Origin of the sequence: Paucibacter sp. DJ2R-2, from assembly GCF_025717675.1 — a bacterium.
In the GTDB taxonomy this organism is placed as follows: Bacteria; Pseudomonadota; Gammaproteobacteria; order Burkholderiales; family Burkholderiaceae_C; genus Paucibacter_A.
On record NZ_JAJIRT010000005.1, the window covers coordinates 281306 to 338789 of the forward strand.

Annotated in this window: 49 protein-coding genes and 1 other RNA gene (2 of these 50 cut by a window edge); 28 read left to right on the plus strand and 22 right to left on the minus strand. The window is 64.5% G+C overall.

The features are described 5' to 3' along the window. From LNV28_RS14580 to LNV28_RS14655, 14 genes are all read right to left on the minus strand, one after another. Positions 1-1077, minus strand: partial view of a protein-glutamate methylesterase/protein-glutamine glutaminase gene (locus tag LNV28_RS14580; RefSeq protein WP_263518914.1) — the 5' portion only. The gene continues 51 nt to the left of window position 1, outside the view; the window shows 1077 of its 1128 coding nt (coding positions 1-1077); it begins with the start codon at positions 1075-1077; its stop codon lies off the left edge, out of view. A gap of 17 nt (positions 1078-1094) precedes the next feature. Continuing rightward, on the minus strand, positions 1095-1628 hold the full coding sequence (locus LNV28_RS14585) for a chemotaxis protein CheD (RefSeq protein ID WP_263518912.1): 534 nt from the start codon (positions 1626-1628) through the stop codon (positions 1095-1097). Further along, positions 1621-2430 (minus strand): CheR family methyltransferase, encoded by an 810-nt coding sequence (locus LNV28_RS14590; RefSeq protein ID WP_263518910.1) that lies wholly within the window; start codon positions 2428-2430, stop codon positions 1621-1623. Before LNV28_RS14590 ends, LNV28_RS14585 begins: the two co-directional genes overlap by 8 nt. Positions 2431-2450: 20 nt before the next feature. Further along, positions 2451-3008 (minus strand): chemotaxis protein CheW, encoded by a 558-nt coding sequence (locus LNV28_RS14595; protein WP_263518907.1) that lies wholly within the window; start codon positions 3006-3008, stop codon positions 2451-2453. 18 nt (positions 3009-3026) lie between these two features. After that, positions 3027-5732 carry a methyl-accepting chemotaxis protein gene (locus LNV28_RS25225; RefSeq protein WP_411969978.1) on the minus strand — a complete coding sequence of 902 codons (2706 nt, stop codon included), beginning with the start codon at positions 5730-5732 and terminating at the stop codon, positions 3027-3029. A 43-nt stretch (positions 5733-5775) separates the two neighbouring features. Then, entirely contained in the window at positions 5776-8253 is a 2478-nt protein-coding gene (locus LNV28_RS14610; protein ID WP_263518905.1) for a methyl-accepting chemotaxis protein, read from the minus strand. Positions 8254-8307: 54 nt separating this feature from the next. Then, positions 8308-10719 (minus strand): methyl-accepting chemotaxis protein, encoded by a 2412-nt coding sequence (locus LNV28_RS25085; RefSeq protein WP_318013860.1) that lies wholly within the window; start codon positions 10717-10719, stop codon positions 8308-8310. Positions 10720-10845: 126 nt separating this feature from the next. Next, positions 10846-13731: a methyl-accepting chemotaxis protein gene (locus LNV28_RS14625; protein WP_263518904.1), complete on the minus strand. Its 2886-nt coding sequence runs from the start codon at positions 13729-13731 to the stop codon at positions 10846-10848. A gap of 50 nt (positions 13732-13781) precedes the next feature. Next, entirely contained in the window at positions 13782-16031 is a 2250-nt protein-coding gene (locus tag LNV28_RS14630) for a chemotaxis protein CheA (protein ID WP_263518902.1), read from the minus strand. Further along, a complete protein-coding gene (locus tag LNV28_RS14635; protein ID WP_263518900.1) occupies positions 16022-16354 on the minus strand; it encodes an STAS domain-containing protein in 333 nt (110 codons plus the stop codon). Before LNV28_RS14635 ends, LNV28_RS14630 begins: the two co-directional genes overlap by 10 nt. 60 nt (positions 16355-16414) lie before the next feature. After that, a complete protein-coding gene (locus tag LNV28_RS14640) occupies positions 16415-16780 on the minus strand; it encodes a response regulator (protein WP_263518898.1) in 366 nt (121 codons plus the stop codon). A 41-nt stretch (positions 16781-16821) separates the two neighbouring features. Beyond that, the gene (locus LNV28_RS14645) at positions 16822-17502 is read right to left on the minus strand and encodes a hypothetical protein (protein ID WP_263518896.1); all 681 of its coding nucleotides are present in this window, start codon (positions 17500-17502) and stop codon (positions 16822-16824) included. 274 nt (positions 17503-17776) lie between these two features. Next, positions 17777-18262 carry an outer membrane lipoprotein gene (locus LNV28_RS14650; protein WP_263518894.1) on the minus strand — a complete coding sequence of 162 codons (486 nt, stop codon included), beginning with the start codon at positions 18260-18262 and terminating at the stop codon, positions 17777-17779. A 155-nt stretch (positions 18263-18417) separates the two neighbouring features. Beyond that, positions 18418-18975 (minus strand): HNH endonuclease, encoded by a 558-nt coding sequence (locus LNV28_RS14655; protein WP_263518892.1) that lies wholly within the window; start codon positions 18973-18975, stop codon positions 18418-18420. A gap of 341 nt (positions 18976-19316) precedes the next feature. On the opposite strand from LNV28_RS14655, the gene LNV28_RS14660 reads away from it, so the two are divergent. The 8 genes from LNV28_RS14660 to LNV28_RS14695 all read left to right on the plus strand — a co-directional run bounded on the left by LNV28_RS14660 (position 19317) and on the right by LNV28_RS14695 (position 28153). Next, positions 19317-20063, plus strand: a complete 747-nt coding sequence (locus tag LNV28_RS14660) for a TetR/AcrR family transcriptional regulator (protein ID WP_411969979.1) — start codon at positions 19317-19319, stop codon at positions 20061-20063. 37 nt (positions 20064-20100) lie between these two features. Beyond that, the gene (locus LNV28_RS14665; protein ID WP_263518890.1) at positions 20101-21891 is read left to right on the plus strand and encodes an acyl-CoA dehydrogenase C-terminal domain-containing protein; all 1791 of its coding nucleotides are present in this window, start codon (positions 20101-20103) and stop codon (positions 21889-21891) included. A 71-nt stretch (positions 21892-21962) separates the two neighbouring features. Next, positions 21963-22397 (plus strand): DUF2147 domain-containing protein, encoded by a 435-nt coding sequence (locus tag LNV28_RS14670; RefSeq protein WP_263518889.1) that lies wholly within the window; start codon positions 21963-21965, stop codon positions 22395-22397. Between the two features lie 119 nt (positions 22398-22516). Beyond that, positions 22517-24913, plus strand: a complete 2397-nt coding sequence (locus LNV28_RS14675) for a 3-hydroxyacyl-CoA dehydrogenase/enoyl-CoA hydratase family protein (protein ID WP_263518887.1) — start codon at positions 22517-22519, stop codon at positions 24911-24913. Between the two features lie 136 nt (positions 24914-25049). Further along, positions 25050-25550 (plus strand): DUF4442 domain-containing protein, encoded by a 501-nt coding sequence (locus tag LNV28_RS14680; RefSeq protein ID WP_263518886.1) that lies wholly within the window; start codon positions 25050-25052, stop codon positions 25548-25550. A 17-nt stretch (positions 25551-25567) separates the two neighbouring features. Further along, a complete protein-coding gene (locus tag LNV28_RS14685) occupies positions 25568-26782 on the plus strand; it encodes an acetyl-CoA C-acyltransferase (RefSeq protein WP_263518884.1) in 1215 nt (404 codons plus the stop codon). Continuing rightward, positions 26782-27327, plus strand: a complete 546-nt coding sequence (locus LNV28_RS14690) for a DUF1569 domain-containing protein (protein WP_263518882.1) — start codon at positions 26782-26784, stop codon at positions 27325-27327. Before LNV28_RS14685 ends, LNV28_RS14690 begins: the two co-directional genes overlap by 1 nt. 61 nt (positions 27328-27388) lie before the next feature. Continuing rightward, a complete protein-coding gene (locus LNV28_RS14695) occupies positions 27389-28153 on the plus strand; it encodes an enoyl-CoA hydratase (protein ID WP_263518880.1) in 765 nt (254 codons plus the stop codon). Positions 28154-28170: 17 nt separating this feature from the next. Here the strand turns inward: LNV28_RS14695 and LNV28_RS14700 are convergent, their stop codons facing one another. Both LNV28_RS14700 and LNV28_RS14705 read right to left on the minus strand, forming a co-directional pair. Beyond that, entirely contained in the window at positions 28171-29313 is a 1143-nt protein-coding gene (locus tag LNV28_RS14700) for an NAD(P)/FAD-dependent oxidoreductase (RefSeq protein ID WP_263518877.1), read from the minus strand. 25 nt (positions 29314-29338) lie between these two features. Continuing rightward, a complete protein-coding gene (locus tag LNV28_RS14705) occupies positions 29339-29779 on the minus strand; it encodes an acyl-CoA thioesterase (protein WP_411910618.1) in 441 nt (146 codons plus the stop codon). A 209-nt stretch (positions 29780-29988) separates the two neighbouring features. On the opposite strand from LNV28_RS14705, the gene LNV28_RS14710 reads away from it, so the two are divergent. After that, a complete protein-coding gene (locus LNV28_RS14710; RefSeq protein ID WP_263518875.1) occupies positions 29989-31815 on the plus strand; it encodes an ABCB family ABC transporter ATP-binding protein/permease in 1827 nt (608 codons plus the stop codon). A 114-nt stretch (positions 31816-31929) separates the two neighbouring features. Here the strand turns inward: LNV28_RS14710 and LNV28_RS14715 are convergent, their stop codons facing one another. Further along, positions 31930-32580 (minus strand): PEP-CTERM sorting domain-containing protein, encoded by a 651-nt coding sequence (locus tag LNV28_RS14715; RefSeq protein ID WP_263518873.1) that lies wholly within the window; start codon positions 32578-32580, stop codon positions 31930-31932. Between the two features lie 228 nt (positions 32581-32808). On the opposite strand from LNV28_RS14715, the gene LNV28_RS14720 reads away from it, so the two are divergent. The 5 genes from LNV28_RS14720 (at position 32809) to LNV28_RS14740 (ending at position 37139) form a co-directional block, all read left to right on the plus strand. Further along, complete coding sequence (locus tag LNV28_RS14720; RefSeq protein WP_263518872.1) at positions 32809-33735, plus strand: LysR family transcriptional regulator; 927 nt, start codon at positions 32809-32811, stop codon at positions 33733-33735. A gap of 140 nt (positions 33736-33875) precedes the next feature. Continuing rightward, the gene (locus LNV28_RS14725) at positions 33876-34772 is read left to right on the plus strand and encodes a transporter substrate-binding domain-containing protein (protein WP_263518870.1); all 897 of its coding nucleotides are present in this window, start codon (positions 33876-33878) and stop codon (positions 34770-34772) included. Positions 34773-34938: 166 nt separating this feature from the next. Continuing rightward, complete coding sequence (locus tag LNV28_RS14730; protein WP_263519164.1) at positions 34939-35628, plus strand: amino acid ABC transporter permease; 690 nt, start codon at positions 34939-34941, stop codon at positions 35626-35628. Then, complete coding sequence (locus LNV28_RS14735) at positions 35625-36290, plus strand: amino acid ABC transporter permease (protein WP_263518869.1); 666 nt, start codon at positions 35625-35627, stop codon at positions 36288-36290. Before LNV28_RS14730 ends, LNV28_RS14735 begins: the two co-directional genes overlap by 4 nt. Positions 36291-36404: 114 nt before the next feature. Next, positions 36405-37139, plus strand: coding sequence for an amino acid ABC transporter ATP-binding protein (locus LNV28_RS14740; protein WP_263518867.1), 735 nt, complete (start codon positions 36405-36407; stop codon positions 37137-37139). Positions 37140-37195: 56 nt separating this feature from the next. Here the strand turns inward: LNV28_RS14740 and LNV28_RS14745 are convergent, their stop codons facing one another. Continuing rightward, the gene (locus tag LNV28_RS14745) at positions 37196-38086 is read right to left on the minus strand and encodes a DUF4394 domain-containing protein (RefSeq protein ID WP_263518865.1); all 891 of its coding nucleotides are present in this window, start codon (positions 38084-38086) and stop codon (positions 37196-37198) included. A 137-nt stretch (positions 38087-38223) separates the two neighbouring features. Further along, positions 38224-39858 (minus strand): GGDEF domain-containing protein, encoded by a 1635-nt coding sequence (locus tag LNV28_RS14750; protein ID WP_263518863.1) that lies wholly within the window; start codon positions 39856-39858, stop codon positions 38224-38226. A gap of 101 nt (positions 39859-39959) precedes the next feature. Here LNV28_RS14750 and pyrC point away from each other — a divergent pair, with 101 nt between their 5' ends. The 4 genes from pyrC (at position 39960) to LNV28_RS14770 (ending at position 44204) form a co-directional block, all read left to right on the plus strand. Then, complete coding sequence (gene pyrC / locus LNV28_RS14755; RefSeq protein WP_263518861.1) at positions 39960-41048, plus strand: dihydroorotase; 1089 nt, start codon at positions 39960-39962, stop codon at positions 41046-41048. Between the two features lie 71 nt (positions 41049-41119). After that, positions 41120-41812: a DUF3025 domain-containing protein gene (locus tag LNV28_RS14760; protein WP_263518859.1), complete on the plus strand. Its 693-nt coding sequence runs from the start codon at positions 41120-41122 to the stop codon at positions 41810-41812. Between the two features lie 35 nt (positions 41813-41847). Further along, the gene (locus LNV28_RS14765) at positions 41848-43233 is read left to right on the plus strand and encodes a S1 family peptidase (RefSeq protein ID WP_263518857.1); all 1386 of its coding nucleotides are present in this window, start codon (positions 41848-41850) and stop codon (positions 43231-43233) included. After that, positions 43200-44204: an FHA domain-containing protein gene (locus tag LNV28_RS14770; protein WP_263518855.1), complete on the plus strand. Its 1005-nt coding sequence runs from the start codon at positions 43200-43202 to the stop codon at positions 44202-44204. Before LNV28_RS14765 ends, LNV28_RS14770 begins: the two co-directional genes overlap by 34 nt. A gap of 85 nt (positions 44205-44289) precedes the next feature. Here LNV28_RS14770 and cysK read toward each other — a convergent pair whose 3' ends face one another. Continuing rightward, complete coding sequence (gene cysK / locus LNV28_RS14775) at positions 44290-45207, minus strand: cysteine synthase A (protein WP_263518854.1); 918 nt, start codon at positions 45205-45207, stop codon at positions 44290-44292. A gap of 112 nt (positions 45208-45319) precedes the next feature. Here cysK and rnpB point away from each other — a divergent pair. Then, positions 45320-45692: RNase P RNA component class A (gene rnpB, locus LNV28_RS14780), an RNA gene on the plus strand. A 200-nt stretch (positions 45693-45892) separates the two neighbouring features. Here rnpB and LNV28_RS14785 read toward each other — a convergent pair. Further along, positions 45893-46885 (minus strand): Gfo/Idh/MocA family protein, encoded by a 993-nt coding sequence (locus LNV28_RS14785; RefSeq protein WP_263518853.1) that lies wholly within the window; start codon positions 46883-46885, stop codon positions 45893-45895. A 111-nt stretch (positions 46886-46996) separates the two neighbouring features. On the opposite strand from LNV28_RS14785, the gene LNV28_RS14790 reads away from it, so the two are divergent. Both LNV28_RS14790 and LNV28_RS14795 read left to right on the plus strand, forming a co-directional pair. After that, on the plus strand, positions 46997-48202 hold the full coding sequence (locus LNV28_RS14790) for a multidrug effflux MFS transporter (RefSeq protein ID WP_263518851.1): 1206 nt from the start codon (positions 46997-46999) through the stop codon (positions 48200-48202). Positions 48203-48299: 97 nt separating this feature from the next. Next, entirely contained in the window at positions 48300-49262 is a 963-nt protein-coding gene (locus tag LNV28_RS14795) for a carbonic anhydrase (protein WP_263518849.1), read from the plus strand. Positions 49263-49329: 67 nt separating this feature from the next. On the opposite strand, the gene LNV28_RS14800 is transcribed toward LNV28_RS14795, so the two are convergent. After that, positions 49330-51582, minus strand: coding sequence for an ATP-binding protein (locus LNV28_RS14800; protein WP_263568989.1), 2253 nt, complete (start codon positions 51580-51582; stop codon positions 49330-49332). On the opposite strand from LNV28_RS14800, the gene LNV28_RS14805 reads away from it, so the two are divergent. The 7 genes from LNV28_RS14805 to LNV28_RS14835 all read left to right on the plus strand — a co-directional run. Continuing rightward, positions 51569-51916, plus strand: coding sequence for a hypothetical protein (locus LNV28_RS14805; RefSeq protein WP_263568990.1), 348 nt, complete (start codon positions 51569-51571; stop codon positions 51914-51916). The two genes, LNV28_RS14800 and LNV28_RS14805, sit on opposite strands and share 14 nt — an antisense overlap. Positions 51917-52012: 96 nt before the next feature. Beyond that, positions 52013-52441 carry a division/cell wall cluster transcriptional repressor MraZ gene (gene mraZ / locus LNV28_RS14810; protein ID WP_263519163.1) on the plus strand — a complete coding sequence of 143 codons (429 nt, stop codon included), beginning with the start codon at positions 52013-52015 and terminating at the stop codon, positions 52439-52441. Next, on the plus strand, positions 52441-53445 hold the full coding sequence (gene rsmH / locus LNV28_RS14815) for a 16S rRNA (cytosine(1402)-N(4))-methyltransferase RsmH (RefSeq protein WP_263518846.1): 1005 nt from the start codon (positions 52441-52443) through the stop codon (positions 53443-53445). Before mraZ ends, rsmH begins: the two co-directional genes overlap by 1 nt. 4 nt (positions 53446-53449) lie before the next feature. Further along, on the plus strand, positions 53450-53761 hold the full coding sequence (ftsL, locus tag LNV28_RS14820) for a cell division protein FtsL (protein ID WP_263518845.1): 312 nt from the start codon (positions 53450-53452) through the stop codon (positions 53759-53761). Further along, on the plus strand, positions 53758-55611 hold the full coding sequence (locus tag LNV28_RS14825) for a peptidoglycan D,D-transpeptidase FtsI family protein (RefSeq protein WP_263518844.1): 1854 nt from the start codon (positions 53758-53760) through the stop codon (positions 55609-55611). The genes ftsL and LNV28_RS14825 overlap by 4 nt, the downstream gene beginning before the upstream one ends. 2 nt (positions 55612-55613) lie before the next feature. Continuing rightward, complete coding sequence (locus LNV28_RS14830) at positions 55614-57407, plus strand: peptidoglycan D,D-transpeptidase FtsI family protein (RefSeq protein WP_263518843.1); 1794 nt, start codon at positions 55614-55616, stop codon at positions 57405-57407. A gap of 4 nt (positions 57408-57411) precedes the next feature. After that, on the plus strand, positions 57412-57484 hold the 5' portion of the coding sequence (locus LNV28_RS14835) for a UDP-N-acetylmuramoyl-L-alanyl-D-glutamate--2,6-diaminopimelate ligase (RefSeq protein ID WP_263518842.1). It continues 1427 nt past the right edge of the window; only the first 73 of its 1500 coding nucleotides appear in the window; it begins with the start codon at positions 57412-57414; its stop codon lies beyond the right edge, outside the window.

The following is a 57484-nucleotide window of genomic DNA, read 5'->3' on the forward strand; positions in this document are numbered from 1 at the left end:
AGCAACGATGTGCTCGGCAGCTCCGAGTTCGGCGGCTGCCTTGGGCATGCCGTAAACCACACAGCTGGCCTCGTCCTGCGCCAGGGTGCTGGCGCCAGCCCGGCGCATGTCGAGCAGGCCGCGTGCGCCGTCCTCGCCCATGCCAGTGAAGATGGCGCCGATGGCATTGCGCCCGGCAGCCTGGGCGACCGACTTGAACAAGACATCGACCGAGGGCTTGTGGTGGCTCACCAGCGGCCCGTCGCGCACCTCGACCACATACTGCGCGCCGCTGCGGCGCAGCTGCATATGGCGGCCGCCGGGCGCCACCAGCACGCGGCCGTTGATGACCCGGTCGCCGTCCTTGGCTTCCAGCACTTCCAGTGCGCAGATGCTGTCCAGGCGGGCGGCAAAGGAATGGGTGAACTTTTCCGGCATGTGCTGTACCAGCACGATGCCAGGCATGGTGCGCGGCAACTGGCGCAGCACGGCCTCGATGGTCTGGACGCCGCCGGTGGAGCTGCCGAAGGCGATCACGCGGTCGGTGGTTTGAGCCATGGCGGCTTGTCTGAGCGGGGCTTCCGTGACGGCCGCTCTCCCGCTCGGGCGAGCGATGGCAGCCGCCATCTGGCTGGGCAGTGCCCGCACATTGGCGCGCGCCGCCGCACGCACGGCCGGGACCAGGCCATTGCCGGGGTCTTCGAGGAAATCACGCAGACCGAGCTTGGGCTTGGTGACAAAACCGACCGCACCGGCGGCGAGTGCCTCCATGGTGGTTTCGCAGCCGGCCTCGGTCAGGGTCGAGCACATCACCACCGGGGTCGGGTGCTCGCTCATCACGCGCTTGAGAAAGCTGATGCCATCCATGCGCGGCATCTCGACGTCGAGCACGATCACATCGGGCCAGGCGGCTTCGAGCTTGGGCCAGGCGAACAAGGGGTCGCTGGCGGTGATGCTGACCTCGATACCGGCCGCCTCCAGCAAGGCGCTGAGGTGCTTGCGCACGACCGCGGAGTCGTCGATCACCGCGACCCGCAGCGGGCGGCCGGCGGCCGCAGGGGCATGGGCTGGGACAGGAACTGGCAAAGGGCGCGACATGGTGGGGGTGAGGAGGTTCAGCGACGTGGCGGCGGCATCAGCGTGGTCTGGCCGCGCTTGACGTCCACCTGGCCGGTGTTCAGATTGAGGCTGACGGTGCGCGGAATGCTGTCGCCGACGTCCACATCCTGGAGCTGGAAGCCCAGGCGATCGATCAGCGCCCAGCCCTGCTCGATATTGCGTTGGCCGACATTGAACTTGACGTTGGCGGCGTCCGGCATGGTGTCAGCGCCGCCGTAGAGATGGGCCAGGTAGTCCGCGGGCTGGGTGCCGCTTTGCTTGATGCCGGCGAGCAGCAGCTCCACGGCTTCATCGCCGTAGCGGCCGTCCAGGGGCCCACTGCCGCGGCTGCTGCGGTTGGGCAGGAGGAAGTGGCACATGCCACCGCAGTGCTTTTTCGGGTGCCACAAGGTGATGGCGACACAGGAACCGAGCAAGGTGCGCAAAGTGGCGTTGCGGCCGAAATGCCATTGGCCAGGCATCAAATTGATCAGTGCATGGCCGGCTGCCGGCTTGTGGGCGTCGGCGCCACTGTTCTTGTCCTTATGCATGTTGGTAGATGGCGGGTGCCACGGCTTTCAATGGCAGGTTCAGATTGGCCAGCGACTCGGCGTGGCCGGGGTAGAGCACGCCGTCCGGCTTGAGCTTTTCGATCACCCGGCTGACGATGGCCTGCTTGGCCGGCAGATCGAAGTAGATCAGCACATTGCGCAGAAAGATCACATCGAACTGCGGCAATGCGGGCAAAGGTTGCATCAAGTTCGCACATTGGAATTGCACGCGCGCACGCAACTCGCGGCTGATCAGCATCTGGCCCTCGTAAGGGCCTTCGCCGCGCAGGCAGAAGCGGCGCAGGTAGTCGGGCGCCATCATGCGCGCGCGTTCCATGGGGTAGAGGCCACGGCTGGCGTTGTCCACCATGGCGGTGGACAGGTCCGTGCCCTTGATGGACCAGGGGCGGCCGCCGCTCAGGCCCAGCTTGTCGGCCAGCACCATGGCGATGCTGTAGGCCTCTTCACCGGATGATGAGGCGCCGCTCCAGACCAGGAACTCCTGCCCCGCCGGGTGGGCGGCGGCACGCCGGGCCAGGTCTTCGAAATGGGCGGGCTCGCGAAAGAAATAGGTCTCGTTGGTGGTCAGCTTGTCCACCACCTGAACCAGCAGATCTTCGGGTAGATCGCCACGCACGATCCTCTGCACGAACTGGTTGAGGTCAGGCTCGCCGCTGTCCACCGCCAGCTTTTGCAGCCGGCTTTGTACCAGGGCGCGCTTGTTGTCGGTCAGGCGTATGCCCGAGATGCGATGGAACAAATCGCTGATGGATTTGAAGGCGGCGTCGGTGAATTGGGCCATGGTGATGGAGGCCGAGCCGCTCAGGCGCCCTGGCTTTCGGCGATCAGTTGGGACAGGGCGGCCGGGGACAGCACCTGGTCGAGGTTGAGCAGCACGGCGTAGCCGGCGCCGACATTGATCATGCCGGCGATGAACTCGGCCGCGATGGCCACACCCAGGCTGGGTGCGGTTTCGATGCGGTGGCTGTCCACCTCCAGCACTTCGTAGACGGCGTCCACCAGCAGGCCCGCGATCAGGCGGTCGAAGTCTTCATCGCCGCGCGCCTCGACGACGATGATGGCCGAGCGCCGGCCAATGTGAGTTGGTCCGAAGCCGAAGCGGGCACCGAGGTCGATCACTGGCACCACAGCGCCGCGCAGATTCATCACCCCGCGCACGAAGTCGGGTGTCTGCGGCAGTGGCGTCATGCGGCCGACTTCGAGGATCTCGCGCACCGCGCTGATCGGCACGGTCAGGTTTTCGCGTCCGACGGCCATGCGCAGCATCTGCAGCGGCGGTCCGGCCTGTTCGGCCTCGGCGATGGCGCCGCGCAGCAGGTCGGCCGGCGCGCCCGGGGGGGCTTTCTGAGCGGAGTTCATGCGTGCGTCCTCATGCGTTCAAAAGCGCTTGAAGTGGGATTCATCGATGTCATCGCTCGCGCTGCTGGCACTGCCGGCCTTGCCCGCGCTGCGTCGAGCCTGTTGTTGCGCTTGGCTTTGCTTGGCCTTGAACTCGGCCACCTTGCGTTGCACATCGCTGAGCGGCGCAGGGCTCGGGCTCGGGAGGGGGCTTCGCGGCGCTGGCGCCATGTGCCGACGGGCCTCGACGGATGGCGCCTTGTGGGCGGTGCTGCCTCGTGCAGGCAAAGTCGCGGCGGCAGTGGGTGCTTCGCCGCTGAGCTGGAAGAAGGCCATCTGCTCTTGCAGCTGTGCGGCCTGGGCTGACAGCTGTTCGGCCGTGGCCGAAAGCTGCTCCGAGGCCGAGGCGGTCTGCTGGGTGATGTTGGACAGGTGGTTCATGGCGCCGGTGATCTGCACCACGCCCTGCGCTTGCTCGCCCGAGGCGGCAGAGATTTCCTGAACCAGCTCCGAGGTTTTCTGGATCGAGGGCACCATATTGTTCAGCAAGCCGCCGGCCTTTTCGGCCAGCTTGACGCTGGAGGCGGCCAGGTTGCCAATTTCCTGCGCTGCGACCTGGCTGCGCTCCGCGAGCTTGCGCACTTCGGCCGCCACCACGGCAAAGCCCTTGCCATGCTCGCCGGCGCGTGCCGCTTCGATGGCGGCATTGAGGGCCAGCAGATTGGTCTGGTAGGCGATGTCGTCGATGATGGAAATCTTGGTGGCAATCGCCTTCATCGCATCGGCTGTCATGCTGACGGCCTGGCCGCCTTCCATGGCCTCGGCGGCCGCTTTCGTGGCCATGCCATCGGTCAGATTGGCGCTGTCGGCGTTCTGCTTGACCGAGGCGGCCATCTCCTGCAGCGAGGCTGTGGTCTGCTCGACGCTGGCGGCCTGTTGCGAGGCGGTGTGCGAGAGCGACTGCGAGGTCTGCGAGACCTGGTCCGAGGCGCTGGACAGCTGCTCGGCCGCGGTGCGTACCTCGCGAATCGTCTCACTCACCGTGGCGACCAAGGTATTGAACTTTTCACCGAGCATGCGGAAGAAGGGCTGCTTGCCCTCCAACGGCACACGTTGGGCAAAGTCGCCGTGGCTGGCGCCGTCCACCATGCCGCCGATCTCGGCCTCGACCGCCACCTCCACGGTCCGGTCCAGCCACTCGACCACGGTTCCCAAGCGCTGCCCTTGCGCATCGTTGATCGGGTTGGCCGTCAGGGCGAAATGCAAGCTGCCGACGCGGATCTGCGCCTTGTATTCGCCCTTCAGCCCGGCCAGCAACTGGCGCTGGTGGCCAGGATTGCGGTGGAACTGGTCAAAGTTGGATCCAACGATGCGGCGGGCTTCAAAGTTAGGCAGAACCTTGCGCAATTCGTTCTCGTTGCGTTGCATCATTTGCGCAACCGAGCTGTTGTTGTAGATGATGTTGCCGTCCGGGTCGGCAATCATCACATTGGTCGAGCAGCAGTCCAGGGCTTGCTTGATGCGTGCATTCTCTGCGGCCAGTCGCTCTGCGGTCTCGGTGGCGGCCAGCTCGGCGGTCATGTCGCGCCACTCGACCACGGTGCCCAAGCGCTTGCCCTGGGAGAGCACCGGGTTGACGATCAAGTCAAAGCGCCGCCCGCCGATGTTCAGGCGGGTCTTGAAGACTCCACTCAGACGGTCCAGCATGGCGCGTTGATGCGCCGGGTTCTTGTGGAAGCCATCGATATTGGTGCCGATCAAGGTGGCGGCGCTGAATCGCGGCAAGTCCTTGCGGATGTCTGCCTCGGCGGCGCTGAGCATGGCCTGCAAAGACGCGTTGCCGTAGATGATGTTGTAGCCGGGGTCGGCCACCATCATGTTGGTGGCAGCCACATCCAGGGCTTGCCGGATGCGTTCGGCATCGTCAGCGCGGCGGCGGGCATCCGCAAACTCGAAGCCCAGACGGGTTTGAACCCGCTTCATGGCCAGCATCATCCCGGCCAGTTCATCGCGCCCGTCCACCGGAACGATGCCGTCGAAGCGGCCTTGGCCGAACTGCTCGAACTGTTGGCCTGCGGACTTCAAGATGCGGCTCAAGCGCCCAGCCATGCGGGCCAGACCCAGCAAAGCCAGCAGGCACAGCAACAGGCCTGCCGCAGCCGTTACCAAGCCGTGCAAGGCTGCCGCATAGCCCAGCAGCAAGCCGCCCAGCAGCAAGGCCGCTGCCAGCAGCGCGAACTTGGCCCGCAGATGCAGGCCGGCCAGGCTCTGAGCCAGTTGATCGCCAAGGCCTGTGCGCACACCCTGGCCTTCGCGAATCCGCCAGCCCTGGGCCCGTCCTTCCTTGAAGCGCTGGTAGAGCGCAGCGGCGGCCTGCACCTGGTCGCGGCTGGGCCGGGTGCGCACGGACATATAGCCGACCACCGCTTCGCCTTCCTTGACCGGCGTGGCATTGGCCACCACCCAATAGAAGTCGCCGTTTTTGCAGCGGTTCTTGACCAGGCCGGTCCAGGGCCGACCGTCTTTCAGCACGTCCCACATGTCCTGGAACGCCTCTTCCGGCATGTCCGGGTGGCGCACCAGGTTGTGGGGCTGACCGATCAACTCGCTTTCGCTGTAGCCGCTCGCTTCGATGAAGTCGGCATTGATGTAGGTGATGCGCCCCTTGAGGTCGGTGCGTGACACGATGGTCATGCCTTCGCGCAACAGGTATTCCTGCTGGCTCACGGGTAGATTGCTGCGCATGTGGAGGTTCCCCTGTTGAGAGTTCGCTGTCTGTTATTCGGATCTAGCGGCGGCTGGTCTGAGCCGAGGTCGGGCGAGCGGCGCTGCGTCCGAGTTCTGCCAGCTTGAAAAAGTCCATCTGCTGCTGCAGCTGGGCTGCCTGGGCCGACAGTTGCTCCGCGGTGGCAGACAGCTCCTCCGATGCCGAGGCGGTCTGCTGCGTCGAGGTCGACAGATGGTGCATGGCGCCGGTGATCTGGGCCACGCCTTGCGACTGTTCGCCCGAGGCGGCGGCGATCTCCTGCACCAGCTCCGAGGTCTTCTGGATCGAGGGCACCATGCTGCTCAGCAAGGCGCCGGCCTTCTCTGCCAGCTGAACACTGGAGCTGGCCAGGCTGCCGATCTCCTGCGCCGCCACTTGGCTGCGTTCGGCCAGTTTGCGCACCTCGGCGGCCACGACAGCGAAGCCCTTGCCATGCTCGCCGGCGCGCGCTGCTTCGATGGCGGCATTGAGGGCAAGCAGATTGGTCTGGTAGGCGATGTCGTCGACGATGGAAATCTTGGTGGCGATCTGTTTCATCGCGTCCACCGTCATGCTCACCGCCTGGCCGCCATCCATGGCCTCGTCGGCGGCGCGGGTGGCCATGCCGTCGGTGAGGGCGGCGTTCTCGGCGTTTTGCTTCACCGAGGCTGCCATTTCCTGCAGAGAGGCGGTGGTCTCCTCCACATTGGCGGCTTGTTGCGAGGCCGAGTGAGAAAGCGACTGCGAAGTTTGCGAAACCTGATCGGAGGCGCCACCGAGTTGGTCTGCTGCCACCCGGACTTCGCGAATGGTGTCGCTGATGGTGTCAATCAGGCCATTGAACTTCTCGCCGATCTGGCGGAAGAAGCCCTGCTTGCCTTCCAGCCCAATGCGCTGGCTGAGATCACCCTCGGTGGCTGCGCTGGTCAGGGCATCGAATTCGCCTTCGGCGGCCAGTTGTTCGGTGCGGTCCAGCCACTGGCCCACCGTGCCGATGTTCTGCCCTTGGGAGTCACGAATCGGGGTGGTGGTGATGTCGTAGGTGCGACCGCCCAGCACCATGGTGGCGTGAGCGGTTTCGCTCAGGGTCCGCAGTCTCTCAATGGCCGCTGCCGAATCTCGGTAGAACATGCCGATGGAGCCGCCCAAGACCTTGTTGAGGTCAAAGCCCGGCAGCTCGTTGCGGAAGGCCGCTTCATCGCGGCGCAAGACCGTCATCAAGGCTTCGTTGACGTAAACGATGCTGCCATCGGCCGCCGAGATCCGAACCGGCATGGCCGCGACATCCAAGGCCTGCTTGATGCGAGCATTGGCGGCCGCCAGCGCTTGCTCGCGCTCGCGAGCGATCAGTTCCTGGGTCAGGTCACGCCACTCCACCACGGTGCCGAGGCGCTGGCCGGCAGCATCGGTGATGGGGTTGGCGATCAGCGAGAAGTGAAGATCCGCCACCTTGATCTGAGCTTTGTATTCCCCCTTCAAATTGCCGAGCAGATGGCGTTGATGTGCGGGGTTACGGTGGAAGCTGTCGAAATTGCTGCCGACGATCTGCGAGGCGTTGAAGTTCGGCAGTGATTGCCGCAGCGCCGCTTCGTTGCCTTGCAGCATGGCCGTCACGGAGCGGTTTGTGTAGACGATTTGCCCGTCGGGGTCGGCAATCATCACATTGGTGGAGCAGCTGTCCAGCGCCTGCTTGACGCGTGCGTTTTCGGCCGCGATGCGGCTGTCGCGCTCATTGCGCTCGCGCAGGCTGGTTTGCATTTGGTCCAAGCCGTTCAGCAGCTGCGCGGTTTCGTCGCTGCCCCGGGTGCGAATCTCGTTGTCCAAGCGGCCCTTGCCAATCTCGTTGGAGAACTGCACCGCCTTGGCCAGCGGGATCGTCACACTGCGGGTCAAGAGCCAGGCCATAGCCATGACCAGCAGCGCCGCGAATGCCGCCACCCCTATCAACCAGCTGCGCGCCGCTGCGTAGTCTTTGGTTGCTGTGGTGACATCTTCGTGCGCGTCTTCGATCTGCATCTTGACGGCCTTGTCCAAGGTGGCTTGCATGGTTTTGGCCGCGGGGCTGGCCTGCGTCAGCAAAAACTTGGCTGCCTCTTCGTCCTTGTTGAGGGTGGCCAGCTCCATGACCTGGTCATCCAGTGCACGCGACTTCTGCGCTTGTTCGCTGGCTTGCTTGAGGTCTTGCTTGTCTTCATCGCGAGTCGTGTTCTTGCTGACCGAGGCGAAAGCCTGGTCGAAGGCTTTGCGCGCCTCTTGAATCTTGCGACGTTCGCCCTCAATGGCCTCGGCCGCACTCAAGAGGATCATGCTGCGCACCACGCGTTGCTCGATATGGGCTTGCTCAGACATGCTGTTCAAATCCACGATGCGGCTGAAGTTCTCCTCCACCACATGCTCAAGCGCATGGTTGACCGAGGCCAAATCTCTGAGGGCCATGATGACCACGGCGATCAGCATGGCCAGCAACAACGCAAAGCCCAAGCCCAAACGCTGTCCAACTTTCAAATTCGCGAGTGTCATTGCGAAACCTCGGTTTTCTTCGGTAGAAACTGCGGGGCTTGGCCCCTGCTTGCTTTAGCGACTCCGTTGACCCTTGTGAGCGCGATGTGATGACGCGACGCTGTCTTCGGCCAATCTGAAATAGGCCATTTGCTCTTGCAACTGTGTGGCTTGGGCCGACAGCTCTTCGGCGGTGGCCGAGAGTTCTTCCGAGGCCGAAGCGGTTTGCTGGGTGGCGGTCGAGAGATGACTCATGGCCCCGCCGATTTGCGCCACACCTTGGGATTGCTCGCCCGAAGCGGCCGCAATCTCTTGTACCAACTCCGAGGTCTTCTGGATCGAGGGCACCATATTGCCGAGCAGCTTGCCGGCCTTCTCGGCCAGGTCCACGCTGTTGCTGGCCAGGGTGCCGATCTCTTGAGCCGCCACCTGGCTGCGCTCGGCCAACTTGCGCACCTCGGCCGCCACCACGGCGAAGCCCTTGCCATGCTCGCCGGCACGTGCCGCTTCAATGGCCGCGTTGAGCGCAAGCAGATTCGTTTGATAGGCGATGTCGTCAATGATGGAGATCTTGGTGGCGATCTGCTTCATCGCGTCGACGGTCTGCCCGACCGCCTGACCGCCGTCAATTGCTTCCTTGGCCGCCTTGGTGGCCATGCCGTCGGTGACGTTGGCGCTGTCGGCGTTCTGTTTCACCGAGGCTGCCATCTCTTGCAGTGAGGCGGTGGTCTCCTCCACGCTGGCGGCTTGCTGTGAGGCGGAATGAGACAGGCTTTGCGAGGTCTGCGAGACCTGATCAGACGCGCCGCTGAGTTGGTCGGCGGCGACGCGCACCTCGCGGATGGTGCCACTGACGGTTTCTACCAGGGAGTTGAACTTTTCGCCCAGCATCTTGAAAAACTCGGTCTTGCCTTCGAGTCCGATGCGTTGGGTGAAGTCGCCTTGGTTGGCGCCGTCCACCATGGCGCTGACCTCGGCTTCGGCCGCCAACTCGGCGGTGCGGTCACGCCATTCGACCACCGTGCCCAGGCGCTTACCGTCGGTGTCTACGATGGGGCTCGCAATCAATCGAAAGCTCGCCGCCGCGACCTTGATCTCGGCCACATGCTCTGTGGTCAATCTGTCGATCAAGCCGCGCTGGTGTGCAGGGTTTTTATGGAAGCGGTCAAAGTTCATGCCGATCAGTCGGTTCGAGTCGAACTGCGGCAGCTGCTTGCGAATCTCGCCTTCATTGCTGCGCAACATCAAGACCAGCGACTTGTTCATGAAGACGATCACGCCCTCGGCATCGGCAATCATCACATTGCTGCTGGTGGCGTCCAGCGCTTGCTGCACGCGGCGGCCTTCGCGGCCCAGCTGCAGCTCGCGTTCCAGCGCGGCCAACTCCTCGGTGCGGTCGGTCCATTCAACAATGGTGCCGGTACGGCTGCCCTGGGCGTCACGCACATGATTGATGACCAAGTCAAAACTGCGTGAGCCGAGCTTCAGGCGCGCATTGTGGGTGCCTTGCAGGCGCTCCAACATGCCGCGCTGGTGGCTGGGGTTTTTGTGAAAGGCGTCGATATTGCTGCCGATCACTTTGCTGGCTTCGAAGCGCGGTAGGTCTTTGCGGATCTCGCTTTCGCTCTTCTGCAGCATGGTCATCAGGGACTTGTTGCCGTAGATGATGTTGAAGTTGACGTCGGCCAACATGATGTTGGTCCCCGAGGTGTCCAGCGCTTCTTTGACTCGGCCGTTTTCGGCGCTGATCTTGGCGTCGCGCTCATTGCGGGTGCGCAGCTCGGTTTGCATCACGGCCAAGGCGTTCAGTACCTTGCCCGGCTCGTCTTGCCCGTCGGTTGGGATGTCGTTGTTCAAGCGGCCTTGCCCGACGGCCTCGGCTGTTTCGATGGCTTGGCGCAGTGGGCGGGTGATGGTCCGTGTCACCCAGAAGGCCAAGAGGGCCGCCAGTCCGCATCCGATGATTGCGCCGTAGAGCATCACTGTTTGCGTGAAGCCACGCATGGATTCCATCGTCGCCGTGCGTGTGACCAGCAAGCCGCGCTCGGCCCCGTCAAACTCGGCCAGCATCTTGCGCATCGCGTCCATCTGGGTCTTGCCCGAACCGACGACGGCAATGACGTCGCCGTACTTCGATAGATTGCTGTCCACCGCGCGGCGAACTGCGATGCTGGTTTCGACGGACGTCTTCAGCCAGGTGGCTTGCGCCGCGGCGAGCTTGTCCAGCCGTTCTTGTTGTTCCGCGTTGTCGGAAGTCAGCTTCTTGGCCTTTGCGTGAGCTTCCAGAAAGGCTGCTTTGCCTGCGATGAGGGGCTCCAGAAACTCATCCTTGCCGGCGATCATGAAGCCACGTTGGCCGGTCTCGATATTGACCAGGGCGCCCAACATGTTGTTGCCTTCCTCCAAGACTTCGCGGGTGTGAATGTTCCATCCATTGGCCTCCGAGTAGCGGCCCAGGTTGACCCGACTCAAGGCAATGACCGCCACAAGAATCAGAACAACAAGCGTGAACGCTGCTGTAAGCCGTTGCCCTACGCTGAGTTTGGATATCGGCATCTTCAGAGCTCCGTGGGTGTGCTGGTGTGGCGGCGGTCAATTGATCGGTTGCGGCGCTCAGCGCTGCTTGGGTCTGCGCTTGTCGTGCTGGGGCGTGTTGCTGGCGCGGCTGTTTGAATCCTCGGCCAGCTTGAAGAAGGCCATTTGCTCTTGCAACTGAGAGGCTTGCGCCGAGAGTTCTTCTGCTGTGGCCGACAACTGCTCCGAGGCCGATGCCGTCTGTTGTGTAGCGTTGGACAGGTGGCCCATCGCTCCGCCGATCTGTGCCACGCCCTGCGACTGCTCACCCGAGGCTGCGGCAATCTCTTGCACCAGCTCGGAGGTCTTCTGGATCGAGGGCACCATATTGCTGAGAAGCGCGCCGGCCTTCTCGGCCAAGCTGACGCTGTGGCTGGCCAGGGTGCCGATCTCTTGTGCGGCCACCTGGCTGCGCTCTGCCAGCTTGCGCACCTCGGCGGCCACCACGGCAAAGCCCTTGCCATGCTCGCCAGCACGGGCCGCTTCAATCGCGGCGTTCAGTGCCAGCAAATTGGTCTGGTAGGCAATGTCGTCAATGATGGAGATCTTGGTGGCGATCTGCTTCATGGCGTCCACCGTCATGCCGACCGCTTGGCCGCCCTCCATCGCTTCCTTAGCTGCCTTGGTGGCCATGCCGTCGGTGACATTGGCGCTGTCGGCGTTCTGTCTCACCGAGGCTGCCATCTCTTGCAGTGAGGCGGTGGTCTCTTCTACGCTGGCGGCTTGCTGCGATGCCGAGTGGGACAGGCTTTGTGAGGTCTGCGAGACCTGGTCCGAGGCTCCACCCAGCTGATCGGCCGACACCCGAACCTCGCGGATGGTGGTGCTGATGGTGTCCACCAGCGAGTTGAACTTCTCGCCCAGCATCTTGAAGAACTCGGCCTTGCCTTCCAAGGCGATGCGCTGGGTGAAGTCGCCGCCGTTGGCTGCGTCCACCATGGCGCCGACTTCGACCTCGGCGGCCAGTTCGGCCGTGCGGTCACGCCACTCCACGACGGTGCCCAGTCGCGTGCCGTCGGTGCCCATGATGGGGCTGGCGGTCAAGCGGAAGCTGGCCGAGGCAACCTTGATGTCGGCCACATGCTCTGTGCTCAAGCGCTCGATCAAGCCGCGCTGATGTGCTGGGTTTTTGTGGAAGCGGTCAAAGTTCATGCCGATCAGGCGGTTCGAATCGAACTGCGGCAGCTGCTTGCGGATCTCGGCCTCATTGCCGCGCAGCATCAGCACCAGCGATTTGTTCATGAACACGATCACGCCGTCGGCGTCGGCAATCATCACATTGCTGCTGGTGGCATCGAGCGCTTGCTGCACACGCTGGCCTTCTCGGCCTTTTTGCAACTCGCGCTCCAGCGCGGCCAACTCATCGGTACGGTCGTTCCATTCCAGAATCGTGCCGGTGCGTTGGCCTTGGGCATTGCGAACGTGGTTGATCACCAGATCAAAGGTGCGGCTGCCGGCCTTGAGTCTGGCGGTGTGCGGGCCTTGCATGCGCTCCAGCACGGCGCGCTGATGGCTCGGGTTCTTGTGCATATCGTCGACTGACTTGCCGATGATGTTGTTCACATCGAAGCTCGGCGCGGCCTGCTTGAAGTCGGCTTCGAACTTTTGCAGCATGGCCATCAGCGACTTGTTGCCATAGATGATGCGGTAGTTCTCGTCGGTCAACATCACATTGGTGCTGGTGTTGTCCAGCGCTTCTTTGACGCGGCCGTTCTCGGCGCTGATCAAGGCGTCGCGTTCGATGCGCTCACGCAGATTGCCCTGCATCAGCCCCAAGGTGCGAAGCAAGTTGCCCATCTCATCGCTGTGGGCGTCTTGGGTATCGAAAGTCAAGTCACCCTTGGCCACCGCGTTGGCAGCCGCCATGGCGCGGTGAATGGGTTGGGTGACCGAGCGCACAATCATGACGCCGATGTACAGGGCCAAGAGCATGAAGGCGGTCAGCGAGCTGCTGCCCACATTGCGTTGCAGGTTCAGGTTATGGATGCGCTCATGCAGCAATTCCTCCAGTGCATCGGTGGCAGCTTTGCCGAGTGCATATTGCGCTTCGACGGCCACCGTCCCTTGGGCGAATAGTTCTGGCCCGCTGAGCGTGGGCTTGGCGCTGTCGATTTGCTTTTCAACCTGATGAAGAAATTCATCGGCGGTCTGCAGCGCTGTCGCGAATGGCTTGTTCAGGGTGTCGGCGAGCTTGGGGTTGCTGACCAGCGACTTGTCGAGTTGACGCTTGGCGCGCTGGCGCCAGAATTCCGATCGTTGGCGCAAGTCGTGCAGTGCTGATCGGTCGGCGGCACTGATGTCGCGGCCGGCAAGCAGGCCCGCCACCATGGCCGCGCTCTTGCCTCGCACGAGTGCCATGGACTCGGCCAACTGGGGGATGTATTCCGACACCGCAGTGACCAAAAAGTAACTGGCTTCCTCGGGGTCCAGCGACAGGCCTGAAGTGTCGGAAATGCCCTCAATCAGCAGCACCGCATCTTCGATCACGCGGCTGTGCTCGGCAAAGCTCTTGGGGGCGTCAAGTTCACGAGAGGACACCTTGGCGAGCAATTGCTGCGTTGCAGTGTGTATGGCTTCCGCCTTTTCGCGCACTCGCTGGTAGTGCGGGTCGTCGGCGGGCAGTGCCTTGCGCAATTCGTCCAGCGGTTTGGCGACGGCGCGGTTGACGTCCGGCAATTTCGCAATGGCAGCCGGGTCGCCGCCCAGGGCCAGCCCGGCCAGACCGCGGTGGATCTGCAGTTGCCGAATCGCCTCGACCGTGGGGCGCAGCGGGTCAAGACCGGCATCCTCGGCATTGGCGACATCCAGCTGCTGCTGCAGGTTTTTTAGCACCAAGGTGAAGGGCACGCCACAGGCCAGCAGCGCGATCACCGCAAGCAAGACAAAACGTTGCCAGAGCATCAGTTTGCGGAGCAGGGAAAGCATGGAAGGTTCTCCAACGGCGGGTTCTGGCGGCTGCTTGGTGCAGCTTCGGGCTAGCGGCTTGTGTGTGACGGAGACTTTTTGTTCTGGCTGTCTCGAATGGCGGCGGCAAACAGGCCCGACACATCCAGTAGCAAGGCGACCTCGCCCGAGCCCAAGATGGTCGAACCGGCCAGTGCCTTCAGGTGCTGGAAGATGCCCGACAGCGGCTTGATGACGGTTTGATGCTCGCCCATCAAGCGGTCCACGATCAGGCCCACACGCGTGGGGCCGTCGCGCACCACCACCACGCTGCGGCGTCGGCTGAAGTCGGGCTGCACGCCGTAAAAGCGCGCCAGATCCAGCCAGGGCAAAACCTCCCCGCGCAGATTGAAGGTGCCGCTGATGCGGGCTTCTTCTTGGCTGCTGCACTCCGTGGGCACGTCAATGCACTCGGCCACAGACGCCAGCGGCAGCACATAGTTGACGCCGCCGACCACGGTCAGGAAGCCATCGATCATGGCCAGGGTCAAGGGCAAGCGAATTTGGGTCAAGGTGCCACGGCCACTGCTGCTGCTCAGGCTGATGTTGCCGCGCAGGCTTTCGATGCTGCGTTTGACCACATCCATGCCGACACCGCGCCCGGACAGGTCGGTGATGGCCTCGGCGGTCGAGAAGCCCGGCAGGAAGATCAGCTGCCAGACCTCATGGTCGGCCAGCATCTGGTTCTCGGTGATCAATCCGCGCTCGATGGCCTTGTTCAGGATGCGCTCGCGCGCCAGGCCACGGCCGTCGTCGCTGACCTCGATGACGATGGAGCCCGCCTCATGGAAGGCGTTGAGCGCCAGCCGGCCCTGGGCCTGCTTGCCGGCTGCCAGCCGTTCAGCTGGGGCCTCCAGGCCGTGGTCCATGCTGTTGCGTACCAGATGCATCAAGGGGTCGGCAATCGCGTCGACCATGGACTTGTCGAGCTCGGCATCGCCGCCGGTGACGACCAGTTCGACCTCCTTGCCTAGCTGCTTGGAAACGTCGCGAACCACACGCTGGAAGCGCGCGAAGGTTTCGCCGATCGGCACCATGCGCAGGGCCAGGGTGCCGTCGCGGGTTTCCTGCACCAGGTCCATGACGCGCGAGTTGGCTTCCACCAAGGCCTCGTTGCCTTCCAGGTGGGCAATCATTTGCGCGCCGGAGCCGGCAATCACCAACTCGCCGATCAGGTCGATCAGCTTGTCCAGTTTGTCGGCGCGCACCCGCACAAAGCGTGTCTCGTCGCCCGCGCGGCGGTCGCGGCCGCCTTCGCGGCGCTCACCGACACCGCTGCGCCTGTCGCTGCCGCGCGCGGCATTTTGTTCGGGCGCGGCGGCACGGCGCTCGATATGGGGCACGAGCTGCGGTTCAGCGACTTCGCTGTCCTTCTCGTCGGCGACGGCGACGGTTGCCAGTCGCAGCTCAAAGCGCAGGCCCATGCCGTGCCAGCAATCGAACAGAGCGGCGCGTGCGGCCGCGTCGTCGCCGCAGCGCAGGCTGGCCAGGGCTTCGAACTCGGCCGGCGGGGCGCCTGGCGCGAGGATCTGGACGTCGCTGTCGTCGACCGCGAACTCGAACACGCGCTCAATGTCCTGGCGGCTGGCCGGGCTGTCGAAACGGACCTCGAAGCCGAGATGGCAGGCTTCGGCGTCCAGGTCTTCCAGTGCCGGTACATCCTGAGCCTGAGTCCGCACCGCCAGCACATCGCCGAGGGTGGCCAGATAGCGCAGAAAGGAGAGTGGGTCGAGGCCGTTGCGCAAGGCGTCCTGCTGGAAACGCAGGGACAGATGCCAGCAGCTGCGCGTCGCCGCTTCGCTCGTGGCGGACAGGGGTGTGGCCGTCTCTTCGATGGCTTGGGCTTGCGTGGCTGGTTCGACAGCGTCTGTCTTGCCCAGCAAGGCGCGCAGCCGGGCCGCCAGCGCCTGGCTGCTGGCTTTCACCGCCGGGTCCTCCTGGCCGCTGCGCACTTCTTCAAGCAGTGCTTCCATCTGGTCGCGGCTTTCCAGCAAGGCCGCGACCACGGTGCCATCAAGCTGGCGTTGCCCAGAGCGCAGGGCCTCAAGCAGAGTTTCGGCCTCATGGGTGAAGGCCACCACCGCGTCGCAACCGAACATGCCGGCCGTGCCTTTAATGGTGTGGGCGGCGCGGAAGGCGGAGTTCAGGCTCTCGCTGTCGCCAGGGTCGCTCTCCAGCACCAGCAAGCCTTGCTCGAACTGACGCAGCATGTCTTGCGCTTCGTCGAGAAAGCCGGCGCGGGCAACGGCCAGGATCTCGGCATCGTCGTCACTCATGGACATGGTGCTTGCTCCTCGCTGGCCGTGGCTTGCGGCTCCAGTTGTGCGTCAAGGCCGTAGCAGTGCAGGCCCGCAAGGACCACGGCACTGGGCTCCAGCAGTTGTAGGCGGGCGCCTCGCTGCTGCATGGTCCGGCGTGCGGACAGGAGCAGCTGGATACCAGCACTGTCGAACTCAGTGATCGCGGCGAGCTGCAGGCTCAGATCGCCTTGCAGCTCAGCCAGCAGTTCCAGCAGCTTCTGGTGGACCTCGCTGGCTTGGGCGATCGTCAACTCTGGCCCCATCGGCCAGACTGTGGCCGCCGAGCTGTCTTGTGTTTCGGACATGTACGTCATCCTTCACGCGCCGCAGCAGACCTGGGCGCAGTCACGTCAGGCTACAAGGCTTCAGACACACAGCTTGTTGACGGCATCCACCAGCTGCGAGGGCTGGAAAGGTTTGGTGATCCAGGCCTTGGCACCGGCGCTGCGGCCTTCAGCCTTCTTGGCTTCCTGGGATTCGGTGGTCAGCATGATGACGGGCGTGAACTTGTAGGCCGGCAGGGACTTCACATGCTTGAGGAAGGTCAGGCCGTCCATATTCGGCATGTTGACGTCGCAGACGATCAGATTGATCTTGGCGCCGGTCAGCTTGCCGACGGCGTCCTGGCCGTCAACCGCTTCGATCACGCTGTAACCGGCCTTTTGCAGCGCCAGCTTGACGACGGTGCGGAAGCTGCCGGAATCGTCAACGACCAGAATGGTTTTGCTCATGTCGCGGGTCCTCTCGGGAAATGTCAGTCGGATGGATGGAATCAGAAGAAGTCGACCTTGTCGGCCTTGGGAGCAGCCGGTTGGCCGTGGTGGAACTGCCGTTGCTCTTCGGTGGTGAAGCGGGTTTCCAGCGCGTTCAGCCAGTCTTGCGCGCTGTTGTGGCTCGCTTCAGCCATGCTTGGCATCCGGGCAAGAAACTGCTCGGTGTCCAGGCGCAAGATGTCGACCATCTGTGCCAAACGGTCGCCGAACTGCAGGCCGTGCATGGCCTGCTCGCTCAGTGTTTGCATGTCCCGGCTGAGTGCCTGGAGCTCTTCGCTCGTGGCCTGGCGCGCCAGCATTTTTTCGAGCTGGTCCTGCAACTCCATCAAGTTGGAAAAGCTGGCCAGCAATTCATTTGCACCGCTTTGGGTGGTGGACTGAATGGCGCTCAGCTGCCGCGTCCAAGCGGGGATCACGGCTGTCGCCATCCGGCGTACGCCGGCGTCGAGTGTGGGCGGGGTCGCGAGTGAGGGCTTGGCCTTGGAATAGGCGTCTCGGCGTGCCCAGAGCAGGCCGGCTGCGGAGGCGCAGAGCAGCAAAGCCGGCCAGTCGCGCTGCCAAATCAGCCAGCCTGACAGCAGGGCCAAGATCAGCAAGGGCAGACCCAGACGCACATCGAGTACGCCCCGGAGACCGGGCCTGCGTGCGGCCCTGGGGGCGCCTCTGAGGGGGTGACTCATCCGCTCTGCCTTTCTGCAATGGGCCTGGCCCACCTGCGCACGGCCGATGTGGCCGCTTTGACTTGCTGGAAATTCAGTCTCCCCGGCCTCCCTGTCACAAGCAAGCCGGATAAAGAGGCAATTTAGCAAGCTAATCGCCACACTTGCCGGGAAAGTGAATATCACGCTCAGCTGTTGCCCGGCGAACACAGACGCAAAAAAACCGCCGCGAGCACTGGGCTCGGCGGCGGCTGTGTGTTGGTGGCTGAGCGGCCGAAGCCGGCAGCCCTGGGGCTCAGTGGGCGCTCGGTGCGCTCTGCACTTGCGGGGCGCGCGTGACGCGGGTCTTGCCTCCGGTGGTCACGAGGATGACGGCTTCGCCTGGGTTCAGGGTTTCATTGGCTTTGGCCTGAACGATGGAGCGGCGCTCGCCGTTGCGCAACTGAACCAGGACTTCGATCGCTTCCTCGCGAGTGGAACTGCGTTCGATGGCATTGCCGATCACTGCGCCCGCCACGGCACCGAGCACGCCGACGATCTGGCCTTCACGACGGCCGCCCACCGAGGAGCCCGCGACCGCGCCGACCACACCGCCGGTGACGGCGCCGGCGCCACTTTGCGAGCCGTCAACGGTGACGCTGCGCACACTCAACACGGTGGCGTCCTGGACCACGGCCATGCGCTGGGCTTCGTTGCGCTGGATCACGTCGGGGCTGGTGGTCGAGCAGGCGCTCAGGGCGGCGAGGGCGATCAAACTGGCGCTGATGAGGGACTTGTTCATGGCTTTTGTATCTCCTGGATGCTGCACGTGGATGCGGGTGCAACGAGATCCATTGTGCAGTCGTTGACCGCTGGCATCCGTTCGGCATGGGCCGCCCGGATAGGTACCGGTTGCTGCGGCTGTCGGGCGCGGTGCATGCACCTTGACCAGGAACTTCAGTCGTGCAAACGGCTGCTGCGCGGCACGCAGGCGAGCAGGAAGTCCATCTGGTCGGCCAGGATGCGGCGGCCGCGCAGAATCATGTCCTCGTGCAGATTGGGCACATAGGGCAGGTAGAGCAGGCTCATATGGGCCTCCTCCGGCATGCGGCTGCCCTTGCGGCCATTGCAGCCGCGGCAGGCGGTGATGCAGTTCATCCAGCTGTCGGCGCCGCCGCGTGAGCTGGGCTGTATGTGCTCACGCGTCAAGTCGTCCGGGTGAAAGCTGTGGCCGCAGTAGGCGCAGATGAAGCGGTCGCGGGCGAACAGCTTGTTGTTGGACAGCGCCGGAGCCTGCCGCCAGGCGCGGCTGGGGACGGCGCCGCGCACGGCGATGATGGGGTGAACCTCGATGCGCGACTGCAGCCCGGTGCGGCGCTGCAGGCCGCCGTGCAGCACTTGGCAGGGTTGGCCGAGGGTCCAGGCCACGCCGTCGCTGGCGTAGATCACGGCCGCTTCACGGGTCGTGATCCAGGCCTGCGGCCGGCCAGAGACATCCAGTTGCAGCACATCCACGGGGCGAACCTCCTGCTCGGAGCGTACTGCAAGAACGGTGCCGGACTCAAGTTATTGCTGTGCTGACGGCCCGCTTGGCCCTGCGCGCTGGCGCACTGTGGCTGGCCAGCCACCGCCAACCTCAGACGGGGCTAGCTTGTCACAAGCCGGTCAAAAACATGGCTGCCTAGGCTCAATCCTCTAAAAATCCGGGCGAAAACCTTGCCTGGACGGCCGCGCTTTCTGCAAAATAGAACGATCGTTCGTTTTATTATGCGAAGCGTCGCCGGCGGGTCACTCTGGGCCAGCCGGCGGTATCAAGCCAAGCCGAACATAGAAACACTTCCTCCAGGAACCCGACCGTGGCCCTTGCCGATCCGATCCGCTCCAGCACTGCCCAGGCCATCGAGCCTGCGGCCAAGCCTGCGCGCGTGACCCGGTCGCTGCAGAAGGGTTTGCACACCCGGGCCGTGATCCTGGAGGCGGCTCTGGGCCTGGCCTCACACATGGGTCTTGAGGGTCTGTCGATTGGCGCCCTCGCCGATGTGACCAAGATGAGCAAGTCGGGCGTGTTCGCCCATTTCGGTTCGCGCGAAGAGTTGCAGATCGCTGTGGTGATGGAGTACCACGCCAAGTTCGAGGAAGAGGTGTTCTACACCGCCATCCGCGAGCCGCGCGGCCTGCCGCGCCTGCGCGCCCTGTTCGAGCGTTGGGTGCGCCGCGTTTCGGTGGAAATCGATTCTGGCTGCATCTACATCAGCGGCGCGGTCGAGTTTGACGACCGCCCCGGCCCGGTGCGCGATGCCCTGGTGGCCATGGTCAAGGCCTGGCATGCCGCCCTGCACAAAGCCATCGTGCTGGCGCAGCAGGAAGGGCATCTGCATGCCGATGCCGATGTTGAGCAGATTCTGTTTGAGCTGCACGGCCTGATCCTGTCTCTGCACCACGACGCCCGTTTCATGCGCAAGCCTGGCGCGCTCGACCGTGCCGGTGTGGGCTTTGAGCGAACCATCCAGTTTTACGCGACCGAGGCCGGCTTGCAGGCCGAGGCGGCCTTGAACTCACCCGAGCAGTCACCCAAGCCGGCGGCCAAGAGCCGCCGAACCTGATCCTTTATCCCTTTCCGTTCGAAACCAGGAGCACACCATGCCCCAGTACAACCCGCCGCTGCGCGACATGCAGTTTGTGATGCACGAAGTGCTGAACATCGTCGACGAGCTCAAGCAGTGCCCCAAGCACGCTGACATCGATGCCGACACCATCAATGCCGTGCTGGAAGAAGGCGGCAAGTTTGCGGCCGAGGTGCTGGCTCCGCTGAACCTCAGCGGCGACGCGGAAGGCTGCAAGCTGGACAAGGCCACCCATGAAGTGACCCCGCCCAAGGGCTTCAAGGAAGCCTATGCCAAGTATGTGGAAGGCGGCTGGCCGGCGCTGGGTTGCGACCCGGAATACGGCGGCCAAGGTCTGCCCCTGGTGGTCAATCAGGCTTTCTATGAAATGCTGAACTCGGCCAACCAGGCCTGGACCATGTACCCGGGTCTGAGCCACGGCGCCTACGAGTGCCTGCATGCCCACGGCACGCCCGAGCAGCAAGCCACCTACCTGCCCAAGCTGACCAGCGGCGAATGGACCGGCACCATGTGCCTGACCGAACCGCATTGCGGCACCGACCTGGGCCTGCTGCGCAGCAAGGCCGAGCCGCAAGCCGACGGCACCTACAAGATCAACGGCGCCAAGATCTTCATCTCGGCCGGTGAGCATGACATGGTGGAGAACATCATCCATCTGGTGCTGGCCCGTTTGCCGGACGCACCCGAAGGCTCCAAGGGCATCTCGCTCTTCATCGTGCCCAAGTTCCTGGTCAATGCCGACGGCAGCCTGGGTGCCCGCAACGGCATCTTCTGCGCCGGCCTCGAGCACAAGATGGGCATCCACGCCAACTCGACCTGCCAGATGGTGCTGGAAGACGCGGTCGGCACCCTGGTCGGCCAGCCGAACAAGGGCCTGGCCGCTATGTTCGTGATGATGAATGCCGCTCGCCTGGGCGTGGGCAACCAGTCTCTGGGCCTGACCGAAGTGGCGTACCAGAACGCCGCCGCTTACGCCAAGGACCGCATCCAGATGCGCGCGCTGAGCGGCCCCAAGGCGCCCGAAAAGGCGGCCGACCCCATCATCGTCCACCCCGATGTGCGCAAGATGCTGCTGACCGCGCGTGCCTACGCCGAAGGTGGCCGTGCTCTGTCGACCTATGTGGCGGTGACCCTAGACAAGGCCCTGGCCAGCGATGACGAAGACGAGCGCAAGGCCGCTGACGATGAAGTCGCGCTGCTGACGCCTATCATCAAGGCCTTCATCACCGACAACGGCTGGATCGCCACCTCGCATTGCATGCAGGTCTTCGGCGGCCACGGCTTCATCCATGAGTGGGGCATGGAACAGTTCGTGCGCGACGCGCGCATCAACATGATCTATGAAGGCACCAACACCATCCAGTCTCTGGACCTGCTGGGCCGCAAGATCCTGGGCGACAACGGCGCCAAGCTGAAGAAGTTCGGCAAGAAGATCGCCGCCTTCGTCGAGGAAGAGGGCACCAATGAAGCCATGCAGGAGTTCATCAACCCGCTGGCCGATCTGGGTGACAAGGTCACCAAGCTGACCACCGAGATCGGCATGAAGGCCTTCCAAAACCCCGATGAAGTGGGCGCTGCGGCGGTCGACTACCTGCGTGTGGTGGGCCACCTGACCTTCGCCTACTTCTGGGCCCGCATGGCCAAGGTGGCGCTGGATCGCCAAGCGAGCGGCGACAAGTTCTACAGCGCCAAGCTCTCGACAGCCCGCTTCTATTTTGCGAAGCTGCTGCCGGAAACGGCCACGCTGATCCGCACCGCCCGTGCCGGTCTGCAGCCTTTGATGGAAATGGACGAGTCGCTGTTCTAAGCCATACGTTCACCTAGCACCCCAGCCCGGCCGCCAGAGCCGGGCTTTTCATACCGAAACCAGGAGACGCCATGAAGAACTTGTTCGCCGCTGCCGTACTCAGCCTTGTTGCCGCAATGGCCTCAGCCCAGACCACCCCGGTGGGCCTGTGGAAGACCATCGACGACGACGGCAAGACCGAGAAGTCCCTGGTCCGCATCACCGAGAGCGGTGGTGTGCTGACCGGCACGATCGAAAAAGTCTTCGATCCGGCCAAGCAAGACGCCAAGTGCGACAAATGCGCTGACGAACGCAAGGACAAGCCGGTGCTCGGCCTGACCATCCTGCGTAACGTCAAGCAAGACGCCAGCGACAAAGAGCACTGGACCGGTGGCGAAATCCTGGACCCCAACAGCGGCAAGACCTACAAGGCGCGCCTGACACCGATTGACGGTGGCAAGAAGATGGAGATGCGTGGTTACATCGCCTTCTTCTACCGCACCCAGGTCTGGCAACGCGTCGAGTGAAGTGAAGTCACGATGAGCGGACTGCGCCTGCGCGCGTGTTCCCTCCCGAACCCGAGTCCGGTGCCTGAGAGCGGCGCCGGCCCCCTAGAAAAAGCCAAGCCTCTTCCAAGGAGAAGTACGTGAGTCGATTCCAAGTTCGCAAAGTTGCCGTGCTCGGCGCTGGCGTGATGGGCGCGCAGATTGCTGCGCATCTGGTCAACGTCAAGGTGCCGGTCGTGCTGTTCGACCTGCCGGCCAAGGAAGGCCCGAAGAACGGCATCGTCGCCAAGGCCATCGACGGCCTGAAGAAGCTCAAGCCCGCGCCGCTGGGCGATGTAGCCGACGCCGCGCTGATCCAGCAGGCCAATTACGAAGAGCACCTCGAGCTGCTCAAGGACTGCGACCTCATCATCGAGGCGATTGCCGAGCGCATGGACTGGAAGCTCGATCTGTACACCAAGATCGCGCCCTTCATCGCCCCGCACGCCATCGTCGCCTCTAACACCTCGGGCTTGAGCATCACCAAGCTGAGCGAAGTGCTGCCGGAAGAAATCAAGCCGCGTTTCTGCGGCATCCATTTCTTCAACCCGCCGCGTTATATGTACCTGGTGGAGTTGATCAACACCCCGACGACCCGTCCGGAAGTGATTGACCAGCTGGAAGGCTTCGTCACCACCGCCGTCGGCAAGGGTGTGGTGCGCGCCAATGACACGCCTAACTTCGTGGCCAACCGGGTCGGCATCGCCGGCATGATGGCCACCATGATTGAGGCCGAGAAGTTCGGCCTGTCCGTGGACTTGGTCGACGACCTGACCGGCAAGAAGCTGGGTCGCGCCTCGAGCGGCACCTTCCGCACCGCGGACGTGGTCGGCCTGGACACCATGGCCCATGTGGTCAAGACCATGCAGGACACGCTGCAGGCCGACCCCTTCTTCAGCACCTACGCCACGCCCAAAGTGCTGGCCGGTCTGATCGAGAAGGGCGCCATGGGCCAGAAGGCCGGCGCGGGCTTCTACAAAAAGGTCGGCAAGGACATCCAGCGCCTGGACTTCGCCACCGGTGAATACGTCGCCGGCGGCAAGAAGGCCGACGAGATCGTCGCCCGCATGCTGAAGAAGCCGGCTGCCGATCGCATCAAGCTGCTGCGCGAATCGAGCAATCCGCAGGCCCAGTTCCTCTGGTCCATCCTGCGTGACAGCTTCCACTATGTGGCCGTGCACCTGGCCACCGTGGCCGACACCGCGCGCGAGATCGACTTCGCCATGCGCTGGGGCTTCGGCAGCAGCCAAGGCCCCTTCGAGCTGTGGCAAGCCGCCGGCTGGAAGCAAGTGGCCGAGTGGGTCCAGGAAGACATCGCTGCCGGCAAGACTCTGGCCAGCGCACCGCTGCCCGCCTGGGTGTTCGAAGGCCCGGTGGCCGAGAACGGTGGCGTGCACAGCGTCAACGGTTCCTGGAGCGCCGCAGAAGGCAAGTTCAAGGCCCGTGCCGAACTGCCGGTCTACGCCCGCCAGGCCTTCCCGGAGCGTCTGGTCGGTGAAGGTGCCGTCGAGCCTCTGAAGGCCGGCACCGAGCTGTTCAAGAACGAGGAAATGCGCGTCTGGACGCTGGACAACGAGGTGGTCATCGCCTCCATCACCGCCAAGCTGCACCTGATCAGCCCGACCGTGACCGAGGGCCTGCTAAAGGCCGTTGAGATCGCTGAAGCCGGCTACAAGGGTCTGGTGATCTGGAGCCCGGATGATGTCTTCTCGGCCGGCGCCAATCTGGAAGCCCTGATGCCAGTCTTCATGAAGTCGGGTGCCAAGGGCATCGCGCCGGAAGAGAAGAAGCTGCAGGACATGATGCTGCGCGTGCGTTACGCCCAGGTCCCGGTGGTGGCTGCCATGCGCGGTCTGGCCCTGGGTGGCGGCGCCGAGCTGGCTGTGCATTGCGCACGCCGTGTCGCGCACATGGAAAGTTATGTCGGCCTGGTGGAAGTCGGCGTGGGCCTGATCCCCGGTGGCGGTGGCCTGACCTATATCGCCCGCCGTGCGGCCGAAATGGCAGCGGCCGGCAACTCCGGCGTCGACCTGTTCGCCTTCCTGAAGGACGGCTTCACCACCGCGGCCACGGCCAAGGTGGCGACCTCGGCCCTGGAAGCCAAGAAGAACGGCTTCCTGCTCGACAGCGATTTGATCGTGCCCAACAAGGACGAGCTGCTGCACGTGGCCAGCGCCCAGGTCAAGGGCTTGTTCGAGTCGGGTTACCGCCCGCCGCTCAAGGCCTTGTTCCCTGTGGCCGGTCGCTCGGGCATCGCCACCATCAAGGGCCAGCTGGCCAATATGCGTGACGGTGGTTTCGTCAGTGCGCACGATTTCCATCTGGCCGCCCTGATCGCCGATGTGGTCTGTGGTGGTGCGGTGGAAGCCGGCTCCATGGTCGACGAGGAGTACCTGATGTCGCTGGAGCGCAAGCACTTCTGCAGCCTGCTGGAACACCCCAAGACGCAAGAACGGATCATGGGCATGCTCCAAACCGGCAAGCCGGTTCGCAACTGAGGCTACTGCGCGAACCCATGGCGTCGTTGCAGCCCACGAACAATCCTCACGACCCTCAAGGTCGCTCCGGTTGTTCGCGGGCACCCGCGCCTAGCCCTGGGTCCGCTCGCTACGCCTCCCAAACACTGACGACACGATGAGCTCCGCTCCCAACCGCCTCGCACGTACCTTGGCCAAGCTCGACGCCTGGCCGGCGGCTGTGCGGCCGATGGCGCGCAATCTGGCGCTGCGCCGAGCCGTGCCCTTCACGGGAACGGCGAAGCTGGACTTTGTGCGCCTGGATACGGAAGTGGCGGAGATCGCCATCGCCAATCGACGGCCGGTGCAGAACCACATCGGCGGCGTTCATGCCGCGGCGATGGGCTTGCTGGCTGAGACGGCAACGGGCATGGTGGTCGGCATGAATGTGCGCGACGACTGCCTGCCGCTGTGTAAATCCATGCATGTGGATTTCAAGAAGCGCGCCAGCGGTGCGATGCGGGCACGCGCCACGCTGAGCGCTGCCCAGCGCGAGCTGATGTTGGCCGAGCCCAAGGGTGAGGTCACCGTGTCGGTGGTGGTGACGGATGAGGCCGGTGTGAACCCGGTTGAATGTGAATTTGTCTGGGCTTGGATACCCAAGACCCCCAAGAACTGAAAGGTTGGTTGAACATCATGGCAAAGCAAGTGCAAGAAGCGTATATCTGCGCCGCCACCCGTCTGCCCATTGGCAAGTCGGGCCGTGGTTACTACAAGAACACCCGCCCCGATGAGATGCTGGTGCGCGCCATCCAGGCGGCCCTGGCCCAGGTGCCGGGTCTGGACCCGGCCGCGATTGAAGACGCCATCGTCGGTTGCTCCTTCCCCGAAGGCGAGCAGGGCATGAACATCGCCCGCGTCGGTGCGGTGCTGGCGGGCCTGCCCAACAGCGTCGGCGGCGTGACCGTCAACCGCTACTGCGCCTCGGGCATCACCGCCTTGCAAATGGCCGCCGACCGCATCCGCGTCGGCGAGGCCGAGGTGATGATCGCCGCCGGTGTCGAGTCCATGAGCATGGTGCCCATGGGCGGCAACAAGCCCTCGCTGTCGCCGCTGATTTTTGAGCGTGACGAGAACATCGGCATCGCCTACGGCATGGGCCTGACCGCCGAGAAGGTGGCGCAGCAGTGGAAGATCAGCCGCGAAGACCAGGACGCTTTCGCTGCCGAGTCGCACCGCCGCGCCCTGGCGGCCATCGATGCCGGCCACTTCGCTGCCGAGATGACGCCGTTTGAATTGATCGAGCGCCTGCCCAATCTGGCCGATGGCTCCATCATCGAGCGTCGCCGCAGCGTCAGCATCGACGAAGGTCCGCGCAAGGACACCTCGATCGAAGGTCTGGCCCGCCTCAAGCCGGTGTTCGCTGCCCGTGGGTCAGTCACCGCCGGCAACAGCTCGCAGACCTCGGACGGCGCTGGCGCCCTGATCGTGGCCTCGGAAGCCGCCGTCAAGCGCTTTGGCCTGACCCCGTTGGCCCGTTTCGTCAGCTTCGCCGTGCGCGGCGTGCCGCCGGAAATCATGGGCATCGGCCCGATCGAGGCCATCCCCGCCGCGCTCAAGCTGGCCGGTATCACGGCTGCCGATCTGGACTGGGTCGAGTTGAACGAAGCTTTCGCTGCGCAGTCGCTGGCCGTGCTGAACGACCTGGACAGCAAGGGCATCGTGCTCGATCGCAGCAAGGTGAACCCGAACGGCGGCGCGATCGCCCTGGGCCACCCGCTGGGCGCCACCGGTGCCATCCGCGCCGCCAGCGTGATCCACGGACTGCGCCGGACCGGTGGCAAGTACGGCATGGTGACCATGTGCGTGGGTGCAGGTCAGGGCGCCGCAGGCATCCTCGAGCGTCTCTGATGTCGAGGCCGCACGGCGCTGCGAGGCGCCGTTTTCTGCGCGCCAGCGCGCTGCTGCTGGCCCCCACCGCCTTGGCGGGCTGCAGCGGCGAGTTGCAGTCCTTCAAGACTTGGCGTTATGCCCGCGAGGCGGTGCTGGAGTTGCTGTTCGGCGAACCGCGCCTACACGGCAATGCGCAGTGGAATCTGGTGCAGATGCTGCAGCACACGGCGCAGAGCATCGAGTTCTCGGTGCGTGGCTTTCCTGAGCTCAAGCCCGCCTGGTTCCGCGCCACGGCGGGTGCGGCCGCCTGGAGCTGGTTCGATGCGCGTGGCGCCATGTCGCACAGCCTGGATGAGCCGATTCCCGGCGCGGCCGCGCTGGACCCCGCATTGGCGCTGAAAGTGGCGGTGCAGCGTCTGCTTGATGCCATGGAAGCCTTCAGCAGCCACCAAGGCGCTTACGCTCCGCATTTCGCCTACGGCGATTTGACACGGGCGCAGTATGAGCGTGCCCACCTGATGCACCTGGCCAACCATTGGCAGCAGCTAAAGCCGCCGGCTTGAGCGCAGCCGCCCGCATGAGACCCAAGCCTGCACAATGGCGGGCTTGCAAGGAGAGTTTGAGATGAGCATCAAGACGGCAGTGGTCAATGGCGTGGCGACGATCGAGATCGCCCGCCCCGAAAGAAAGAATGCGCTGACCGGCGCCATGTACGAAGCCATGGCCGAGGCCCTGATCGCCGTCAACAGCGACAAGAGCGTGCGTGCCGTGTTGATCCAGGGTCAGCCCACTATCTTCACCTCGGGCAATGACATCGACGACTTCATGAGCCGCCCACCGCGCGATGAAGATGCGCCGGTGTTCCAGTTCATGCGCGCCCTGCTGGGCTGCGAGAAGCCGGTGATCGCCGCCGTCAATGGCGCCGCCATCGGCATTGGCACCACCTTGCTGCTGCACTGCGATTTCGTCTTCGTGGCCGATGACGCCCGCCTGGCCATGCCGTTTGTAGGCCTGGGCCTGGTGCCCGAGTTCGGCTCCAGCCTGGTCGTGCCGCGCCTGATGGGCCATGTCAAGGCGGCCGAGAAGCTGCTGCTGGGTGACCCCTTCACCGGCCCCGATGCGGTGGATTGCGGCATTGCCAACGCGGTGCTGCCGGGCAGCGAGGTGGTGGCCCATGCCCGCCGTGTGGCCGAGCGCTTCAACACGCTGGCACCGGGTGCCGTGCGCGAGAGCAAGCGCCTGATGCGCCGCCACAGCCAGGAGCAGCTTAACGAGGTGATCAAGGTCGAGGCCGAGATCTTCGCCGCCAAGCTGCGCTCTCCCGAGGCGATGGAGGCCTTCCAGGCTTTCTTCCAGAAGCGCGCCCCGGATTTTTCAAAGTTTGATTGAGCACCGGCCCCGCGGGCTCAGATCACATTGAGCTCGCGATAAGGCTGATTCGCCGCCAGCCGTGCCGGGCTCAAGGGGCTGAGGTCCAGGGTCTCAAAACGGCCGCTGCGTATCCACTCGGCCAGGCCGCGACCCACGCCCGGCGCATGCTGCAGGCCATGGCCCGAGAAGCCGCAGGCCAGCAGCAGATTGGCGCAGTCGGGCAGGGCGCCGACCAGGCCGTTGTGGTCGAAGTCGGTCATCTCGTAGTAGCCGGCCCAGGCCCGTTCCAGGCGCAGGCTCTCAAATCCCGGCACGCGCTGGGCCATGGCGGGCCAGAGCGATTCTTCAAACAGATCGGCCTCCGGGTCCAGCGGCAGGCCGGGCGCATCGTTCAGCGGCGTGCCGCCGCAGATGAACTGGTTCTGCCCTTCCGGCCGCAACCACAGGCCGCTCGGGTCAATCAGCAGTGGGCAGCCCGGCGCAGGCTCGGGGCTGCGAAAGACGTAAACGCTGCGCCGTCTGGCGCTGATGGGCAGGTCCAGGCCCGCCGTGGCCGCCAGGCTGCCCGACCAGGCGCCGGTGGCCAGCACATAGAGGTCCGCTTGCACGACCTGACCCTGTCGGGTGCGCACACCGCTGAGCGCACCGTGGCTGTCTCGCTGCAGCTCCACCGCTTCATCGGCCAGGTAGCGCACGCCCTGGCTCAAGGCTTGCGCACGCAAGGTCTGCAGCAAGGCCCAGCCGTCGAACCAGCCTTCTCCACTGCGCCCCCAGCTGCCCAGATGCAGGTCCTCACAGGCCAGCCAGGGCCAGCGCTGCTTCAGTTCGGCGGGCGGCATCAGCGCGATGTCGGCGCCGGCCGCGGTTTGGATGGCATGAAGGGCCCGCAGTCCATCGGCGCGCTCGGCCGTGTCGGCGAGGTAGAGGTAGCCCTGCTCGCTGAGGCCGCATTCCGGATGGGCGCGCAGCCATTGCAGGCCGAACTGCGACAGGTCGATGTTCAGCGGCGTGGAGAACTGCTGGCGGATCGAGGCGGCCGACAGGGCCGATGAGGCCTGGGCATAACTCGGGTCGCGTTCCAGCACGCGGATTTCGCCGCTCCATCCGCCCGCGGACAGATATGCCGCCACGGCGCTGCCGATGGCGCCGCCGCCGAGGATCAGAACCGATGAAGCCATGGTTGGCCGGATGTGGTCCTGGTGCTCAGGCTTGCTCAGCGAAGGGGCGGGGCTTGCCTTGGTCGTCGATGGCCACATAGGTCAGATTGGCCTCGGTGACTTTGACCACCTCTGGATTCATGGGGTTGCGCTCAGCCACCACTTCGACTCGCACAGTGATGGAGGTGCGGCCGATGCGGGTGATCTGCGAGTAGAACGAGAGCAAATCACCGACCGAGACGCGCTGCTTGAAGATGAACTCGTTGACGGCCACAGTGGTGACCCGACCGCGCGACAAACGCGCCGGCTGCACGGAGCCGGCCAAGTCCACCTGGGCCATGATCCAGCCGCCGAAGATGTCTCCGTTGGCATTGGCATCGGCCGGCATGGGCATCACGCGCAGCACCAGTTCGCGGGGCAGGGCAGGTGCGCCGGTGTTGGCGGATGCGGCGGGGATGCTGTCGGTGGGCGTACTGCTGCTGCTCATGGAGTTTCCTGGTTCGAGAAGGTCTGAATTGTCCGCCAATCGAATCGGCCGCAGGTGGGAGAGTCTGCGACTGTGCTGGACGACTGCTCCTATTTGGCGATGGCTCGGCCTCTGGCGAGCAAAGCACCGAGAATCCAGCCCAGACACCCGATGCGGCAGGGCCGCCCCCTCTTGGCCGAAGCCTGCCGACTTTTTGACGACGACAACACATGCGTGATCGAACTGCTGCATTGACAGCCCCCCCGGCTTCCGCACCCGCGGCGGCCCCTGTGCGATCGGATTGGGCCACCATCCGCAAGCTGCTGCCTTATCTGTGGCGCTACCGCTGGCGCGTGGGACTGGCCCTGGGTTTCATGTTGGCGGCCAAGTTCAGCAATGTGGGTGTGCCGCTCTTGCTCAAGTCCCTGGTGGACAGCCTGGCGATCAAGCCTGGCTCTCCCGAAAGCATGCTGGTGCTGCCCTTGGGCTTGCTGATCGCCTACGGCGGTTTGCGCCTGTCGACCTCGCTCTTCACCGAGTTGCGCGAGCTGATCTTCGCCAAAGCCACCGAGGGCACGGCGCGCAGCATTTCGCTGCAGGTGTTCCGCCATCTGCACGACCTCAGCTTGCGTTTCCACCTCGAGCGCCAGACCGGCGGCATGACCCGGGACATCGAGCGTGGCACGCGCGCCGTGCATTCGTTGATCTCGTATTCGCTCTACAGCATCGTGCCGACGCTGATCGAGGTGGCCTTGGTGCTGGGCCTGCTGGCCTTCAAGTTCGACGCATCCTTCGCCTGGATCACGCTCGGCGCCCTGGTGCTCTACATAGGCTTCACCATCACGGTGACCGAGTGGCGTACCAAGTTCCGCAAGCAGCTCAACGAACTCGATTCGGTGGCGCATAGCAAGGCCATCGATTCGTTGCTGAACTACGAGACGGTCAAGTACTTCAACAATGAAGACTTTGAGGCGCGGCGCTATGACGAAAGCTTGGAGAAGTTGCGCCGCGCTCAGCTGAAGTCGCAGTCCACCTTGTCACTGCTGAATACCGGCCAGCAGCTGATCATCGCCAGCGCATTGGTGCTGATGCTGTGGCGCGCCACGGCCGGCGTGGTGGCGGGCACCATGAGCCTCGGCGACTTGGTCATGGTCAATGCCTTCATGATCCAGCTCTACATCCCGCTGAACTTTCTCGGCGTGATCTACCGCGAGATCAAGCAAAGCCTGACCGACCTGGACAAGATGTTCAGTTTGCTGGAGCGCGAGCGCGAAGTGGCTGACCGCTCCGATGCTCGCGAGTTGCACGTCGCAGGTGCCGCCGTCCGCTTCGACAAGGTCAGTTTTGCCTATGACCCCAGCCGCCCGATTCTTCATGAGCTGAGCTTCGAAATTCCGGCGGGGAAGAAGGTGGCTGTGGTAGGCCCGAGCGGCGCCGGCAAGAGCACGCTGGCCCGCTTGCTCTACCGTTTCTATGACGTGGACTCAGGGCAGATCACCATCGACGGCCAGGAACTACGCTCGGTCACGCAGTCCAGCCTGCGCCGCGCCATTGGCATCGTGCCCCAAGACACGGTGCTCTTCAATGACACTGTGGCTTACAACATCGCGTACGGGCGACCGGGAGCCACGCAGGCCGAGGTCGAGGAAGCGGCGCGCGCTGCCCATATTCATGGCTTCATCAGTGCCACACCCAAGGGCTATGAAACCATGGTGGGCGAGCGTGGACTGAAGCTCAGCGGTGGCGAGAAGCAGCGTGTGGCGATTGCACGCACTTTGCTGAAAAACCCACCCTTGCTGATTTTTGACGAGGCGACCTCAGCCCTGGATTCCAGCAACGAGCGGGCCATTCAGGCCGAGCTGGAGGCCGCCGCACAGAACAAGACAGTGCTGGTGGTGGCGCACCGTTTGTCCACGGTGGTGGACGCGCATGAGATTTTGGTTCTGGAGGCCGGCCGCATCGTCGAGCGCGGTTCTCATGCCACATTGCTGGCGCTTCAGGGCGTCTATGCCCGGATGTGGCGTTTGCAGCAGGCCGGTGGAGCGTCGAGCGACTGAGGCGAAACGGTCCACAAGATCGGCGCGCAGCAAGCAAAACGCCGGGCCTGTTACCAGGTCCGGCGTTTGAGATGGCCCCATGCCCTGGACGGGCGGGCTACATCCAGATTGAAATCAGCGAGTGCTGCGGCGACGGCTCAAGCCCAGGGCTGCCAAGGCTGCAAAGCCAAGTGCAAAGGTGCTCGGCTCGGGCACTGTCGAACCAGGCTGGCCCAGTTGGATGTTGTCGAAAAAGTAGTTCGCCGTGCTTCCGAACAGCTTGATCGAGTAGGCCACGCCACTGAACTCAAACTTGGTAATGTCCCAGACACACAGGTCATCAGTGCTGCTAGGGCAAGAACCTGCGGGCGCCTTGAATTCCTCCATGCCGAGCAGATTGCCTTGCACGTCAAAGACTGCAGCTCGCCCGCTGGCGCCGAGCTTGCCCGCGTATTCGATCGAGAAGAAATCTGCAAAGCCTTCAGCGACCGTCAATGTCAGCACGTTCTCTTGCGTCGGGCTGTCGTTGAACATCGCCAGAGCGCCCAGATTCATCGGATCGCGGAAAAAGTTGCCCGAGCCACCGGCATCGCGAGCGCTGCGAATTCCGAATGCATTGCCGGAAAAGCCGATGCCGAGGCCAGCGTAAGGGTTGTTGCCTGCTTGGCTCAGATTCGTCATATCGCCGATCGTCTCAAACGTCAGCTGAGGAATCACGGTGCCTGCGAAGGCCGGTGCAGCAAGGGCCAGCACGGCAGATGCCACCAGTGTCTTGAGAGCGTTCATAACCTATCCCGTTGATTTGATTGATGGGTAGTGAGTTGCAGTGATGCCGGGTGACGGCTGCATCCTGCGAAGCTACCGTGGTGTCCGTTTTCCCCTGGGCTCGACTGTAATCACAGACATGCGCGGATGGCATGACCCGGCCCCCTCCACTTGAGGGGGCTGCGTGCCCGAAAATTCAAGCGGCAGAGGGTTTTCATGGGGGGCGGCCGGCGCGGCTACACTGAATCCGTGGAAACCAAGTGGTTTGAAGATTTCGTCAGCTTGGCCGAGACGCGCAGCTTTTCGCGCTCGGCTCAGCTTCGGCATGTCACCCAGCCGGCCTTCTCTCGCCGCATTCAGGCGCTCGAGGCCTGGGCCGGTGTAGATCTGGTCGATCGCTCCTCCTACCCCACGCGGCTGACGGGGGCCGGCGAAACCTTGCTGGCGCAGGCCGTGGAGATCTTGGGGAATCTCCAGGCGACGCGCAATATGTTGCGCAGCCACCAGTCCGCTGGGCAGGACATGATTGAGTTTGCCGTGCCGCATTCTCTGGCCTTCAGCTTCTTCCCCCATTGGCTGATGGATCTGCGCCAGCGCTTTGGTGCCCTGAAGTGCCGGCTCAATGCCCTGAATGTGCATGACGCCATGTTGCAGCTCAGCGAAGGCAATTGCGACCTGCTGATCGTCTATCACCATGCCAGCCAGCCCTTGCAGCTGGATCCCGAGCGCTATCAGATGGCCTCTTTGGGCCACGAGACGCTGGCGGCCTATGCCCGCGCCGACGCCCATGGCGAACCCATGTTTCGCCTGCCCGGGCATCCGGGCCAGAAGATCCCCTTTCTTAGTTATGCCTCGGGCGCTTACCTGGGCCGCTTGGTCGAGTTGATCGTCAAGGCCTCGCCCTTGCCCTTGAATCTGGACGCCATTTACGAAACCGATATGGCCGAGGGCCTGAAGGCCATGGCGCTGGAGGGGCACGGGCTGACCTTCTTGCCGGCCAGTTCGGTCAAGAAAGAGCTTCACGCTCAGCGCTTGGTGCAGGCCGCGCCTGCGGGACAGTTCGAACTGACCATGGAGCTGCGTATCTACCGCGAGCGGCCTGAGCTGTGCCGGCGAAGCAAACCAGGTGTGCAGGCGCTCTGGGACTTCCTCACCCAGCATCAGAAAATCGTCTGAGTGCCCGCGATTGCTGTCGGGGCCTTCGTAAAAACACGTATTTGGCTGCTGCCCTGCACGTGGTCTGCTCTGTCATCGCCTGCGGCCGCCGCTTTTCTCCTTCCCGCAACTGAAGTCTTTTGATTCTGGAGTGCTCATTCATGAACAAGAAATCCCTGCTTGTACTCGCCCTGTTCGCAGCCACCGGCCTGGCTCAGGCTCAGGACACGCTGAAGAAAATCAAGGACAGCGGCAGCGTCACCATGGGTGTGCGCGAGTCTTCCGGCTCCTTGTCCTACACCCTCGGTGACGGCAAGTACGTGGGATACCACGTCGAGATCTGCCAGAAGGTGCTGGCCGATGTGCAGAAGCAGCTGGGCCTGGCCAAGCTGGACGTGAAGTACCAGCCGGTCACCTCGCAGAACCGCATTCCGCTGGTGCAGAACGGCACCGTGGACATTGAGTGCGGTTCCACCACCAACAATGCGACCCGCCAGAAGGATGTGGCGTTTGCGGTCACCACCTTCGTCGAGGAAGTGCGTATCGCCGTCAAGGCCAATTCTGGCATCACCAGCATTGCTCAGCTGAACGGCAAGAACGTCGCCACCACCACCGGCACCACCTCGGTGCAGCTGCTGCGCAAGCATGAACGCGCGACCGGCGTGGACTTCAAGGAAGTCTTCGGCAAGGACCACGCCGACAGCTTCCTGCTGCTGGAGTCGGGCCGCGCCGACGCCTTCGTGATGGACGGCGCCATCCTGGCCGGCAATATCGCCAAGGCCAAGGTTCCGGCAGACTTCAAGATCGTCGGCGAAGTGCTGTCGGTCGAGCCGATCGCCATCATGATTCGCAAGGATGATCCGACCTTCAAGAAGGCCGTGGACGACAGCATCATGGCCCAGATGAAGTCGGGCGACATCGCCAAGACTTGGAGCAAGTGGTTCGAACAGCCCATCCCGCCGACCAACACCAAGGTGGGCATGGCGGTCAATGACAACACCAAGAACGCCTGGGCCCACCCGAACGACAAGCCGGCTGAGGAATACGCCAAGAAGTGAGCGTGAGCAGCGCAGTCTGAATCCAGACGGATTTTTGCTGTTTTCATGAACGAGGCTGCCGGGATTTCGCGCCCGGTGGCCTCGCTGTTTTTCTGATCGGGGAGCTGCTGTGGCGACGACTTGGGATTGGCAGGTGTTCTGCAAGAACACCATAGACCAGGAGGTGATGCCGCGCTGCATGGGCAATGCGGGCGAGATCACGTACCTGGATTGGATGATGTCGGCTTGGGGCTGGACGCTGTCGGTGTCCGGCCTGGCTTTGATCGTGGCGCTGTTCTTCGGCTTGCTGGTCGGCATTCTGCGCACCACGCCCAGCCGCGCACTGGTCTTGATCGGCGATGCTTGGACCGAGCTGTTTCGCAATATTCCGGTGCTGGTCCAGGTCTTCCTCTGGTACTTTGTGATTCCAGAGTTGGTGCCTGTGCTCAAGACCGTCCCCAGCTTTTTGCTGGTGGTGCTGGGCCTGGGCTTCTTCACTTCGGCGCGCATTTCCGAGCAGGTCAAGGCCGGTATCCAGAGTCTGCCCGGTGGCCAGCGCAATGCCGGCCTGGCCATGGGCCTGACCCTGCCGCAAACCTACCGCTATGTGCTCTTGCCGGTGGCCCTGCGCATCATCATCCCGCCGCTGACCAGCGAGGCCATGGGCATCGTCAAGAACTCGGCCGTGGCTTTTGCGGTGTCGGTGCCCGAGCTCATCATGTTTGCTCGCCAGGCCCAGGAAGAAACCTCGCGCGGCATCGAGATCTATCTGGCTGTGACCGGCCTGTACTTTGTGTCCTCGATCGCCGTCTTCGCCCTGGCACGTGTCATTGAACTGCGTGCCCGCGTGCCCGGCATGGTGGGGAGCGCCCAATGAATCTTGATTTCAGCTTTCTCAACTGGGGCGTGATCGGCAGCTATGTGCTGCAGGGCTTCTACTTCTCGGTGCAGCTGACTCTGGTGGCCATGGTGGGAGGTATCGCCCTGGGCACGGTGCTGGCCCTGATGCGTCTGTCCGGCAAGCCCTGGCTGGCGCTGCCGGCCGCCGCCTACATCAACACCATGCGCAGCATTCCGCTGGTGATGGTGATTCTGTGGTTCTTCTTGCTGATCCCCTTCGTCATCGGCCGGCCGCTGGGTGCCGAGATTTCAGCGGTGCTGACCTTCACCTTGTTTGAAGCAGCCTACTACGCCGAGATCATGCGCGCGGGCATCCAGAGCGTGCCCAAGGGTCAGACCCATGCCGGCTACGCCATGGGCATGAGCTACGGCCAGACCATGCAGTTGGTGGTGTTGCCCCAGGCCTTCCGCAATATGCTGCCGGTGCTGCTGACCCAGACCATCATCCTGTTCCAGGACACCTCCTTGGTCTACGCCATCGGCGCCTATGACCTGCTCAAGGGTTTTGAAACCGCGGGGCGCAATTTCAATCGCCCGGTCGAGACCTATCTGGTGGCCACGGCGGTCTATTTCGCCATCTGCTTCGGCATGTCCATGCTGGTGCGCCGCCTGCAAAAGAAGATCGCCATCATCCGCTAAACATGCAGCCCCCGGCGGTGCGTACACCACCGCCCCCCGAGGGGGCACTCAAACGGTTTGGGGCGGCCCGGCACCGTTTGAGCTGTGCACGCTCAAACAATCAGGAGTTCATCGATGATCGACATCAAAAACGTCTCCAAGTGGTACGGCAGCTTCCAGGTGCTGACCGACTGTTCCACCAGCATTCAAAAGGGTGAGGTGGTGGTGGTCTGCGGCCCCTCGGGTTCGGGCAAGTCCACCCTGATCAAGACCGTCAACGCGTTGGAGCCTTTCCAGAAGGGCGACATCGTCGTCGACGGCATCTCGCTGGCCGACCCCAAGACCAATCTGCCCAAGCTGCGTTCGCGCGTCGGCATGGTGTTCCAGCATTTCGAGCTGTTCCCGCACCTGAGCGTGACCGAGAATCTGACTCTGGCCCAGATCAAGGTGCTGGGCCGCACGCCCGACGAGGCCAAGACCCGAGGCCTCAAGATGCTGGACCGCGTCGGCCTGTCGGCGCACAAGGACAAGTTCCCGGGTCAGCTCTCCGGCGGCCAGCAGCAGCGCGTGGCCATTGCCCGCGCGCTCAGCATGGACCCCATCGTCATGCTCTTCGACGAGCCCACCTCGGCGCTGGACCCGGAAATGGTCGGCGAGGTGCTCGACGTGATGGTCAAGCTGGCCCAGGAAGGCATGACCATGATGTGCGTGACCCACGAGATGGGCTTCGCCAAAAAGGTCAGCAGCCGCGTTATCTTCATGGACGCTGGCAAGATCGTCGAAGACTGCAAGCGCGAGGACTTCTTCGGCAAACCCGAGGAGCGCTCACCGCGCGCCAAAGACTTCCTGGCCAAGATCCTGCAGCACTGAGCCGGGCCGCGTCTCGCGCGGCAGGGCTGATCGGTCGAATCAGACGCGTCCGAGTCTCACGGCTCGATCGCCGCCCCCACCACCGCCGCGCCGCCGCCAATCGTGCCGATGCGCGTGGCACGGCCGGTCTCCAGGTCGATGCGGTACCAAACCGAGCTGCCGCCACGGCTGATTGCCGAATACGCTGTGTTCGACACATCCGAAACATCGAGTGTGGCCCGCTCGAAGGTGCCCAGGCCCAGCGAGCCGACGGTGAACAGGCGGCCGCTATTGGGCGAGATCATGGGCTGCACGCCTTCCTTGCTGCCCTGATGCACCAGCAGGCCTTGCCGGCCCTCGAGCGCGTAGTTGGTGGTGATCTTCTCGTCGCGCTTGTTGTAGCTGTAGCCCGCTGCGACGATGGCCACCAGCTTGACCGCATTCACATCACCGGCATCAAAAGCGAGTCGGCCATCAAACTGCAATCCTGGCAGCTCGGCATTGCCGTCCACCACCGCGCCGGTGTCTGGGTGCAGGCGCAGATTGAAACCCGCGTCATTGACCACGCGGATGCGGTCCACGGTCGGATTGAAATCAAAACCCCATTCCTGTGCGCCGTCAGAAGGCAAGGCTGAGGGCGTGCCGACGGCGCTGACGCTGCCGTCCTGGGTGTTGATGCGATAGAGCTGGCCACTCGCGCCCAGGCCGTAGAGCTGGCCTTTGGCCACCCGGTAGTCGATGCCCAGCAGGCGCTCCTGTGGCGCCAGGCCACGCAGCGGCTTGCTGCTCAGCAGCACCTGCGGCTGGCCAGCGTTGAACTGGATCAGTTGCTGCGCGCTGGTGACGGCATAGATCATTTCCCTGGCGGCAGGCCCCGGAGTTTCGTCCGGCACGCTGCTGCAGGCCGCCAGTCCGACCAAAGCCAGCAGGGCCATGGCGGGGTTGAAACGCAAGAGGGTCGAGCTCATGAATTGCACTCCTGAAGCGGCACGTTAGAAGCGCCGAGCTGCTGTACTCGGGGCCAGCCGATGCTGCCACGCTTGGGGCCGGTTCGCTGGCGGCTGTCGTAAGTGCTTTGTGGAATTGTTTGCTTGGCTTGACAGCGTCAAACCTTGGCCTCGCAGACGCAATTGCGCCCACCGGATTTCGCGGCGTACATGGCCTTGTCAGCCCGACTCAGCAAGGCCTCCAGGTCATCGCCGAGCTGGCGCTGGGCGACGCCGATACTGACGCTGACCGGCAGCGAGGTGCCACAGCGCGACCAGTCGAAATCGGCCACGCGTTGACGCACGCGCTCGCAGATCTGCCGAGCTTCGCCCAGGGGCCGCTCCGGCAGCAGCAGCACAAACTCCTCGCCTCCCAGGCGCGCCAGCACATCGCTGGCGCGGATGTCATGCTGCAGCAGCTGAGCCAGTTGCTTGAGCACGGCGTCGCCAACGGCATGGCCGCATTGGTCGTTGACATGCTTGAAATGGTCGGCATCAATCAAGGCCAGGGTTAGCTGGCTTGGCTCGGGGCCGGCGTCCCAGAAGGCGCGCGCCTGCGCCTCCAGGCCGCGCCTGTTCAGCAGCTCGGTCAGCCCATCGCACATGGCGTCTTGTTGCAGCTGGGCGGCGCGCGCCATCAGCTCGGTCTGGCTGCGTATCAGTGCGGCCTCGCGCTGGATGGCGGCGCGAGCGGTCAGGCGCGCTTGTTCGGCCTCGGCCCAGACCTCCGCGCTGCGAGCCACCATGCGCAGGCGGCGCTTGTAGTGTTCCATCATCAGCTGATGGCGTTGTTCGTAGCGTTGCAGGGCCGCTTGCAGATGGCCGTAGCTGCGCTCCAGGTGGCTGAGCTCGAAAAGGATCTGATGGGTCAAATCGGGTTCACGGCATTCTTGCGCGGTCACCAGCGCGCGCTCCAGGGCCTCACGAGCTTCCTGCTCGCGGCCCCCTTCGGCCGCGGCCATGCCGCGTGTCAGGCCCAGCTCCGCGCGCAGGGCCGCGTTCTCGGCGGCCACCGGGGCGGCCAGCTGCAGCAAAGCCGGCACGCCGGTCAGCTGGCCCTGCAAGACCAGGGCGCGCGCGTGTTTGACATGGGTCTCGCCCAGGATGCTTGTGTGGCCATTCAGGATGCAGGCCTCGGCGGCCCGCTCGTACCAGCGGCTGCAGTCCTGGGCATGGCGGGCGGCGGCTGCGTCGTCGTGGAGCTCGCGGCAGCGCAAGGCCTGGGTCAGATGGATCTCGGCCAAATTGGACAGACCGGCGCAGGCCGAGAGGCCGTAGCCATGGGTTTGTGCTTGCTCGATGCCGACGCTCAGGCTTTGTTCTGCGAGCTGCCAGTCCCCCATCTGGCTGATCAGCACGGCGCGGTTCAGGTGGGCCCGAACCAGCTCACGTGCCGCGCCCTGCTGTTCGGCCAGGGCCAGTGCCTTGCTGGCCCATTCCAGGCCTCGCTCCGGGTCGCCCAGCATGCCGAGCGAGAAGCCAAGGACGCTATATGCCCGGCCCAGTTCCTGGCGTGCTTCGGTCGCCTCCAGCACCGGCACATGAGGCAGCAAACGCTGCATGGCCTCCTCGTGGCGGGAGTCGTAGGCGGCGATCAGGCCCAGGGCGATGGCGGCGCGGCTGGTGGCCAACTCGTCGTCTTGGGCCGCTTCCAGGCAGCTTTGAGCCAAGTCGCGGGCGGCTGCCAGCTGGCCTTGGTCGAGCAGACCATAGGCACGTTGCAGCTCGGGGCTCATGGGTGGTGTTGTACTCATGGCCGGCCAGCCCTGCTTGCTGCTGAGGCCAGGGTGGCTGCTCTCAAATCGAAGCCAGCACGGCCGCCCAGGGCGCGGCAGGATTTGGGACAATCAAGCTCATGGCGCATACATCTTCCCCCTCCACATCTTCGTCCTCGTCTGCGGCCGTCTCGGCGGCTCCTCAGACCTTGAGTATCACCCGGCCCGATGACTGGCATCTGCATGTCCGGGACGATGCGGCCTTGCAAAGCGTGCTGCCCTACACAGCCCGCCAATTCGCCCGCGCCATCATCATGCCCAATCTGCGCCCGCCGGTGACCACGGCCGCGCAAGCCATTGCCTACCGCGAGCGCATCGTCGCTGCCGTGCCCGCAGGCCTGAGCTTCCAGCCGCTGATGACCATGTACCTGACCGACGTGACACCGGTCGAGGAGATCCAGCGCGCCAAAGACGCCGGTGTCGTCGCCCTCAAACTCTACCCCGCAGGCGCCACCACCAACAGCGATGCCGGCGTGACCGACATTCGCAAAACCTACAAAACCCTAGAGGCCATGCAGCGCGCTGGCCTGCTGCTGCTGGTGCACGGCGAGGTGACCGACCCGGACATCGATGTTTTCGACCGCGAGGCCGTTTTCATCGACCGCGTGATGCAGCCGCTGCGCCGCGACATGCCTGAGCTCAAGGTGGTGTTCGAGCACATCACCACCAAGGAAGCGGCTGATTACGTCAGCAGCGCCGACGACTTCACCGCCGCGACGCTGACGCCTCAGCACCTGCTTTACAACCGCAATGCCATCTTCACCGGCGGCTTGCGCCCGCATTACTACTGCCTGCCCGTGCTCAAGCGCGAGCTGCACCGCCGTGCCTTGATCGAGGCCGCCACCTCGGGCAGCAAGAAGTTCTTCCTCGGTACCGACAGCGCGCCGCACGCCTCGCAAATGAAGGAAAACTCGGTCTGCGGCGCCGGTTGCTTCACCGCCATGTCGGCGCTCGAGCTCTATGCCGAAGCCTTCGAGGCCATGGGTGCGCTGGACAAGCTGGAGGCTTTTGCCAGCTTCAACGGCCCCGACTTCTACAACTTGCCGCGCAACACCGGCCAGGTCACCCTGGTCAAACAGGACTGGACCCTGCCCAGCGCCGTGCCCTTCGGCTCGGCCGAGATCAAGCCGCTGCGCGGAGGCGAAACCCTGGGCTGGAAGCTGCTCTGAACGCGCGGCTCTCGGCGGACATCGACTGGGACGCCGCCTGGCTGGCGCCCTACCGGCAGCGGGGTCAGGTCTTGAGTGCCGCCCTGGCTGCAGGCGCCAGCGTCGCCGAGGCGCTGAACGACCAGCTGCACGCGCAGCCTATCCAGCTCTCGGCCGGTGCCTTGCGCTTTGTTGACCAGGACGAGCTGCCCGATGGCGAGGCCTACGAGGCCTTCATCCACCGCACGGCTCGGGTGCCCACGCGCGACAACGCGCATGACTTGCTCAACGGCCTGATCTGGCTGCATTGGCCGGCCATCAAGACCCGCCTCAACGCGCTGCACGAGCAGGCCCTGGCCGAGAGCGGCGGTGTGCAGACCCGGCGCGGGCCGCTGCGCGATGCCCTGACCTTGTTCGACGAAAACGCGGCCTTTTTGCAGGCGCCGCGAGCGCTGGAAGAGGCCCTGCGTCAGCGCGACTGGCCCCGCCTGTTCGGTCCTTTGCGACCCTTGTGGCAGCAGGCGCGCCTGCATCTGTTCGGCCATGCCTTGCTGGAAAAGCTGATGCACCCGCGCAAGCCCATCTGCGCCCATGTGTTGCTCTTGCCCGAGACGGCCGATCCCGCGCATCCCGGGGCCTGGATGGCGGCCGAGGCCTTGGCCAGCAAACCCTTTGTGCCGCTGCCGGTTCTGGGCGTGCCAGGTTGGTGGCCCGGCAATGAAACCGTCGATTTCTATGCCGATGCGGCCGTGTTCCGGCCCATGCCGGGCGCGCAAACCGGCTAGCATCGCCGCTTCCCTGGAACTTGAGGAGCTTCCTCTTGCAATTGACGACCTTGAATCCGGCGCGGCGCGCGCCGTCCTGGCGCGGGCTGCTGACGCTGGCTTTGCTTCTCTGCGGAGCCGCCAGCCAGGCGGCCCCAGAGTCCGTGCCGGCGCCTGCAGCGGCCGCATCGGCGCCACCGGCGGCCGTCTCGGCGACGGCCCGGCGTGTCTACGAGGGCACGCGCGGCCAGTTGCTGCAGATCCGCACCCTGCTCAAGAACCAGGACAGCCAGGCTTCGGTCGGCTCGGGCTTTCTGGTCAGCGAAGATGGCCATGTGCTGACCAACTACCACGTGATCAGCCAGTTTGCCCTGGAGCCTGAGCGTTATCGCCTGCGCTTTGCCAGCACCGAGGGCCAGGAAGGTCAGCTGGAGCTGCTGGATTTCGACGTGCGCCGCGACCTGGCCTTGCTGCGTGCGCCCGCCGGTGCTTTGAAAGGGCGGGGCGCTCTGAGCTTCCGACCCGTGGAGCGGCCACTGGCCAAGGGCGACCGCATCTACTCGATGGGCAACCCGCACGACGTGGCTTTCGCCGTGGTCGAGGGCACCTTCAACGGCCTGGTTGAGCGCAGTTTCGACCCGCTGATCTATTACTCGGGCAGCATCAATTCGGGCATGAGCGGCGGTCCGGTGGTCGACGAAGACGGGCAGGTGGTTGGGGTCAATGTGTCGGCCATGTTCTTCGCCCAGCAGATGAGCTTTCTCGTGCCCGGTGATTTTGCCCGTCAGCTGTTCGAGCGCAGCCGCACGGCCAAGCCCATGAACACCCCGGCCTGGCCGCGCTTGCGCGAGCAATTGCTGCGCTATCAGGACGAGCTCAGCGCGCGCTTCATCCAGCAGCCCTGGTCCTCGGCCGGGCACAGCCGTTACCAGCTGCCGGTGCCGCAGGAGCAGTTCATGCGCTGTTGGGGTCGCGGCACGCCGGCGGACAGCAAGGGCCTGGAATTCCAGCGTTCGCAGTGCCGCATGGAGCACGCCGTGTTCGTCAGCGACGCCATGCAAACCGGCTATCTCGACATGTCGCACGAAGCCTATGACGGCGGCAAGCTCGGGGCCATCCGCTTTGCCAAGCAGTACTCGGCCAGCTTCCGCAATGAGCGCCTGGGCCGCAATGACAAGGACCGCACGGCGCCATTCTGCAAAGAGGAGTTTGTCGAGCGTGACGGCCTGCCCCTGCGCGCCGTGGTCTGCCTGCGTGCCTATCGCAAGCTGGCCGGGCTGCATGACTTGAGCGTACTGGTCACCACAGTAGACGCCAGCACCGAAGGCGCACTTGGCCGTTTCGACGCCCGCGGCGTCAGCTTTGACAACGCGCTGAAACTGAGCGCGCATTACTTGGAGGGCTTTGCATGGAACGGCAAGAAGACCAGCGCATCGCGGTGATCGAGGTGCTGGGCCGCGACGGCGAGGTCCGCGCGCTCCAGCGTATCCATCAATGGCCGGCCTTGATCGGCCGCTCCGTGCTCTGCGATGTGGTGCTGGAAGACAGCCATGTGGCGGCCGAACATGCGTTGCTGCTGTGGGACGAGCAGGGCCCGCGCCTGCGCTTATTGCCCAGCCTCAACGGCGGCTGGCTTGACGACCGCCGCATGGGCGGCGGCGAAGTGGCCACCATGCCGGCGGCTGCCTCTTTCCAGCTCGGCGCCACCCACCTGCGCTGGCGCAGCAGTGCTGAAGTCTTGGCTCCTGAGTTGCCTATGCAAGCGCATCAGCAGCGCGCCGCCAAGGCCGCTGCGGTCTGGGTTCCCGGCCTCCTGTGCCTTTGGCTGGCCCTGCTCTGGTTTGACCAATGGTCCTTGCTCAACCCGGGCTCACCCTGGGTGGACTACAGCGGCGCCGTGCTACTTCCGCTGGCGGTTCTGCTCGGCTGGGCCGCCCTGTGGTCCTTGGTGACCCAGCTCTTCCAGCACCGCTTCCCTTTTGCCAGCCATTTGCGCCGGGCCCTGGTCGGCTTGACCGGCTTGCATCTGCTCGGCCTGGGTCTGCCCTTGCTGGCTTACGCGCTGAATGCGCCGCGCCTGATGGTGGTGGATGCCCTGGTCTTCCCGCTCGGTGTGGCGGCCCTGCTCTGGTGGCATGCCATCCTGGTCTGGCCCCGAGCGCGGCGCTGGTTGGGCCTGGCCATCGCAGCCGGGTTGCTCACCTTGCTGGTGCTGACAGTGGCGCGCCGCCTGGAACATCAGCATTGGTTTGGCCCGAGTTACCTGAGCGCCTTGCCGCCGCCGTCCTTCCGTTTGACCGAGCCCAAGCCACCCGAAGCCTTGATTGACGCCTTGCGCCCGCTCGAAGCCGAGTTGGCCCGGCAGGCCAGCAAGGACAACGAGACACCGAGCGGCGACGGCGAGTCGGACTGAGCCCCGGCGCTAGCAGGTCGCATGCAAAAGAAAAGGCCCCGGCCAGCGTGAGCTGCCGGGGCCTTCTGACTTGTCGGAGCCAGACTCAGGCCGGCAGGAAGCCTTCGATCGACAGATATCGCTCACCCGTGTCGTAGTTGAATCCCAGCACGCGGGCGCCAGCGCCCAGCTCGGGCAGCTTTTGCGCGATGGCGGCCAGGGTGGCGCCGCTGGAGATGCCGACCAGCAGGCCTTCCTGCGCGGCGCTGCGGCGTGCGTATTCGCGCGCGGCCTCGGCCTCGACCTGGATCACGCCGTCCAGCAATTCGGTCTTCAGATTGACCGGGATGAAGCCGGCGCCGATGCCCTGGATCGGGTGCGGGCTCGGTGCGCCGCCGCTGATGACCGGCGAAGCCGAGGGCTCCACCGCGAAGACCTTGAGCTGCGGCCAGTGTTCTTTCAGCACCTGAGCACAGCCGCTGATGTGGCCGCCGGTACCCACGCCGGTGATCAGGGCGTCCAGGCCCTCGGGGAAGTCGCGCAGGATCTCCTGGGCGGTGCTGCGCACATGGACGTCGATATTGGCCGGGTTCTCGAACTGCTGCGGCATCCAGGCGTTCTCATGCTCTGCCAGCAATTCCTGGGCTCGGGCGATGGCGCCCTTCATGCCCTTTTCACGCGGGGTCAGGTCAAAGCTCGCGCCGTAGGCCAGCATCAGGCGGCGGCGTTCCACCGACATGCTGTCCGGCATCACCAGGATCAGCTTGTAGCCCTTGACCGCGGCCACCATGGCCAGGCCAACGCCGGTGTTGCCCGAGGTCGGTTCGATGATGGTGCCGCCTGGCTGCAGCAGGCCGCGTGCCTCGGCGTCTTCCACCATGGCCAGGGCGATGCGGTCCTTGATGGAGCCGCCTGGGTTGCTGCGCTCGGACTTGATCCAGACCTGGGCATCGGCCCCGAACAGGCGCTGGATGCGGATGTGCGGCGTGTTGCCAATGGTGGCGAGAATGTTGTTGGCTTTCATGGCAATGGGGCTCCTTGAGGAAGCGCAAATGCTAGCTTGTGGCGCAGCCCTTGCCTTTACTGTTTTCGTGATGAGCTTATGCCGAGTGCGCCATCAGGGATAATGCCGCTGTGAAGCAAGTCAGACCGCCGCTGGTGCGAGCATGGAAACATGGCACTGGAGGAAGGTCCGGACTGCATAGAGCGGCGTAGCAGCTAACGGCTGTCCGGCGTGAGCCGAGGATCAGAGCAACAGAGACGAGTCGATCAAACGTGCCGGGCGCAAGCCGGGCGGGACCGGAAGCGCAGCCTCCGGGGTCGGGTGAAACGGGCAATCTCTACGCGCAGCAACACCAAGTAGGCCCGTATTGATGCGGCTCGCAGAGCGGGCGGGTAGGTGGCACCGAGCCGGGCAGCGATGTCCGGCCAAGAGGAATGGCGGTCACAGGACCGGATCCGCAAGGGTCAGGTCTTGCACAGAATCCGGCCTATCGACTTGCTTCACTCTTTCTTTCTTTTTCTTGGCTGAGTCGCTCCGATCGGCGCCTGTCGGCACATTGCTGAAATTCAAATGCAACCACAGAGGCACTGAGCCACAGAGAAATACAAAGCTGAATTGGTTTTAGCTCTGTGCCTCCGTGCCTCTGTGGTTGCCTTTTGTATTCGGCTGCTTTGTGCCGGTTTCAGTCGCTCGCCGAAGTCATGACTCAGACAGACGGCTGTAGCAACGCCTCGATGGTTTCCTGCACGGCCAGGGCCTCGGCAAAACCGGGCAGGGCGTGCGGCCGGCCTTCGATCAGGGCCACCCATTGATCCAGCTGGCTCAGTTGGCCGTGTTGCCGCCGCTCGATGGGGTCGTTACCACTCGCTTCGCTTGCAGCGCCTGTGTCCTCGATGCGGCTGAACCATTCGCGCAGGTCGATGCGGCCGCTGCTGGCCTGCCAGGCCATGTGATTGAGGTCGGCCTCGCTGCCGCCCACCTGGCCCTGGATGCGCAGGGGCACACCGCCGATCCGCAGTTCGGCGTTCAGGCTGAGTTCGGAACCCTGGCCTTCAACGGGGTAGACGACGTGCTGCGTCAGCACTTGAGCCGGGCCCAGCACGCGCTGCGCGGCAAAGATGAAATGCGAGAGCACCTCGCGGCTGAAGCCGCCCTCGGCGCGTTCGCCCAGCCAGAGGCCGGCCGCTGCCTGCCAGGGTCGCGGCCATTGGGCAAAGCCCAGTTCCAGATCGATGCGCGCCAGACCACCGCGGTCGGCACCGGCCGGCGCGCCGAAACGGCTTTGCAGCAGGGCCAGACCGGGCGAAGAGGCCAGGGCAAAGTTGACGGCCGCACGCTGGCCTTCGCTTTCGATGCGCTGGATGCTGCGCCGAGCGTCAGCAAAGTCCACCGTCAGCGGCTTCTCGCAAAACACGGCCAGGCCGGCGTCAAAGCCGAGTTCGCTGAGCTGGAGGTGGGCCGCCGGCGGCGTGGCGATATAGAGGCTGTGCAGGCCGGGGCTGAAGATCAAGCTTTCTGCACTGGCGGCTGCACGCAGACCAGGGAAACGGGCGAGGGTCGCGGCTAGCGCTGCAGGGTTGGCGTCCCAAACCCAATCGGCGCGCAATCGCGCGTGACCCTGCAAGCGCTCCAGCATGCGCTGGCCCATCACACCCAGGCCGATCACGCCAATCTTCAGTGCGTTGCTGTCGTTCGCCATGTCTTGTTCGCTGTGCAAAGCCCTCGGGGCCTGCAGTGTAGGGGGCACCGCTACACTCGACCGGCTCCGCTGCAGCAGGCACCACCGCCGGGCGCGTGAACCGAGCTACCCATGAATCCTGAAGCCAGCCGTTTGTGGCGCGCACCCCGTTGGGCCTTGGCCGTTCTGTTGGCCTGCCTGGGCATGGTGGGCCCGTTTTCCATCGACACCTACCTGCCTGCGTTTGCCGGCATCGCCAGCGCCCTGCAGGCCACGCCGGTGGAGATGCAGCAGACCCTGTCCAGCTATCTGCTGGGCTTTGCGGTGATGAATCTGTTCCACGGCGCCTTGTCCGACAGCCTCGGCCGGCGGCCCGTGGTGCTGGTCGGCATGGCCATCTTCACCCTGGCCTCGGTCGGTTGTGCCCTGGCCGGCAGCATTGGTCAACTGGTGTTCTGGCGCACGGTGCAGGGTATGTCGGCGGGCGCCGGTATCGTGGTCTCGCGCGCCATCATCCGCGATATGTTCCCGCCGTCCGAAGCGCAGCGGGTGATGTCCCAGGTCACCATCTTCTTCGGTGTGGCGCCCGCGATCGCGCCCATGGTGGGCGGCTTTCTGTTCGTCCATGCCGACTGGCATTCGATTTTCTGGTTCCTGGTCTTTGTTGGCGCCGCCCTGTTCGTCGCCAACTGGCGCTTGCTTCCGGAAACCCTGCATCGCAAGGACCGCCAGCCCTTTCATGCCGGTGAGCTGATGCGCGGCTACCGGCAGATGGTCGGCAACCGCCGCTTCATCCTGCTGGCGCTGGCCAGCGGCATTCCCTTCAACGGCATGTTCCTCTATGTGCTGGCGGCGCCAGTGTTTGTGGGCGAGCATTTGCAGCTGGCGCCGACGCAGTTCTTCTGGTTCTTCTGTTTTTCCATCGGCGGCATCATGGGCGGTGCTGCCTTGAGCGGTCGGCTGGCCGGGCGCATCGCGCCGAAGCGGCAGATTCGCATGGGCTTCACCATCATGGTGCTGGTGTCCCTGCTCAATGTGACGCTCAATCTGCTGCTGGCGCCGAGTCCCTTCTGGGCCTTGCCGGTGATCTCCTGCTTCTCCTTTGGCTGGGCGCTGATGGTGCCGGTCGTGACCCTGCTGGTGCTCGACGTGGTGCCCGAGCGGCGCGGCATGGCATCCTCGCTGCAGGCCTGTATCGGCAGCGCCGCCAATGGCTTGGTGGCCGGGGTGGTCGTGCCCCTGGTGATGCATTCCACCGTGGCCCTGGCCTTCACGTCCATGGGCTTGATGAGCATCGGGCTGCTGTCCTGGCTCTGGATCAAAGGCGAGGTTCATTGAGCGTCAGTCAGCCTCAGCGCTCAAGCCTGTGCTGATTTGACCGAAGACATGGCGATCAGGCCCGCAGAGTGGCCGGGAGCAGCGCATGTCTTCAACGATGAACAAGAGAAACGGTGCCGGCCTGATGCTGGCGCTGCTGGCCGCGGGTGTGCTCAGCGGGCCGGCCTCGGCCAATGAAAGCAAGGCCAAGCCCGAACCGAAAGCGGAGGCCAAGGGCGGGGGCGAGGAGTCACTTGATGTGCTGCGCCAACGCCTGGCCGAACGCCTGAGCGACAAGTCCGATGCACCTAAGCCCATGAAGGTCAGCGGCAAGGGCGCTGCCGATGAAGGCGGCAAGGCCGGGCGCACCAAGGGAAAGGCGGAGGCCAAACATGAGTCCAAGAGCCATGTCCACTGGGGCTATGCGGGCGAAGGCGGCCCTGAGAAATGGGCGGAGTTGAACCCGGAGTTTCGCCAGTGCGCCATCGGCACGCGGCAGAGCCCGATCGACATTCGCGAGGGCATCCGCGTCGATCTGGAAAAGATCCAATTCGAGTACCGGCCGAGCAGCTTTGCCGTGCTGGACAACGGCCACACCATCCAGGTCAATGTGTCGCCGGGCAACAGCCTGCAGGTGATGGGCCGGCGCTTCGAGCTGCTGCAATTCCATTTCCACCGCCCCAGCGAAGAGCGCATCAACGGCCGCCAGTTCGATATGGTGGCCCATCTGGTGCACAAGGACGCCGAAGGGCGCCTGGCCGTGGTGGCGGTGCTGTTGGAGCGTGGCCAGGACCAGGCCCTGGTGCAGACCATCTGGAACAACCTGCCGCTGGAAAAAGGCGAGGCCTTGCCGGCACCGGGCCTGCTGGACCTGAATCAGCTGCTGCCCGAGAACCGGGCCTACTACACCTATATGGGCTCGCTGACCACGCCGCCCTGCTCGGAAGGCGTGCTCTGGATGGTGATGCGCACGCCGGTGCAGGTCTCGCCCAACCAGATCGCCATCTTTTCGCGCCTCTACCCGATGAATGCCCGGCCCATCCAGGCCGGCTCGGGCCGCTTGATCAAGGAAAGCAACTGAGGGTGTGTGGCCGGCGGCCCGTGGTGGCCGCCGTGTCCGGTGTCGGCGCTGGCGGTGGGTGCCCGGCTTAGGCGACCGGCTGACGCTGTTGCTCGGCGCGCCGCTCCAGCCAGCTGAACAAGGTGGCGAACAGCTGCTCGGCGACCACGGGCTTGGCCACATGGTCGTTCATGCCGGCATCGAGGCAGCGCTGGCGTTCCTCGGCGAAGGCATTGGCCGTCATGGCCAGGATGGGCACATCGCGGCCCAGGGGCAGGGCGCGGATGGCCCGGGTCGCGTCGAGGCCGTCCATCAAGGGCATTTGCACATCCATGAGGATCAAGGCGTAGTCGTAGGCGCCGGCCATGCGCAAGGCCTCCTCGCCATCGCCGGCCACGTCGACGACCAAGCCGGCGCTCCCCAGCAAGGCCACGGCCACCTCCTGGTTGACCGGGTTGTCTTCGGCCAGCAGGATGCGGGTGCCGCTGAATTGCTTGAGCTGTTCGCGCGCGGCCGTGCCGCGCGGCGCCGCAGCCAGGGCGGGCAGGGCGGCTTGGCTCTTGTCCAGGCGCAGCGAGAACCAGAAGCGGCTGCCCTCGCCGGGCGTACTTTGCACACCGACTTCGCCGTGCATCAGCTCGGCCAGGCGGCGGCAGATGGCCAGGCCCAGGCCGGTGCCGCCATAGCGCCGGGTGGTGGAGCTGTCGGCTTGTTCAAAGTCCTGGAACAAGCGGGCCTGGGCTTCGGCAGCGATGCCGATGCCGCTGTCCTGGACATCGAAACGCAGACGCAGGGCGTCGCCGAGGTCCTCTTGCACGCTGGCGCTCAGGCGCACAAAGCCCGCGTCGGTGAACTTGACCGCATTGCCGGCGAAATTCAGCAGCACCTCGGTGATGCGTTGAGCGTCGCCCAGCAGCACCTGGGTGGCCAGCTGGTCTTCCAAGTCCAGCTGCACGCGCAGCTGCTTCTCGTGGGCGCGCTGGGCCAGCATGCTCGAGATGTTGTCCAAGACCTGAATGACGGTGAACTCGGTGTGCTCCAGCTGCAACTTGCCGGCTTCGATCTTGGAGAAGTCGAGCACATTGTTGATGACGCTGAGCAGATGCTCGGCAGCGTCGGCCACCTTCTGCAAGCGTTCCTGCTGCTCGGGTTCGGTGGTGTCGCTTTGCACCAGATAGGTCAGGCCGATGATGGCGTTCATCGGCGTGCGGATCTCGTGGCTCATATTGGCCAAGAAAGCGCTCTTGGCCAGGCTGGCCGCCTGAGCCGCATGGGTGGCCTCAGCCAACTCGGCGGTGCGTGCCTCCACCAGCTCTTCCAGATGGTGGCGGTAGCGCAGCAGCTCCAGGGCGTCGCGGCGTTGGCGTGAGATGTCGGTCAGGAAGCCGTGCCAGAGCACGCTGCCGCCGTCTTCCAGCTGGGCAATGGCATTGCCAAAGATCCAGCGCTCGCTGCCGTCGCTGAAATGGGTGCGGAACTCCTGTTGCCAGGGCGCCAGATGCCGGGCCGAGGCGAGCAGGGATTCGCGCACGCTGGCGCGGTCGGCTGCATCGATCTGGGCAAACCAGGGTTCGGCGTCCTGGCTCAGGGCAGCAGCGTTGAGGCGGAAATAGTCCTTCACCGCCTCGCTGACATAGGCAAAGCTGAAGCGGCCATCGGTGCCCAGGCGCAGTTGGTAGACCACGCCGGGCACGGTCTCGGCCATGCCGCGCAGGCGCTCGATCAGGGCGCGCTGGGCCTCGAACTGCTGCTGCAGCGCATCGCGCATGTGCTCCAGATGGCCGCCGAGCAGGCCGATCTCATCGGGCCGGCCCGGCTTGAGTTCGGCGCTGAAGCGGCCTTCGGCCAGGTCATTGGCGAAGTCGCCGAGTTCGCGCAAGGGCCGCATCAGGCGTGAATTGACCAGCACCAGGATCAGGGCCAGCGACGCCAGCAGTTGGCCGCCCACGGTGGCGCCATAGAGCCAGCGCTGCCGTGTCAGGGCGGCGGTGCTGAGGTGGTCGTCGATCTCGATCTGGATATGGCCGATGCGGGTGAGGCCCCGGAAGATCTCGCGCTCACCCTTGATGCTCTGGCCCTTCTTTCGCTCGGGGAAGCTCATCTCGATGAAGGGCTGGCCTTGCGAGGCATCGCTGACGTTGACCCGCACCACATCGGGTGAGGTCATGATGGCCGAGACCACCTCGCGCGCGGCCACCGTATCCAGGTTCCAGAGCAGCTCAGGAAGGCTGCTGACCAGCACATCGAGCTTGGCATCCAGCTCACGTTGCTGGGTCGCTTCGGCCACCTGCGGTTCGCGCAGGCCGATCAGGAAGCCGCCCACGGCAATGGCCGGCAGCACCAAGCCGATGCTGGCGCCAAGCGCAATCGCGAAAAACAGCGAGCTGGAAGCTTTTCTGCTCAATATGACCTCGTCGTGCTCTCAGGCTGGGGCGGCGGCTTTTTTAAGGCCGCCTGAAACACTTTCACACGCTTGTCCTTGTTTCTCGGCAAGACCGCTTGAAGCTGAAGCGCATTTTGGCGGCGTACGGCCCGCGCGGACAGCGAAAGCTGTCCCCGGCGAAGAATTTGTCGCTTTCAAGTTCATCTTCCACTTGCAGACAGCTTTGCAAGTCCTTCATTTTGAACGAGTTTTACTTGTGTACTGCGTCGAGAAGTTGTATCTAAGTGCTTGATTTCATTGGAATTTTTTGCGATTTGCCTTGACTGCCCGGGGTTCGGTTAGTAAAGTGGTGAAAAGTGCATTTTGGTGGGTCGCCGTGGCGAATTTTGTGTTTCAGGGGGCTTCAGCCTTGGCAATGGATGCCAAGGGGCGTTTGGCCGTCCCGACACGCCACCGCGAGGTGCTGCAGGCGCTGTGCGCCGGGCAGCTGACGGTCACCAAGCATCCGGAAGGCTGCTTGATGGTCTTCCCCCGCCCAGCCTGGGAAGCCTTCCGCGACCGCATCGCTGCGCTGCCCATGTCGGCGGCCGGCTGGAAGCGGGTGTTCCTGGGCAATGCCATGGATGTCGAGATCGACGGCGCTGCCCGCGTGCTGATCTCGCCCGAGCTGCGCACCGCAGCCGGTTTGCAAAAAGACGTGATGCTGCTCGGCATGGGCAGCCACTTCGAACTCTGGGATGCCGCCACCTATGCCGCGCATGAGGCCAAGGTGATGGAATCCGAACTGCCGGACGCCCTCAAGGACTTCAGCTTCTGATGGACGCCCCACAAGACACTGCAACGCCCCAGTTCTCCCACACCACCGTGCTGCTGCACGAAACGGTGGAGGGCGTGCTCAACGACCCCAACGGCTGCTATATCGACGGCACCTTCGGCCGCGGCGGTCATTCGCGCCTGCTGCTGGCCAAGCTGGGCGATCAAGGGCGGCTGATCGGCATCGACCGCGATCTGGAAGCGATTGCTGCTGCCAGCAGCGGCGCTACGGCCATCACCGATGCGCGCTTTCGCATCCTGCATTCGCCGTTTGCCGACATGCGCTCGCAGCTGGCCGGTCTGGGCGTCGAGCAGGTGCAGGGTGTGCTGCTGGATCTGGGCGTTTCGAGTCCGCAGATTGACAACCCCGAGCGCGGCTTCAGCTTCCGTTTCAACGGTCCGCTGGACATGCGCATGGACACCACCCGCGGCGAGAGCGCTGCGGATTTCCTGGCCCGCGCCGATGAGCGCCAGATCGCGGAAGTGATACGGAACTATGGGGAAGAACGGTTTGCTGTTCAGATTGCAAAGGCGCTTGTTGCTCGTCGGGAGAGCGGGAGTCCTGTGCGAAGCACCGATGAACTTTCCGAAGTCGTGGCTCGTGCAGTCAAAACCCGCGAAGCGGGCCAGAACCCTGCAACGCGGACATTTCAAGCTCTTCGGATTCACGTCAACGGCGAGCTTGAGGAGCTCGAACAGGGACTGAATGCGGCCCTGCGCCTGCTCGCACCCGGTGGCCGTCTGGCCGTGATCAGTTTCCACTCGTTGGAAGATCGCATCGTCAAGACCTTCATCGGCGCGCACAGCAAGGACATCGTCGACCGCCGCGCCCTGTTTGCCGAACCCAAGGCGCAGCCCCTGCGCGCCATTGCCCGCATCAAGCCCAGCGAGGCCGAGGTGGCCGCCAATCCGCGCGCCCGCTCTGCCGTGCTGCGCGTGGCCGAGCGCACCGACGTGCCCTTGCCGGTCGAACACCTGAAGCGGCGCCACCAACGTACAGGCGGCTGATTCCGTGGGGCGGCTGAACTTCATCCTGCTGATCGCTGTGCTGGCCAGCGGTCTGATGCTGGTGCGCAGCGCCTACGAGGCGCGCCGCTTGTTCACGGCCGTCGATCGCGCCCAGGCCGAAACTCGTCGCCTGGAAGCTGACAGCGAGCGCCTGCAGGCCGAGCGCCATGCCCAGGCCACCAATCTGCGGGTCGAGAAAGTCGCGCGCGAGCGCCTGCAAATGCATGGCATCACGCCCGCCTACAGCCAGCAGGTCGAAGACCAAGGTGTGGTCGCCAAGGCACGCACTGTGGCCGCCTCTGGAGTGAGGCCATGAGTTGGCTGCGCGGCGGCAAAAAGGGCGGCGCCGGCGCCACCCAGCGCCCTCTGCCCAAGACCTCGACTGTGCGCGCCCAGAGCGCGCGCAGCGTCAGCTATTCCACCAGCCCCTTGCTGGCGTCCAAGACGCCGCCCTGGCGCTCGCGCTTCCTGGTCGGCCTGGTCGGCTTGGCGTTTGCGGGCCTGCTGGGGCGTGCGCTTTATGTGCAGGTGATTGGCACCGAGTTCTACCAAAAGCAGGGCGAGGCCCGCTTTGTGCACACGGTCGAGCTGCCGGCCAGCCGCGGCCGCATCAATGACCGCAGCGGCCAGGTGCTGGCCGCCAGCGTGGCCGTGCCTTCGGTCTGGGCGATTCCCAAGGAGGTCGACGAAGACCCGACCAAGCGGCGCGCCCTGGCCAAGATTCTCGGCATCAGCCCCGCCGAACTCGAGCGCAAGCTCGACCCGGCCACCCGCTTCGTCTGGCTGCGTCGCCAGGCCGAAGACCAGGTGGCAGCCGACATCAAGGCCTTGGGCCTCAAGGGCGTGTTCCAGGACCGCGAGTACAAGCGCAAATACCCCGAAGGCGAAGCTGCAGCTCATGTGGTCGGCTTCACCAATATCGAAGAGCGTGGCCAGGAAGGCATCGAGCTGGCCTTCCAGAAGGCGCTGCAGGGCAAGGATGGTTCCCGTTCGGTCGTGCGCGACCGCCTGGGCCGGGTGGTGGACGAAGACGTGGGCGAGCGCGTGCCGGCCGCCAACGGCCGCGACATCGACCTGTCCATCGATTCCAAGGTGCAGTTCTTCGCCTACCAGCGCATCCGCGATGCGGTGGCCGAGCACAAGGCCAAGGCCGGCTCGGTGGTGGTGCTCGATGTGCAGTCCGGTGAGGTGCTGGCCCTGGCCAACTTCCCCAGCTACAACCCCAGCGAGCGCAAGAACCTCAGCGGTGCCCAGCTGCGCAACCGCGCGATGACTGACATCTTCGAGCCCGGCTCGACCATGAAGCCCTTCATCGCCGCGCTGGCGCTGGAAACCGGCCGGGTGACGCCGGACACGCCCATTCAGACGGCGCCAGGCAGCATGATCATCACTGGCTCCAAGATCACCGATGCCCATCCGCATGGCTTGCTGACCGTGGCCGAGGTGATCCAGAAGTCCAGCAATGTGGGCACGGTCAAGATGGCCATGACCATGCCGGCGCGCGAGATGCACGAGATGTTCACGGCGATTGGCCTGGGCCAACGTCCGCAGATCGACTTCCCCGGCGCCATCACAGGTAAGTTGCGTCCTTACAAGAGCTGGCGCCCCATCGAGCAGGCGACCATGAGCTATGGCTACGGCCTTTCGGCCTCGCTCCTGCAGCTGGCGCGCGCCTACACCGTGTTCGCGCGCGACGGCGAGGTCATTCCCGTCACCATGCTGCACCAGCCAGGCGCTGAGCCGGTGCATGGCCTCAAGGTCTTCTCGCCCAAGACCGCGCAAGACGTGCGCCAGATGCTGATGGCAGCCGCCGCACCCGGCGGCACCGCGCCTTTGGCCATGGCCAGCGGCTACAGCGTGGGCGGCAAATCGGGCACGGCGCACAAGCAAGAAGGCAAGGGCTACGCCGGCAACAAGTACCGCAGCTGGTTTGTCGGCCTGGCGCCGATCAGCAAGCCGCGCATCATCGTCGCGGTGATGGTGGACGAGCCCAGCAACGGCGTCTACTACGGCGGCGCCGTGGCTGGGCCGGTGTTCAGCCAGGTGGTCTCGCAAAGCCTGCGCCTGCTCGGTGTGCCCACCGACCTCGAGGTCAAGCCGCAGATCGTCGCCAGCCAGGGCGCCGGCAAGCCGCTGGCCAGCCAGGCCGTGGAAGAGAGCTTCTGATCATGTGGAAGCCCCGCTTCTTGCGCCGCCCCCTTCGTGACGCCCAAACTCAGCGTGGTCTCAGCCATGCCCGCAGCCCTGTGTTGAGCACGCGTACGCCGATCTGGCGTTCGCAGTTCCTGCTCGCCCTGGTCGGCGCCGGCCTGGCCGCTTTGCTGGGTCGCGCCCTCTATGTGCAGGTGATCGGCACCCAGTTTTTTCAGAAGCAGGGCGAGGCCCGCTTGGTGCGCACCCTGGAACTGCCGGCCAGCCGCGGCCGCATTCAGGACCGCAGCGGCCAGGTGCTGGCCAGCAGCGTGGCCGTACCGTCTTTCTGGGCCATTCCGGCCGAAGTCGATGCCGACCCAGCTCAGCGCCGCGCCCTGGCTCATGCCCTGAGCCTGAACGAGTCAGAGCTGAACGCCAAGCTTGATCCCAGTGCGCGTTTCGTCTGGCTGCGCCGCCAGGTGGATGGCGAGACGGCCGCCCGGGTGCAGGCGCTCAAGCTCAAGGGCGTGTTCCAGGACCGCGAGTTCCAGCGCCAGTATCCCGAGGGCGAGGCTGCGGCCCATGTGGTGGGTTTCACCAATCTGGAAGACCGCGGCCAGGAAGGCATCGAGTTGGCCTTCCAGAAGGATTTGCAAGGCCGCGATGGCCAGCGCTCGGTCATGCGTGACCGCTTCGGCCGTGTCGTCGAGGCCGCGGGCGAGACCGTGCCGGCGCACAACGGCCGCGATGTGGCTCTGTCCATCGATGCCAAGACCCAGTACTTCGCCTATCAGGCCATCCGCAGCGCCGTGGCCGAGAACCAGGCCAAGGCCGGCTCGGTGGTGGTGCTCGATGCGCGCAGCGGCGAGGTGCTGGCCCTGGCCAACTTCCCCAGCTACAACCCGGCCCAGCGCAAGCAGCTGAGCGGCGAGCAGTTGCGCAACCGAGCCTTGACCGATGTCTTTGAGCCGGGTTCGGTGATGAAGCCCTTCATCGCTGCCCAGGCCATGGACAGCGGCCGTGTGCGCGCCGACACCGTGATCGCCACCGACGGTGGCCGCATGACCCTCACCGGCGCCACCATCCACGATTCCCACCCCAGCGATTCGCTGACCGTGGCCGAGATCATCCAGCGCTCCAGCAATGTCGGCACGGTCAAGATGGCCCTGCAGATGCCGGCCAAGGAAATGCACGGCCTGTACACCAGCTTGGGGCTGGGCCGCCGGCCGCAGATCGACTTTCCCGGTGCCGTCGGCGGCACCCTGCGCCCGGCTCACAAATGGCGGCCCATCGAGCAGGCGACCATGAGCTATGGCTATGGCCTGTCCACCTCCTTGCTGCAGCTGGCTCGCGCTTACACCGTGTTCGCACGCGACGGCGAGATCATCCCCCTGCGCATGACCAAGCTCTCAGACGGCGAGGCCGTGCAAGGCCAGCGCATCTTCAGCGCCGGCACCACCCGCCAGGTGCGCGCGATGCTGCAGACCGTGACCGAACAGGGCGGCACCTCGCTGAAGGCGCGCAGCGAGGGCTACAGCGTCGGCGGTAAATCGGGCACGGCCTACAAGCAAGAAGGCCGTGGCTACAACAAGAACAAGTTCCGCGCCTGGTTCGTTGGCCTGGCGCCGATCGAGCAGCCGCGTTTGATCGTTGCGGTGATGGTGGATGAGCCCACCGGCCGCTTCCACGACGGCGGCAAGGTGGCCGGCCCCGTGTTCAGCCAGGTCGTGGGCAAGAGCCTGCAGCTGCTGGGCGTGCCGCCGGACCTGGCCGTCAGCTCCCAAATTCTGGCCACGCGCCCCGCGCCGGCCCTGGACGAGATTCTCTGAAGCCATGTTGACACGACTCAAGTCCCCCGAAGCGGCCGCCCGCTGGTTGCAGGAATGGACCACCGGCGCCCTGCGCA

Coding starts and splice junctions, on each gene's coding strand:
- LNV28_RS14700 (WP_263518877.1), bottom strand. CDS start 29,313: ATGGCTTCATCGGTTCTGATCCTCGGCGGCGGCGCCATCGGCAGCGCC.
- pyrC (WP_263518861.1), top strand. CDS start 39,960: ATGGCGCATACATCTTCCCCCTCCACATCTTCGTCCTCGTCTGCGGCC.
- LNV28_RS14625 (WP_263518904.1), bottom strand. CDS start 13,731: ATGCTTTCCCTGCTCCGCAAACTGATGCTCTGGCAACGTTTTGTCTTG.
- LNV28_RS14595 (WP_263518907.1), bottom strand. CDS start 3,008: ATGAACTCCGCTCAGAAAGCCCCCCCGGGCGCGCCGGCCGACCTGCTG.
- LNV28_RS14680 (WP_263518886.1), top strand. CDS start 25,050: ATGAGCTCCGCTCCCAACCGCCTCGCACGTACCTTGGCCAAGCTCGAC.
- LNV28_RS25225 (WP_411969978.1), bottom strand. CDS start 5,732: ATGCGCAGCAATCTACCCGTGAGCCAGCAGGAATACCTGTTGCGCGAA.
- LNV28_RS14740 (WP_263518867.1), top strand. CDS start 36,405: ATGATCGACATCAAAAACGTCTCCAAGTGGTACGGCAGCTTCCAGGTG.
- LNV28_RS14670 (WP_263518889.1), top strand. CDS start 21,963: ATGAAGAACTTGTTCGCCGCTGCCGTACTCAGCCTTGTTGCCGCAATG.
- LNV28_RS14735 (WP_263518869.1), top strand. CDS start 35,625: ATGAATCTTGATTTCAGCTTTCTCAACTGGGGCGTGATCGGCAGCTAT.
- LNV28_RS14635 (WP_263518900.1), bottom strand. CDS start 16,354: ATGTCCGAAACACAAGACAGCTCGGCGGCCACAGTCTGGCCGATGGGG.
- LNV28_RS14585 (WP_263518912.1), bottom strand. CDS start 1,628: ATGCATAAGGACAAGAACAGTGGCGCCGACGCCCACAAGCCGGCAGCC.
- LNV28_RS14750 (WP_263518863.1), bottom strand. CDS start 39,858: ATGAGTACAACACCACCCATGAGCCCCGAGCTGCAACGTGCCTATGGT.
- LNV28_RS14690 (WP_263518882.1), top strand. CDS start 26,782: ATGTCGAGGCCGCACGGCGCTGCGAGGCGCCGTTTTCTGCGCGCCAGC.
- LNV28_RS14785 (WP_263518853.1), bottom strand. CDS start 46,885: ATGGCGAACGACAGCAACGCACTGAAGATTGGCGTGATCGGCCTGGGT.
- LNV28_RS14695 (WP_263518880.1), top strand. CDS start 27,389: ATGAGCATCAAGACGGCAGTGGTCAATGGCGTGGCGACGATCGAGATC.
- LNV28_RS14665 (WP_263518890.1), top strand. CDS start 20,101: ATGCCCCAGTACAACCCGCCGCTGCGCGACATGCAGTTTGTGATGCAC.
- LNV28_RS14640 (WP_263518898.1), bottom strand. CDS start 16,780: ATGAGCAAAACCATTCTGGTCGTTGACGATTCCGGCAGCTTCCGCACC.
- LNV28_RS14650 (WP_263518894.1), bottom strand. CDS start 18,262: ATGAACAAGTCCCTCATCAGCGCCAGTTTGATCGCCCTCGCCGCCCTG.
- rsmH (WP_263518846.1), top strand. CDS start 52,441: ATGGACGCCCCACAAGACACTGCAACGCCCCAGTTCTCCCACACCACC.
- LNV28_RS14590 (WP_263518910.1), bottom strand. CDS start 2,430: ATGGCCCAATTCACCGACGCCGCCTTCAAATCCATCAGCGATTTGTTC.
- LNV28_RS14795 (WP_263518849.1), top strand. CDS start 48,300: ATGAACAAGAGAAACGGTGCCGGCCTGATGCTGGCGCTGCTGGCCGCG.
- cysK (WP_263518854.1), bottom strand. CDS start 45,207: ATGAAAGCCAACAACATTCTCGCCACCATTGGCAACACGCCGCACATC.
- LNV28_RS14790 (WP_263518851.1), top strand. CDS start 46,997: ATGAATCCTGAAGCCAGCCGTTTGTGGCGCGCACCCCGTTGGGCCTTG.
- LNV28_RS14610 (WP_263518905.1), bottom strand. CDS start 8,253: ATGACACTCGCGAATTTGAAAGTTGGACAGCGTTTGGGCTTGGGCTTT.
- LNV28_RS14715 (WP_263518873.1), bottom strand. CDS start 32,580: ATGAACGCTCTCAAGACACTGGTGGCATCTGCCGTGCTGGCCCTTGCT.
- LNV28_RS14725 (WP_263518870.1), top strand. CDS start 33,876: ATGAACAAGAAATCCCTGCTTGTACTCGCCCTGTTCGCAGCCACCGGC.
- LNV28_RS14830 (WP_263518843.1), top strand. CDS start 55,614: ATGTGGAAGCCCCGCTTCTTGCGCCGCCCCCTTCGTGACGCCCAAACT.
- LNV28_RS14825 (WP_263518844.1), top strand. CDS start 53,758: ATGAGTTGGCTGCGCGGCGGCAAAAAGGGCGGCGCCGGCGCCACCCAG.
- LNV28_RS14730 (WP_263519164.1), top strand. CDS start 34,939: ATGCCGCGCTGCATGGGCAATGCGGGCGAGATCACGTACCTGGATTGG.
- LNV28_RS14745 (WP_263518865.1), bottom strand. CDS start 38,086: ATGAGCTCGACCCTCTTGCGTTTCAACCCCGCCATGGCCCTGCTGGCT.
- LNV28_RS14630 (WP_263518902.1), bottom strand. CDS start 16,031: ATGTCCATGAGTGACGACGATGCCGAGATCCTGGCCGTTGCCCGCGCC.
- LNV28_RS14685 (WP_263518884.1), top strand. CDS start 25,568: ATGGCAAAGCAAGTGCAAGAAGCGTATATCTGCGCCGCCACCCGTCTG.
- LNV28_RS14705 (WP_411910618.1), bottom strand. CDS start 29,779: ATGAGCAGCAGCAGTACGCCCACCGACAGCATCCCCGCCGCATCCGCC.
- LNV28_RS14770 (WP_263518855.1), top strand. CDS start 43,200: ATGGAACGGCAAGAAGACCAGCGCATCGCGGTGATCGAGGTGCTGGGC.
- LNV28_RS14710 (WP_263518875.1), top strand. CDS start 29,989: ATGCGTGATCGAACTGCTGCATTGACAGCCCCCCCGGCTTCCGCACCC.
- LNV28_RS14645 (WP_263518896.1), bottom strand. CDS start 17,502: ATGAGTCACCCCCTCAGAGGCGCCCCCAGGGCCGCACGCAGGCCCGGT.
- LNV28_RS14805 (WP_263568990.1), top strand. CDS start 51,569: ATGGCCGGCAGCACCAAGCCGATGCTGGCGCCAAGCGCAATCGCGAAA.